We start from the raw sequence: 55950 nt of genomic DNA on the forward strand, positions 1-55950 counted from the left end.
TCACGGCTTCGTACCGGGGCGGAAGCGCGCAGGAAGCCGAACCGGAGACGGGGCTTCCGTCGTCGAGGTTCGGGAGACCGTGCCATAAGGGCTCCAGCACGGTCGGTCCTTCGGTACCCATGGCGGGCCGCTCCTGGCGTCGCGGGGGGCTGATCCGCTGGGGACCAGGACTGGTGGCGGTGGACGCGTTCGCTCTCGCAAGGTGGCCGGAAGGTGCACCAACTCCGGTGACGTCCGGTCAACTTGTGTGGGTCCCATGGTTCCGAAAGCCGCCTGCGGATGCAAGGGCAGATGCACGTGCACGCGTGACTTTCGCTCGTCTGTAACCGCATGGGCACGCAACGGAGCGCGGAGGTGGCACACTTCCCTCCAAGCAGGGGTGGAGGGTTGATCAGAATGCCTACAGAGCCGGCAAACAATGGCAACGGGGGAGTGAACGGGGCAAGTAGTCCAAACGGTTCGATGGTTCGCCGTATCCTGCTCGGGTCCCAGTTGCGGAGGCTCCGTGAAGGCCGCGGTGTCTCCCGCGAGGCTGCCGGTTATTCAATTCGCGCGTCGGAATCCAAGATCAGTCGGATGGAGCTGGGCCGTGTGAGTTTCAAGGCACGTGACGTCGCAGATCTGTTGACGCTCTACGGAGTCACCGACGAGTCGGAGCGGGAGCCGCTCCTCGGGCTCGCCCGGGACTCCAGCATCGCCGGGTGGTGGCACAGCTACAGCGACGTGCTGCCCGGCTGGTTCCAGACCTACGTCGGCCTGGAGGGCGCCGCCTCCCGCATCAACACGTACGAAGTCCAGTTCGTGCACGGGCTGTTGCAGACCGAGGAGTACGCACAGGCCGTGGTCACCGCGGGCCATCGGGGACAGCTACCGGAGGAGGAGGTCGAGCGACGCGTGTCGCTGCGGCTGGAGCGCCAGAAGCTCCTCCACGGCGAGACCGCGCCCCACCTGCTCTGCATACTCGACGAGGCCGCGCTGCGCCGTCCGTTCGGCAGCACGGCCATCATGCAGGGGCAGTTGGAGCACCTCGCCGAGGTCTCCGAGAGCCCCAGCATCACCCTCCGGGTGGTGCCCTTCGAGTTCGGCGGCCACCCGGCGGAGAGCGGCGCGTTCACGCTGCTGAGCTTCCCGGAGCCGGACCTCAGCGACGTCGTCTACCTGGAGCAGCTCACCAGCTCGCTGTACCTCGACAAGAAGGACGAAGTCGCCCAGTACCACCAGGTGTTGGCCCGCCTCGTGGAGGACGGCCTCTCTCCCGCGCACACCCGGGACCATCTTCGGCGAATCCGCCAACTTGTGTGAACGACAAGTAGGATGAGGTCGTTTCGAGCCGACGCTGCGGGCCGTCGCCGCTCCCGGAGCGCGCAGGACCCGGACCGCCGGAAGCGCGGGCGCCGGCTCGGGACCGACCGCGACGGCCCCCCACGTCACCGCCCGCGCGGCCCCGAACGCCCGGAGCCCGCAGCAGAGCCTCAGGAAAACGGCGTCCCGCTAAGGATCGGCATGTCCTACTTCACCGAGCTTGCGCTCCAGTACATCGACGGCGAATGGCGTCCTGGCGGCGGCTCCTGGGACATCGTCGACTTCAACCCCTACAACGGGGAGAAGCTCGCCTCGATCACGGTGGCGACGGTCGAGGAGGTCGACGAGGCGTACCGCGCGGCGGCACGGGCGCAGCGGGAGTGGGCCGCGACCAACGCGTACACCCGCAGGCTCGTCTTCGAGCGGGCGCTCCACATCGTCGAGGAGAGCGAGGAGCGGATCACCGAGGCGATCGTCGCGGAGCTCGGCGGGACCCGCCTCAAGGCCGCCTTCGAGCTGCAACTCGCCAAGGAACTCCTCCGCGAGTCTGTGCAGTTGGCGCTGCGACCGGAGGGGAGCATTCTGCCCTCGCCCGTCGACGGCAAGGAGAACCGCGTCTACCGCGTGCCCGTCGGTGTCGTCGGCGTGGTCTCGCCCTTCAACTTCCCCTTCTTCCTGACGCTCAAGTCGGTCGCCCCTGCGCTCGCGCTCGGCAACGGCGTCGTCCTCAAGCCGCACCAGAACACGCCGGTCTGCGGCGGCGGCCTCGTCGCGCGCGTGCTGGAGCAGGCCGGGCTGCCGCCCGGGCTGCTCAACGTCGTGATGACGGACATCGCCGAGATCGGGGACGCGCTCGTCGAGCACCCGGTGCCGAAGGTGATCTCCTTCACCGGCTCGGACAAGGTCGGCGGCCACGTCGCGTCGGTGGCGGCTTCGCACTTCAAGCGCACCGTCCTGGAGATGGGCGGCAACAGCGCACTCATCGTCCTCGACGACGCCGACCTCGAGTACGCCGTCGACGCCGCGGTCTTCAGCCGTTTCGTCCACCACGGCCAGGTCTGCATGGCGGCCAACCGCCTCATCGTCGACCGCTCCGTGGCCGAGGAGTTCACGGAACGCTTCGTGGCCAAGGTGCGCACGCTGCGCGTCGGGGACCCGGAGGACCCGGAGACGCACATCGGCCCGCTGATCAACTCCGGTCAGGCGGAGGCGATCACGGGCGCCGTCGAGCAGGCGGTGCAGCAGGGAGCCACGGCTCTCCTCAGGGGCGAGACCCGCGGCAACCTCGTCCCGCCCGCCGTCCTCACCGACATCCCGCCGGGGTGCCCGCTGCTGCGCGAGGAGGTCTTCGGCCCCGTCGCCCTGATCCTCCCCGTGGACGGCGAGGAGGAGGCGGTCCGCGTCGCCAACGACTCCCCCTACGGCCTCGCGGGCGCCGTGCACACGGCGGACGTCGAGCGGGGTGTGGCGCTCGCCTGGCGCATCGAGACGGGGATGTTCCACGTCAACGACTCCACCGTGCACGACGAGCCGATCGTCCCCTTCGGCGGTGAGAAGCACTCGGGCGTCGGCCGGCTCGGCGGCTCGCAGATGGTGGAGGCGTTCACCACGACCAAGTGGATCTCCGTCCAACACGGGCGCAGCGCCTTCCCGTTCTGACGCCCGCCATCCCCCCACTCCGCGGCTGCGGTCGAGCGAGGTACCGGAGCGACGAAGGAGTCGGTACGGCCGAACTGGTGTCCGAAGCGCCCGACCTGCTCCGGGAGGAGGGCACAAAAAGCCTCGCCCCGCAAGCCGGCACCGGTAGTGCCTCGTCCTATCCTTGTCGCCATCCGAGGCGTGACCGCGAATGCGGCGGCGAGGGCGTGAGAGGTGGACGATGTCGGCGATCCGGCTGCTCGTCCTGGGCGCCGTGCGGCTCCGCGGTCGCGCGCACGGCTACCAGGTCCGCAACGACCTGGAGTCCTGGGGCGCCCAGTACTGGTCAAACGTCAAGCCCGGCTCGATCTACCACGCGCTGAAGCAGCTTGCGAAGCAGGAGCTGCTCCATGCACACGAGTCGGCCCCGTCGGCCGCCGGCGGCCCACCGCGCACCGAGTACGAACTCACCCCCGCCGGCGACGCCGAGTTCCTCCGCCTGCTCCGGCACTCCCTCGCCGCGATCGACGAGAAGCCCGACGTCCTCACCTCGGGCGTCGGCTTCCTCGTCGACCTGAGCCGCGAGGAGGCGCTCGCCCTTCTCGGGCAGCGGCTCGAAGCGCTGGAGGAGTGGCAGGCCGAGGTCGCGGAGGAGTGGACCCCGGACGAGCCGGCGGAGTGGAGCCACATCGGCGAGATCATGCGGCTCTGGGTCCACAACGCGGAGAGCGACGCGCGGTGGGCGCGTGGACTCGTGGCACGCCTGGAGGCGGGTGCGTACGTGATGGCGGGCGAGGGCGGGCGGGACCTCTCCGTGCTCGTCGACCGGAATCCGCGTGCGGCCGAGGTGCTCGCCAGGTCCGACGCCGTACGGCGGAGGCTCGGCTGAGACCTGTGCCCGGTTCCGCGTGAAGTGGGACGATCTGCGCTGTACGGAAGCGCCCACCGGCGCCCGCGAGCGGAGAGGAACCGCACATGCCCGAGTCGGTCGACGTGAGGGAGTTGCGGCTCGGCGTCTACGGCGTCGACGGTGCCACCTCCGAACTGGCCCGTGAGGCCCGCGACCTGCTCTCCCGCAGACTCCCGGGCGGCTGGCTGCTGGAGGAGCGCACCGCGGAGACACCGTCGGAGCCCGGTGACGCGCTCAGCATCGGCGAGCTCTACGCCGAACTCCCCGAGCAGTGGCGGATCGAGCACCCCGGCGCCGACCCGGGAGAGCGACGCGTCGTCGAACTCCGCGTCGGCGTACGTACCTCCGCCTCCGAGGCACGCGCACTCTCCGAGGCGCTCTGCCGCCTCGCCTGCCCCGATCTCGCCCACGAGGGACCGTGCGCCCTCCCCTGGTCGTCGAGCGTCCTCGACCCCGTCGACGAGGAGACGCGGGACGAGCTCCGCGAGCGGTACGGCCCGCTCGCCTGAGACCGGCTTGCACCTCACGCCGCGTGAGGGCCGAGGGTGGTGCGCGTCGGCGGACGGTCGCCGACCGGCGCGGAAAGGAGGCGGGATGGGCCACTCGGTGGGACGGGTCGCCGCTCTCTCCGGCGTCACGGTGCGCACACTGCACCACTACGACGCGCTCGGACTGCTCGTCCCCGGCGAGCGCACCCCGGCCGGCCACCGCAGGTACTCGGACGAGGACCTCGACCGGCTCCAGCAGATCCTCTTCTACCGTGGGCTCGGCTTCCCACTCGACGAGGTGGCCTCGCTCCTCGACGACCCGACGGCCGACGCCTACACCCATCTCCGGCGCAGGCACGCGCTGCTGAGGGAGCGGATCGGGGTGCTGACCGAGATGGCCGCCGCCGTGGAGAAGGCGATGGAGGCGAGAAGGATGGGCATCAACCTCACCCCGGAGGAGAAGTTCGAGGTCTTCGGCGACTTCGACCCGGACCGGTACGCGGACGAGGCGGAGCGCCGCTGGGCGGGCCGGTCGGGCGGAGCCTGGGAGGAGTCGCAGCGCCGGGCCGCCGCGTACACCAAGGAGGACTGGAAGCGCCTGCGCGAGGAGATGGACGACATCCATCGGCGCCTCGCCGACGCGCTGGCGTCCGGCGTCCCGGCCGACGCCCCCGAGGCGACGGACCTCGCCGAGGAGCACCGCCGCTTCATCGCACGCAGCAGTTACGAGTGCGACCACCGGATGCACGAGCAGCTCGGCGAGATGTACGTCTCCGACGAGCGGTTCACCGCGACCTACGAGGCGATCAGGCCCGGCCTCGCCGCCTACGTGCGCACGGCGATCGTCGCCAACGCGCGCCGGCACGGGGTGGGTTGAGGCCAACATCCCGACGGGCGACGAGCGGCGTGCCGACCTGCGGACGGGCGGCACGCCGCTCGTCGCTCGGCGCCGCGTTCCGCCGCACGGTTGCATTTGGCTCGCGCTCGTGGCGGGGTGCCGGTAAGGGGCGGCAGGCGCGAAGTATGACTATCGGCGACGGGTGCCGTCGGACCGAGCTGTGAGGACACCATGCGCCGGATCGCCTGCCGCAACCACCGCGCCGCCACCGCCACCGCCGCTGTCGTACTCGGCGCCGCCGCCGCGGTGCCCGCGCTCGCCGCCCCCGCGTCGGCCGACGGCCTGCCCCTGCGACCGCCGACGGGCTGCGCCGGCGGCGCCCACCCGGTCTTCGCCGGCCCCTGCGCCGACCCGGCCGCGCTCGACGCGGAGGACGCCGACCGCGCCGAGCAGTACGGGAGTTCGGCCGACGAGGCCCGCGCCGGCGCCACGACGTCCCGCCTCGCAGAGGGAGCGGGCGAGGCCGCGGAGCCGCACGGCGAGCTCGCCGGCGCTCCGCCCACCGTGGTGGCCTCCGCGCGTGACCTTCCCGCGCAGTGCGCCGCGTTGATCGGCGTCGGGCTCGTCCTCCTCGGCGTCGTCCGCCGCCTGCGCAGAGGCCGTGCCTGAACCGTGCCACCTCCGCGGCCCGGTGGTGCGGCGGTGCGGCGCCGAGGCCGGGCCGTGCCGGTCGGAGGCGCTCCTGAGCGGCGGATGCCGCCGCGTCAACTCCCCGCGGGGGAAGGCCGGGAGTCGGCCCTGGGCGCGTGCGGTGAAGCGTCCTCGCGACGGACTCCGCGATGTGAGGCAAACCGCATCCGCCGGTGGGAACCGGGCGAAGCCGCCCGCGCGTGGAGCAGGTGGCACCAGACGCGGTCGGTGCGCTCTCCGCGGGCGCGACCGGACGCGCCGTCGCACACCGTCGCTCGCGCGACCGGAACGAACCGCGCGGGCCCCCGCGCGAGCAACCCGGCATCCGCCGGCCCGCAGCAACCCACCAGCGACCCCACCGGATGCGCACCCGCGCACGCCGGTGCCGCGTGGGGCGCAGGCAGGGCGGAGGGGGCGGCTACGGCGGGCGTCCGGAGCGGGTTGAGGATGTGCGGAGCGCCCGGCGAACAACCGGGCGCCGGTGTACCAGGCACGGACGAGACCGGATAGGAGCGGAAAGCACAGTGGTTCGGGATTCCAGCGGGAACGGCGACGCGGAGGGCACTGGCCCGGAGGACGCGCAGCCTTCCGACGAGGCGCGGAGCGCCTTCACGCCACCGCTCGGGGTTCCGCTGCCGCCGGAACCCGAGGACGACCAGCCCACCTCGGAATTCACGATTCCGAGCGGCCTGAAGGTCACTCAGCCGTACGACATGGGCAGCGCGTTCACCCCGGCCGAGGGCATCCCCGTCGTCGGACCTCTCGCCAACAAGGGCGCCCCGTGGCAGGACCGCATGCGCACCATGGTGCGCATGCCGCTCGCCGAGCGCCCGGCGCCCGAGCGCGCACCGCGCGCTGAGGAGAGCGAGAGCGGCCCTGCCGTCCCCCGCGTCATCGACCTCACGCTCCGCATCGGGGAGCTGCTCCTCGCCGGGGGCGAGGGCGCGGAGGACGTCGAGGCCGCGATGTTCGGCGTCGCGCACGCCTTCGGGCTCGACCGCTCGGAGCCGAACGTCACCTTCACGCTCATCTCGATGACGCACCAGCCGTCGCTCGTCGACGACCCGATTTCGGTGAGCCGCACGGTCCGCCGCCGCGGCTCCGACTACACCCGCCTCGCCGCGGTCTTCGCCCTCGTCGACGACATCACCAGGGGCGACGTCACGCTGGAGGAGTCCTACCGGAGGCTCGCCGAGATACGGCGGAACCGGCACCCGTGGTCGAAGTGGGCGCTGACGGTGGCGAGCGGGGCGCTCTCGGGCGCCGCCTCCCTCCTCGTGGGCGGCGACGCGCTCGTCTTCGTCCTCGCCGCACTCGGCGCGATGCTCGGCGACCGGCTCGCCTGGATCTGCGCGGGGCGCGGGCTGCCGGAGTTCTACCAGTTCGTGGCGGCAGCGATGGCGCCGGCCGCCATAGGGGTCACGGTGGCGCTCTTCGCGCCGAAGGACGACTCGATCACGATGTCGGCCGCGGTGATCACCGGTGGCCTCTTCGCGCTCATCCCGGGACGTGCCCTAGTCGCTGCCGTGCAGGACGGCCTCACCGGGTACTACATCACCGCGGCCGCACGCCTGCTGGAGGTCGTGTACCTCATCGTGGGCATCGTCTGCGGTGTCGTGCTGATCCTCTACATCGGCTCCGAGCTGGAGGCGAACCTCACGCCCGACGTCGTCGAGCGCCACTCCAGGCCGACGATCCAGCTCTTCGCCGCGATGCTGCTCACCGCCGCCTTCTGCGTCCTGCTCCAGCAGTCCCGCGGCACCTTCGTGCTCGCCACGCTCAACGGGGGCGTCGCCTGGCTCGTCTTCGCTTCGCTCAGCGACACCGTGGGGGCACCGGCCGTCGCCTCGACGGCCGTTGCCGCCGGACTCGTCGGCCTCTTCGGGCAGTTGATGTCGCGGTACCAGTTCGCCTCGTCGCTGCCGTACATCACGGCGGCGATCGGACCGCTGCTCCCCGGCAGCGCGACCTACTTCGGGCTGCTCAACATCGCGCAGGGCTCACTCGACAAGGGGATAGAGCAGATCGCCAAGGCCGTCGCCCTCGCGCTCGCCATCGCGATCGGCGTCAACCTCGGAGGCGAACTCGCGCGGCTCTTCATGAAGGCACCCGGGCAGGAGACGAAGCTGCCGGGACGCCGTGCCGCGAAGCGGACCCGCGGGTTCTGACCGCGCAGGCGAACGGCGTGCGCCGTACGTCAGCAGGCACTCCGCTGGCGCACGGCGCACGCCGTCGCGTTGACTTTCCCGGGCACGCCGTACCGCGCGCCCGCGTACCGCGTCCTCAGTGACCGCCCTCGGCGGCGAGGCGCTTCACCGACGCCTCGACCTCGGCCTCGGCCTCCGCACGCCCGACCCAGTCGGCGCCCTCGACGGACTTGCCGGGCTCCAGGTCCTTGTAGACCTCGAAGAAGTGCTGGATCTCCAGCCGGTCGAACTCGCTGACGTGGTGGATGTCGCGCAGGTGCTCCATGCGCGGGTCCGAGGCGGGGACGCAGAGCAGCTTGTCGTCGCCGCCGGCCTCGTCGGTCATCCGGAACATGCCGATGGCGCGGGCCTTGATGATGCACCCGGGGAAGGTGGGCTCCTCCAGCAGCACGAGCGCGTCCAGCGGGTCGCCGTCCTCGCCCAGGGTGCCTTCGACGAAGCCGTAGTCCGCCGGGTACACGGTCGAAGTGAAGAGGTGCCGGTCGAGACGGATGCGACCCGTCTCGTGGTCCACCTCGTACTTGTTCCGCGAACCCTTCGGGATCTCGATGGTGACGTCGAACTCCAAGGGAGGCTCCTCCGTGTAGATCAGCGCTGCCGGGTGCCGGGGCAGTCCCGGGTTGCACACCGCGGTCCGGTGGTTAAGTGTCCCTCACACAGGTGTGTGGTCGCGAAAGGGGCTGGTCGAGGTGCGGGACACCACGTCCGTTGAACGCGCCGTCGAACGATGCGTACGCCGGGTGCGCAGCGCGGCGCGGACGTCCGCCGCCGGTCTGCGCGACGGCCGTGACCGTGCCCGCCGACGGCTGGGCGACGGCCGTGACCGTGCCCGCCAACGGCTGCGTGACGCGACCCCGCAGCAGCGGCAGACCCTCGCCCTGGCGACGGGTTCCGCCACCCTCGGCCTGCTGGTCGCCGTCACGGCGGTCGCCGCGACGGGGCCATGGGACTCGGGTCAGCGTACGGCGGAGCGCGTCCGCGCGGCCGGCCGGGAGGAGACGAGTGGCGCGCACCACACCGGCGCCGAGCAGGGGCGGGGCACCTTGAAGACGCCCGAGGTCCTCGCCGCGGTCGGGCCCCTGGAGAAGGCGGGCGCCGGCACCCGTACGCCGGGCAGGGCCGACAGCGTCCCGCCGCCCACGGCCTCCGCACTCGCCGACACACTGGAACCGCTCCTCGACGACCCCGCGCTCGGCCGCTCGCCGAGCGCCTCCGTCCACGACGCCTCCAGCGGCAAGCAGCTCTTCGGCGTCGCGGAGGGCAGGGCGGCCACCCCGGCCTCCACCGTCAAGCTCGCCACTGCCACCGCCGCGCTCAGCGCCCGCGGCGCCGACCACCGGATCACGACGAAGGCCGTCGTCGACGGCGGCCGCGTCGTCCTCGTCGGCGGCGGCGACCCGACGCTCACCCGGGGACAGCTCGATGCCCTCGCCAAGCGCTCGGCGGCGGACCTTCGCGAGCGCGGACGCAAGAAGGTCGACCTCGGCTACGACACCACCCGCTACTCCGGCACCCGCCAGCACCCCATCGGCCCCAACGACAACCTCGCCCCCGTCACGCCCCTGATGGTCGAGGAGGGCAGGCTCGACGGCTCCCACAAGGGCCCCGCGCCCCGCTCCGACGACCCGGCGGGCGAGGCCGCAGCCCGCTTCGCCGAGCAACTGGAGGACCACGGCGTACGGGTCGAGGGCCCGGCCTCGCACCACAAGGCACCGAAGGACGCCGAGACCCTCGCGGCCCACAGGTCGGCACCGCTCTCCGAGCTCGTCGAACGGATGCTCACCAACAGCGACAACGACATCGCGGAGGCCCTCGCCCGGCAGACGGCGCTCGACTCGCGCAAGTCGGCCGATTTCGAGGCCGGTGGCCGAGCCGTCGCGGCGGAACTGCGGAAGCTCGGGATGCCGGTCAAGCGCGCGGAGTTCGCGGACGGAAGCGGCCTCGACCGCGCCGACAAGGTCTCCGCCTCGCTCCTGAGCCGCCTCCTCGTCACCGCCGCTGACCCGGACCGCGACCACCTGCGCAGCGTGTTGACGGGGCTGCCCGTCGCGGGCTTCACCGGGACCCTCGACGGCCGCTACGACGACGCGGACGGCAAGGGCGGCGCCGGCCTCGTCCGCGCCAAGACGGGCACGCTCACCGGCGTCAACACGCTCGCCGGCACCGTCGTGGACGCGGAAGGACGGCTGCTCGCGTTCTCCTTCCTCACCCACGGCGCGAAGGACCCGCAGGGCGCACAGCGCGCCCTCGACCGCGTCGCCTCGGCCCTCGCCAACTGCGGTTGCCACGACTCGCCTTCGGCGCGCTGACTGCGCTCCCGCGCGTCCCCTGGAAGGGGACGGTCGACGGGCCGGCTCCCGCTCGGGGCCCGCGGCACGTACCGTGAAAACCATGACGAGCCTCGGTGGTACGGAGATGGTCGACTGGAACCTCGCGGTGGCGACCGCGACCCGGCTCGCCAGGCCGGGCCCGGACGTCGGCCGCGAGGAGGCGCGGGCGATCGTCGCCGAACTCCGCGGGCACGCGGAGACCTCGCACGAACACGTCGCCGGCTTCACCGGGCTCTCCCCGGCCGAGCAGCAGGGCGCGGACGCACCCGTCCTCGTCGTCGACCGCCCGGGTTGGGTGCGGGCGAACGTCGCCGGGTTCAGGGAGTTGCTCTCCCCGCTGCTGACCAAGGTCGAGCAGCGGCGCGGGGCCACCCCCGGCGGTGCGGTACTGGGCGCGGTCGGCGGCAAGGTCACGGGCGTCGAGGTGGGGATGCTGCTCTCCTTCCTGTCCTCGCGCGTCCTCGGCCAGTTCGAGACGTTCGCGCCCGCCGGCTCCGGGTTGCCGGCGGGGGTGGGCGGCGGCCGCCTCCTCCTCGTCGCGCCGAACATCGTCCACGTGGAGCGCGAACTCGACGTCGAGCCGCACGACTTCCGGATGTGGGTCTGCCTCCACGAGGAGACGCACCGCACCCAGTTCTCCGCCGTGCCCTGGCTCAGGGACCACCTCGAGGGCGAGATCCAGACCTTCCTCGGCGAGACCGAGGTCGACCCGTCGACGCTGCTGGAGCGCCTGCGCGAGGCGGTGCAGTCCTTCGCCGGCTCCCGCCAGCAGGGCGGCGAGGCGCCGGAGCCCGCGGCGGGGAGCCTCACCGACCTCGTGCAGACGCCGGCGCAGCGGGAGATCCTGACCCGGCTCACCGCGGTGATGTCGCTGCTGGAGGGCCACGCCGACTACGTCATGGACGGCGTCGGGCCGCAGGTGGTGCCCTCGGTCGCCGAGATCCGTGAGAAGTTCCAGCGGCGCAGGGCGAGCGGTGCCAGCCGCCTCGACCAGGTGATGCGCCGCGTCCTCGGCCTCGACGCCAAGCTGCGCCAGTACAAGGAGGGCGAGCGGTTCGTGCGGACCGTCGTGGACGAGGTCGGCATGGAGGGGTTCAACCGTGTGTGGACCTCGCCCAACACCTTGCCGACGAAGGCCGAGATCGACGCTCCGGCCGACTGGATCGCCAGGGTTCACCGCCGCGCGGAATGAGGTTCCGCCCCACGGGAAAAGGGAGCGCCGCTGATATCCGACAACGTTGGCGAAGTGGTCGAGAATCCCGGTAATCACCCTTCCGAGGGAGCGTGATGGCCGGGTGCGCGTGCGATGCTCGGGGAACACTGTACGTCTCTGTCACCATCTACACACTCTGAGTGAAGCAGTCTTTCTCGGTGAGGAAGTGAATCGGACATGGGTCCCCACCCCGCGGTCGCCGCAATACGCCTGGCGGTTCGCCGCACCCTCCATGACGTGCTCAACGAGCACGCAGCAGCATGCCGCCCCTCACACACCACCGTCCCCGCCCCGTCCGCGGACCCCGGTCCGCGCGTCCCCGCGAGCGCCGGCGCACCCACCGCCCGCGCCGCCGGCTCCCCGGCCGCCGGCGAAGAGCCGGCCGCCCCCCTCGTGCTGGTCGCCTGCTCCGGCGGCGCCGACTCCATGGCACTCGCCTCGGCCCTCGCCTTCGAAGCGCCCCGCCTCGGCGTCCGCGCCGGCGGGGTCACCGTCGACCACGGTCTCCAGGAAGGCTCTCGCGAGCGCGCCGCCGAGGTCGCAGCCCGCCTCGCCGACCTCGGCCTCCGGCCCGTCGAGTCCTTCTCCGTCGAGGTCGGCCGGAACGGCACGGGCCCCGAGGCCGCCGCCCGCGAGGCGAGGTACGCAGCTCTCGACTCCGCGAGCGAGCGCACCGGAGCAGCGGCCGTCCTCCTCGGTCACACCAGGGACGACCAGGCGGAGACGGTCCTGCTCGGCCTCGCCCGCGGCTCGGGCACGCGCTCGCTCTCCGGCATGGCCGCCGTCTCCGGTGCCGCAGGTCGCTACCGCCGCCCCTTCCTCGCCGTCGATCGGCAGACCACTCGCAGGGCCTGCCTCGCCCAGTCCCTCTCCGTCTGGGACGACCCGCACAACGCCGACCCCGTCTTCACCCGCTCCCGGGTGCGCCACGAGGCGTTGCCCGCGTTGGAGAAGGCGCTCGGCAAGGGCGTCATCGAAGCCCTCGCGCGGACGGCCCAACTCTCCAGGGACGACGCCGAGGCCCTCGACGCCTGGGCCGCCGAGGCCGAGCGCACGGTGCGGGTCGGGGGGCCCGCATCGGGCATGTGCCAACTCGACACCGCACGGCTGCACGCGCTGCCGCCCGCCGTACGCCGCCGGGTGATGCGCCGTGCCGCGATCGAGGTGGGCGCGCCGGCCGGCTCCCTCTTCGCCGTGCACGTCGAGGAGATGGATCGGTTGATCACCTCCTGGCGCGGGCAGCGGGCGCTCAACCTCCCCGGCCGTGTGGAGGTCTCCAGGGCGGGTGGCAGACTGGTTCTCCGGCAGGGCTCGGCCGGCTGACCGATTCGGACGGGCTGCGGAGACCGAATGAGAGCTGCACCGGTGGATGAGAAGGACATGGGCACCGACCTGGAGTCGGTGCTCGTCAGCAAGGAAGAGATCGACGCCAAGCTCACTGAGCTCGCCGGGCAGATCGACGAGGAGTACGCCGGCAAGGACCTGCTCCTGGTGGGCGTGCTCAAGGGCGCGGTGATGGTCATGGCCGACCTCGCCCGTGCGCTCTCCAACCCCGCCACCATGGACTGGATGGCCGTCTCCTCCTACGGGGCAGGCACGCAGTCCTCGGGTGTGGTCCGCATCCTCAAGGATCTCGACACCGACCTCCAGGACAAGCACGTCCTGATCGTCGAGGACATCATCGACTCCGGGCTCACGCTCTCCTGGCTCATCTCCAACCTCGGCTCCCGCGGCCCGGCTTCGCTCAACGTCTGCACGCTGCTGCGGAAGCCGGACGCGGCGAAGGTCGACATCGACGTCAAGTGGGTCGGTTTCGACATCCCCAACGAGTTCGTCGTCGGCTACGGTCTCGACTACGCGGAGAAGTACCGCAACCTCCCCTTCGTCGGGACGCTCGCACCGCACGTCTACGGTGGGTGAGGTCACCGTCCCGAACCGGGAGGCGGGGATCGGAAGGCCCGGGAACACACGGCTTCCGCCCTCCGTTGTCCCTCCGTTGGACGGTGTGGGAAACCGGTGTTGTTGACCGCCCTCGGCGGCGCCGAGTCACAATGCTGGGGTACCGTCCGAAGGTCAGGCTTTTCAACTCACTGTGGCAGGAGGGACGGGGCGTGCACGCCTCGTATGGATGGACGTGAAGCGATACTTCCGTGGGCCGGTCATGTGGATCGTGCTGGCCGTCCTCGCCGTGGTCGTGTTGATGCAGGTCGTCAGCTCGTCTGGCGGCTACAAATCCGTGGACACCGGCCAGATCGTGCAGGCGATCGACCAGGACAAGGTGAAGTCCGCCGAGCTGACGACGGGTGACGAGGAGACCGTCAAGCTCGAGCTGAAGGACGGCGCCAAGGTCGAGGACAGCGACAAGATCCAGGCCAGCTACATCGACGACCAGGGCTTCGATCTCCAGAAGAAGCTCCAGAGCAAGTACGACCAGAAGGAGATCCCGAAGGGGTACACGGTCGCTCCGCAGAAGCAGAACCCGTTCGTCGGGATGTTGCTCTCGCTGCTTCCGTTCGTCCTGATCATCGTCGTCTTCCTGTTCCTGATGAACCAGATGCAGGGCGGCGGCTCCCGGGTGATGAACTTCGGGAAGTCCAAGGCGAAGCTGATCACCAAGGACACCCCGAAGACCACCTTCACCGACGTCGCCGGGTCCGACGAGGCCGTCGAGGAGCTCTACGAGATCAAGGACTTCCTCCAGGAGCCGGCGAAGTTCCAGGCGGTCGGCGCCAAGATCCCGAAGGGCGTGCTGCTCTACGGCCCGCCCGGCACGGGCAAGACGCTCCTCGCGCGGGCCGTGGCCGGTGAGGCGGGCGTCCCCTTCTACTCCATCTCCGGCTCCGACTTCGTCGAGATGTTCGTCGGCGTCGGCGCCTCCCGCGTCCGCGACCTCTTCGAGCAGGCGAAGGCGAACGCGCCGGCGATCGTCTTCGTCGACGAGATCGACGCCGTCGGCCGCCACCGCGGCGCCGGCATGGGCGGTGGGCACGACGAGCGCGAGCAGACGCTCAACCAACTCCTCGTCGAGATGGACGGCTTCGACGTCAAGGGCGGTGTCATCCTCATCGCGGCGACCAACCGTCCCGACATCCTCGACCCGGCGCTGCTGCGGCCCGGCCGCTTCGACCGCCAGATCGCCGTCGACCGCCCGGACATGCAGGGCCGCGAGGAGATCCTCCAGGTCCACCAGAAGGGCAAGCCGATGGCGACCGACGTCGACCTCGGAGCCGTCGCCCGCCGCACCCCCGGCTTCACGGGTGCCGACCTGAGCAACGTCCTCAACGAGGCCGCGCTGCTCACCGCGCGCAGCGATCAGAAACTGATCGACAACAAGTTCCTCGACGAGGCGATCGACCGCGTCGTCGCGGGTCCGCAGAAGCGCACGCGGATCATGAGCGACAAGGAGAAGAAGATCACCGCGTACCACGAGGGCGGCCACGCCCTTGTCGCGGCGGCCTCTCCGAACTCGGACCCGGTGCACAAGATCACGATTCTCAGCAGAGGCCGGGCACTGGGGTACACGATGGTCCTCCCCGACGAGGACAAGTACTCCACCACGAGAAACGAGATGCTCGACCAGCTCGCCTACATGATGGGTGGGCGCGCGGCCGAGGAGCTCGTCTTCCACGACCCGACGACGGGCGCCGCCAACGACATCGAGAAGGCGACGGCCACCGCGCGGGCGATGGTCACCCAGTACGGCATGACGGAGCGGCTCGGGGCGATCAAGTTCGGCTCCGACCAGTCCGAGCCGTTCCTCGGCAAGGAGATGTCGCACCAGCGCGACTACTCCGAGGAGGTCGCGGGGCTCGTCGACGAAGAGGTCAAGAAGCTCATCGAGACGGCGCACAACGAGGCGTGGGAGATCCTCGTCGAGAACCGCGACGTTCTCGACAACCTCGTCCTGGCGCTCCTGGAGAAGGAGACCCTCGGCAAGGAAGAGATCGCCGAGGTCTTCGCGCCCGTCGTGAAGCGCCCGACCCGCCCGGCGTGGACGGGCTCCTCGCGCCGAGCTCCCTCGACGCGGCCCCCGGTGTCGGCCCCCGCTGCTGCGCTCTCCAACGGCAACGGCGCCTCGGTCGACCTCGGCAAGGAGATCGGCCCCCGGGATTCGGACGCGATCGTGGAGCCCGTCGACCCGGAGAACAGCTAACGGCGCCCCGCCCCTGAAGCGGGGTCGCCCGCGCCACATCGGCGTAGCGGAATGCCCACCGCGCCCCTCGGGTTTCCCACGAGGGGCGCGGTGGGCGTCTGTGCATCTGAGAGGCAGGAGCGAGGAAGAGATGACCGACCCGGTGACGCTGGAGGGTGAGGGCGAGCCGTTCGGCGAGTTCGACGAGAAGCGCGCGGAGAACGCCGTCAGGGAACTGCTGATCGCCGTGGGCGAGGACCCCGACAGGGAGGGGCTGCTCGACACCCCGGCGCGCGTGGCCAGGGCGTACAAGGAGATCTTCGCCGGCCTCCAGCAGCAGCCGGAGGACGTGTTGACGACCACCTTCGACCTGGGCCACGACGAGATGGTCCTGGTGAAGGACATCGAGGTCTACTCGACCTGCGAGCACCACCTCGTCCCCTTCCACGGCGTCGCACACGTCGGGTACATCCCGGCGAGCACCGGCAAGATCACCGGGCTCTCCAAACTGGCCAGGCTCGTCGACGTCTACGCCAGGCGCCCCCAGGTGCAGGAGCGTCTGACCACGCAGATCGCCGACGCGCTCACCCGCATCCTGGAGCCGCGCGGCGTGATCGTCGTCGTGGAGTGCGAGCACATGTGCATGTCGATGCGTGGGATACGGAAGCCGGGTGCGAAGACGGTGACCTCGGCGGTCCGCGGTCAGCTTCGGGACGCGGCGACGCGCTCCGAGGCGATGAGCCTCATCCTGCGCTGACCGGAGCCGCATCGGCGGCCAAAGACCAAGAAGCCGCCGGGCGGGGCGAGTTGGACCCCGTCAGTCGGCCGAGGGCGCCGCCGGGGCGTTGTCGTCGTCCTCCGGGAGGCGGCAGATGCGCTCCAGATAGACGGCCGCCGCGACGACGGCGGCGCCGGCGACGACGGCGAGGCCCGCGTGCAGCGTCTGGGAGCCCCGGAGCGCGTCGTCCCCGCCCGAGGTGAGCAGGAAGACACCCGTGCCGCCGTACATACCGGCGACGAGCGCCGCGACGAGCGCGCTCGCCTGCCCGAAGAGGACGGCACGCGCCGCCACCATCGGCTCGACGCCCTTGGCGTCCGGCTGCCTCTCCCGCTGCGCCTTGAGCCGTGCGCGGAGCGAGAGCGCGGTGGCGAGCAGGACGGCCGCGATGGCGCCGAGGACGATCGGCGCCGCGACGGGGACGCGGGGGAGCGTGCCGTAGGTGTCCCACAGCCCCGCGCCCGACCAGGAGAGCACCCCGGCGATGAGGCAGAGGCCGATCAGGGTGCGGATGCGTAGTTCCTTCACCAGTGCCTCACGTCGCCGTCTCTCGGTGTGCGGAGTCGCAGGGTGCGCGCCCCCGTGCGGCAGGCTACCGGTCGCGCACTGCGCGGCGCACCGCCGGGCGCCGGCCTCCGCGGGGCGGCGGGCCGGCACCGGTCGGTGTCCGCGGTGCTGTCAACGTTCAGTCGGGCAGGCTGAGTTCCAGGTCGGGGCGGGGCGTGACGCCCTCGCGGCCGAGCGCGTCGAGCAGCGCCGTCACCGTGCCGCGTCCGGGGAGCTCGGCTCCAGGGTCGACGTCGTGCCACGGCACGAGGACGAAGGCACGCTGGTGTGCCCGCGGGTGCGGCAGCGTCAGCCGCGGGTCGTCGGAGCGGACGTCCTGGTACGAGACGATGTCGACGTCGATGGTGCGCGGCGACCAGCGCTCGTCGCGTACCCGCTCCAGTGCTTCCTCGACGGCCTGCCCGCGCTCCAGCAGGGAGCCGGGGGGCAGCGTGGTGCGCACCAGGACCACCGCGTTGAAGTAGGCGGGCTGGCTCGCGGGATCGACGCCCCAGGGGGTCGTCTCGTACACCGGTGAGACCGACTTGACCTTCAGGCCGGGGGTGTCGGCGAGGGCGTCGACCGCGCTTTGCAGCGCCTCGAGGCGGTTCCCCAGGTTGCTGCCGAGGGAGATCACCGCGAGCTTGGGGTTGTGCAGCGTCGTGTCGGCGTCGTCCACCTGCCGCACCACGGAGGCGGGCACCGGCTGTACGGTCGGGTCACTGTTCGGCGTCATGCGCGGCTCCGCTTGATGGTGATGGTCACGTCGTTGAACGGGACGGCGATCGGGGCGTCTGGCTTGTGGACGACGACCTCGACCTCCTGTACGACCTCGTGTGCGAGGCAGACATCGGCGATGCGTTGGGCGAGCGTCTCGATCAGGTCCACCGGCTCCCCCTCCACGACGGCGACGGCCTGCTCGGCGACGATCCCGTAGTTGACCGTCCGGGAGAGGTCGTCCTCCGTGGCGGCGGGGACGGTGTCGAGGCCGAGTTCGAGGTCGACGACGAACGTCTGCCCCTCCTTGCGTTCCCGTTCGAACACGCCGTGATGCCCACGGGCCGTCAAGCCGCGCAGTGCGACGCGGTCCATGCGTATCACTCCCGTCGGTCGGTGGAGGTGTGCGGTTGCGCGGTGCACGGAAGTACACCTCGAATCGAATTTACCTGCGAGCACGCATGCCGGGAGCGCCCGGGGTGCCCAACCGGAGCCCCGGCCCCCGTGCCGCGGGGAACGGCGGACGGCCCGCTGACCGAGGGTGCCACCGGTTCGGGCCGCCGCCTACCCACAGCACCGGCCGACACTCGCGCGCCGTCCCTCAGTGGCACGAACGGGTGCCGGGGATCGCACGCTGCTGACGTCGGAGTGCCAACGGAAGGCGCCGCGGGGCGGGTTGGGCACGCGCCGTCAGGCGGGCGGCCGGCCTTCGTCCGGTACGGCGGGCGTGGTGCCGCCGGCGCCTTCCTCGTTCTCGACGAGGACGGGGGAGCCGTGGTGCGACCACAGCCGCCAGCCCCCCTCGTCACCGGCGGCCGGATCGGGGGTGGTGTGCCGGAAGACGTTGGTCGCCACCACGAGGCCGCCGACGAGCGGACTCGCACCGTCCTCGTCCTCGGGGCCCGAGCTGAGGATGTTCTCCGTGCAGCTCACCAACGCGGTGTCGCCCTGCACCGAGACCTCGACATCGGTGAGGAAGAACTGGATGTACTCCGTGTTGGCCATGATCAGCGCATAGGAGCGGAGCACCTCGGCGCGGCCGCTCAGCACCGGCCAGCCCGGATGCACCACGGTGACGCCGTCCTCCAGCCAGAGCGCGGAGAGCGCCTCCAGGTCGCCCTCCTCGACGGCCTGGTACAGCGCGGTGTTGGCGGCCTCGACCGCCTCGATGTCCGTGCGCGCGCTGCTCACTCGGCTCCCTTCAGCCCGGCCGGGACGGGGTCATGCGCTGCGGCCACTCTGCCCGCGACCTGCGCCCTCCACACCTTCCGCACCCTCGACCGCCCGGACCACGCGCACCGCGTCCGCGCTCGCGCGGACCTCGTGGACGCGGACGGCCCAGGCGCCCTCCCGCGCGGAGAGTGCGGTGACGGCAGCCGTCGCGGCGTCCCGCTCGCGGGCGGGCGGGGGAGAGCCGTCGGAGCCGGCGAGCGCATGCCCGAGGAACCGCTTGCGGGAGGCGGCGACGAGGAGCGGCCAGTCCAACTCGGCCCGGATGCGGCCGAGTCGGGAGACGAGGGCGAGGTCGTGCTCAGCCCGCTTGGCGAAGCCGAGGCCGGGGTCGACGACGATCCGGTCGCCGGCTATGCCGCCCTCCACGGCGCGCTCCACGCTCTCCCGAAGCTCGTCGACGACCTCGGTGACCGTGTCGGCGTACTCGGCGCGGTCGTTCATGTCGACCGACTGCCCGCGCCAGTGCATCACCACGAACGGAGCGCCGGCGTCGGCGACGGTCGGGACCATCCGCGGGTCGGCCCGCCCCCCGCTGACGTCGTTGACGAGCGCGGCCCCCGCGGCGAGGGACGCCTCGGCGACGGTGGCCCGCATCGTGTCGACGCTGACGACGACGCCCTCGGCGGCGAGCCCCCGCACCACGGGGAGCACCCGTCGCAGCTCCTCGTCCTCGTCGACGCGCGAGGCGCCCGGACGGGTCGACTCCCCACCGACGTCGACGAGGTCGGCCCCGTGCGTGACGAGGTCGAGGCCGTGCTTGATCGCCTTCTCGGTGTCGAACCATCGCCCTCCGTCGGAGAAGGAGTCGGGTGTGACGTTCACTGCGCCCATGACGGCACAGCGGTCCCACTCGGGGAGGCCGGCGACGGAGCCACGATCGGTAGTCATCTCTCCAGCGTAGGGCGTACGCCGAGGCGGTCGCGCGGAGCCGGAGTCAGGTGAGCCACCGCTCGGCGCGTGCGGTGCGGCGGCCGGTGCGGGAGCGGTCGGCCTGGGCGAGGAGGAGCGCGTGCGCCTCGTCGGCGTCGCGGAGCCTGGCGTGCGCCGTGCCTCCGGCCCCGTTGTCGACGGCGACGGAGGCGAGGGAGAGGCTCCGGTGCCACGGTCCCTGGCGCAGCCGTACGCTCTGCACCTTGGCGTGCGGGACGAGCACGGTGCGCCGCTCCAGCAGGCCGCTGCGGGCGACGAAGACGGCGTCCGTCGTGCCGTGCGCGAAGGCCCGCCACAGGACCGGGGCGCCCAGCCGTGCGCGGCGCGGTCCGCGTGCGGCGGCTGCGGCGGCGGCAGCGAGGTCGACGCCGGGCAGGACGCGTGCGAGCACCTCGGCCGCCGCGGCGCGGTCGGCGACGGGGAGCAGCGTGCCGCCCTTCTCCTTGCCCATGCCGGCGACCTCCAGCTCCACGCGGACCCAGCCGAGCCGCCGCCACAGCAGCGGTTCGCGGACGCGGACCGCCTGGACCCGTCCCGGCGGGATGGTCGCGTGCTCGCGGCCGAGGAGGCCGCGGTCGATGCGGAGGCCGTCGGGCGAGTCGTCGACGGTCCAGTCGTACTCGGTGAGGAGGCGGCCGAAGGTGGTCCGCCCGGCCAGGCTGAGCGCGGGCACCAGCAGGGCGAGCAGCGCGAAGACGCTCCCCGTCACCGCGTACAGGACGCCGGGCGCGACGAGCGAACCGACCACCGCGACCCAGAAGGAGCCCCGTAGCGCAACTGCCGCGAGCTGCGTCCGCGGGCGCACCCGGAGCAGCCGGGCCGCGGGCGCCTCGCCGGCGTGGCGGGCCGTCTGCGGCGCCATCCCCGCGGCGAGCGCGAGGAGTTCGGCGCGCAGCGCGACGGCCTCGTCCTCGCCGAGGTAGGCGAGCTGGTCCTTGCTGTCGGTGCCGACGAGGTCGAGCGTGAGCCCGGCGACGCCGACGGCGCGGGCGAGGAGCGGGCGGCGGACGTCGACGGCCTGGATGCGGTCGAGCCGCAGGTGGGCGGTGCGGCGGAAGAGGAGACCCGTGCGGATGCGCAGTTCGGTCTCGGTGACGAGGTAGCTCGTGCACCACCAGGAGAGGAAGCCGTAGACGGCGGCGGCCGGAACCACCACGAGCAGGCCCAACGCCAGCCAGCCGAGGCTGAGTTCGGTGAGCCAGCGGCCTGCCTGCTCGACGTTGTGGAGCCCGGCGGCGGCGAGCGCCGCTATCGGTGCCCAGGCTCTGCGCCAGGGCGTCACCGGGTGGAGCGGCGTGCCCTCCGGACGGGTCGGGAGGAGCCGGACGAGCGCGCGGCGGACGGGGCCGCCGGGCGGGGCGTCGGGCTGCGGGGTGCCGGAGTCGCGTACGTCGGTCACAGGCCGGCCGACCTCGTCTCGCCGAGCTCGGTGAGGCGGTCGCGGAGGCGCTGCGCCTCGGGCGGCGTCAGCCCGCGTACGGCGGCGTCCGTGGTGGCGGCCGCGGTGTGGAGCTGGAGCCGGGCGAGGCCGTACCGCCGCTGGAGCGGGCCCGAGGTCACCTCGACGAGCTGCATCCTGCCGTAGGGCACGACGGTCAGCCTCCGCCACAGGACGCCGTGTTCGATCAGCAGGTCGTCGGCGCGCTCCGCGTACCGCCAGGAGCGCCAGTTGCGCGCGAGCGCGCCCCAGGCCCAGGCCGCCGCGGTCCACGGCACCAGCGCGAGCAGCGTCCAGGCCCCCGCCGTCGCCCAGAGGACGGCGGCCGCCGCGGCCCCCGCGAGGAGCAGCGGACCGCAGACGAGGAGTCTCCGCATGCGCAGCAGCGCACGGTCGACGCCCCGCCACTCTCCTTCGTGCGGTGCGTGCGCGGTGCCCGCCGTTTCGGCGGTGGTGTGCGGTGCGCTGCTCATGCCTTCCAACGTACGGGCGCGGCTGAGGGCGCGGTATCCACCTGAGGTACAGGACCCGGGCGCTGCTGACAGACTGAGCGCATGGAGACGACGCGGACGGAGACCACGGTCGGGATCGGGGGCGCCGCGGAGAGCACCGACATGGTGCTCAACATCGGCCCGCAGCACCCTTCGACGCACGGGGTGCTGCGGCTCCGCCTCGTCCTCGACGGGGAGCGGATCAGCCGCGCCGAGCCGGTCGTCGGCTACATGCACAGGGGGGCCGAGAAGCTCTTCGAGGCGCGGGACTACCGGCAGATCGTCGTCCTCGCCAACCGGCACGACTGGCTCTCTGCGTTCTCCAACGAACTCGGCGTCGTGCTCGGCGTGGAGCGCATGCTGGGCATGGAGGTGCCGGAGCGCGCCGTCTGGACGCGGACGCTCCTCGCCGAGCTCAACCGTGTACTGAACCACCTGATGTTCCTCGGCTCCTACCCCCTGGAACTCGGCGCGATGACGCCGATCTTCTACTCCTTCACCGAGCGCGACGTGCTCCAGCGGGTGATGGAGGAGGTCTCGGGCGGGCGGATGCACTACATGTTCAACCGCGTCGGCGGTCTCAAGGAGGACCTGCCCGCCGGGTGGCGCGACCGCGCGCGGCAGGCGGTCGCCGCCGTGCGCGCACGCCTGGGCACCTTCGACGATCTCCTCCTCGGCAACGAGATCTTCCGCGGGCGCACCCGCGGCGTCGGCGTCCTCGACCGTGGTACGGCGCACGCGTACGGCGTGAGCGGTCCGATCGCGCGCGCCTCGGGCGTCGACTTCGACCTGCGCAGGGACCAGCCCTACCTCGCCTACGGGGAGTTGCAGGACGTGCTGCGCGTGGTGGTGCGCTCCGAGGGGGACTCGCTCGCCCGCTTCGAGGTCCTCCTGGACCAGGCGCGCAACTCGCTCGACCTCGCCGACGCCTGCCTCGACCGACTGGAGCGGCTGCCGCAGGGTCCGGTCAACCAGCGGCTGCCGAAGGTGCTCAAGGCGCCCGAGGGCACGTCCTACACGTGGACGGAGAACCCGCTCGGGCTCAACGGCTACTACCTCGTCTCCAAGGGGGAGAAGACGCCGTACCGGCTGAAGCTGCGGTCCGCTTCGTTCAACAACATCCAGGCGCTGGCGGAGCTGCTGCCGGGGACCCTCGTCGCGGACATGGTGGCGATCCTCGGGTCGTTCTTCTTCGTCGTCGGCGACATCGACAAGTAGTCGGCGACATCGCCAAGCAGACGCCGGCGCGCGTCAGTTGGGGACGGCTCCGTGGAGGCCGCCGAAGCCGGGCGCGGGTGTGCTGGCGTGGCCGCCGGGGTCCTGGCGCTCGGTCCCGACCTGCTCGTCGGGGGAAGGGCGCGCTTCCTCCTGCGGCGGTCCCTCGGGCTCGGGGCGCGAGGCCGCGTCCCCCGCGCCGAAGAAGTCGAAGCGCTGCGGCTGCTCGGTGCGCGGCTCGGGCAGTGCGGGGGACGGCGGGAAGGGAGCGGCCGGTCCGAGCGCCGGCGGGGCCGCCGCACGCTCCTCGGCCTCCCTGCGCTCCTCGGCGGCCCGGGCGGCGGCGGCCTCCTCGCGGCGCCGCTCCTCGGCCTGCTCGCGCTGGTGCGCGGCGTTGCGCGCGAAGTGCCGCAGCGCCTCGGACGCTTGGAGGTAGGTGAGCGGGGTGGGGGCGCCCGAGGCGTGCCGGTGGTCCGTCGCCGCGGCGGTGAGCGCCCGCGTCGGTTCCGACGTTTCGATCTCCAGTTGGCGCCTGCCCTCCAGGGCGCTCGCGCGCTCCGACTCGGCGTGCGCGTACCGGCGCAGCAGCGCGGCGTGCTCCGAGCGGAGGTGGGCGAGCTCGGCGCGCTTGGCACGGAGCTTCTCCTCCAACCGCGTGCGCAGCTCCCCGGCTTCCTCGGCCTCGCTCTCCAGCTCGGCCTGCCGCTCCTCGGCCCGCCACTCGAGGCTCGCCTGCTTCATGCGCAGTTCGGCGACGCTGCGTCCGGCGGCCTTGTCCCAGCGCCGCAGCAGCACGCCGCCGACGACGGCCGCAGCGGCAGCGGCAGCGGTGAGCCCGCGCAGCACCACCGTCCCGGTGTCGCCGATCCCCGGCTCGCCGACGAGCCAACTGCCGCCCGCACACGCCAGCGCCGAGACGGCGACGGCCGTCGGCGTCAGGAGCCGGTGCAGGGGCGGCGAATGGCGGTGGCGTCCACGTGGCATGGCTGGAATGTACCCGGTGTCGCGCGGGCGACGACACCGGACAGCGCATCGTTACCGCGTCGCGTCGCAGGGGAGCACTGCGCGCGGGTCTGCTCAGTCGAGTCCCTGCTCCTTGAGGTAGGCGCGGGCGACGTCCTTCGGCTTCTGGCGCTCCTCGTCGACCTTGCGGTTGAGGTCGGTGAGGTCGTCGGTGGTCAGCGCCGCCGTGAGGCGGGCGAGCGCGGCGGCGGTCTTCTTGTCGCCCGCGCTCTCCGCGTTGACGACGGGGAGGACGTTGTCGGCGTGCTGGAGCTTCTTGTCGTCCTTGAGCACCACGAGGTCGAAGCGGTCGAGCGTGGCGTCGGTGGTGGTGGTGAGGACGAGCTGGTCCTCGCCGTCCTTGACGGCCTGCTTCGACTGCGCGGTCCCGACGCCCTTCGGGTCGACCTCGGTGACGTCGATGCCGTACGTCTTCTCCAGGCCGGGGCGGCAGAAGGGCCGCGTCTCGCACTCGTCGCCGGCGGCGACCTTCACTTTCTCGTCGCTTCTGCCGAGGTCGGAGAGCGTCTTGAGGTCGTGCTCCTTCGCGTACTCCTTCGAGACGGCGAAGGCGTTCTGGTCGACGGCCTTGCCGGGCGGGAGCACCTTCAGGCCGCGGGGCTCGGCGAGCTTGCGGAGCGCCGCGACGGTCTCGTCGCGGTCGCTGGAGGCGACCGGCTTCGCCTTGGGTCCGTTCTTCTTGGCGTTGAGGAACTCCGCCATCGTCGCCGCGTACTCGGGTACGACGTCGATCCTGCCCTTCTCCAGCTCGGGCGCGTAGAGCTCGCGGTTGTTGACCTTCTTGACGGTGGCGTCGTACCCGGCCGTGCCCAGCACGCCGGCGTAGAGCTGCGCGAGGATCTGCGACTCGGTGAACCCGGCCGAGCCGACGACGAGTTCGTCGCCGCCTCCCGTGTCCTCCTGCTCCTCCAGGTCCTCGCCGCCGCAGGCGCCGAGGGTGAGGACGAGGACTGCGGCGGCTCCGGCGCCCAGCGCTCTCCTCGCGGGGCGGCGGGTCCGTGCGGTGGTCTCCATCGGGATTTCCTTCGTCTCAGGGCTACTGGCGGTGCGCGGTGCGCGGTGCGCGGTCAGACGGACGCGGGCTCGGGTGACGCGGCCGGCTCCGTCCTGCGGGCGCGGTGGCGCAGTGGATCGAGGAGGCGTTCGGCCGCGGTGAGCGCGGCCTGGACGAGCAGGGCGAGGACGGCGACGAGCAGCGCGCCTGCGACGACCTGCGGGGTGTCGTAGTTGCCGAGCCCCGCGGTGATCAGCCGTCCGAGCCCGCCGCCCCCCGGCAGCGCGGCGAGCGTCGCGGTGGCGACGAGTTGGACGGCGGCCGTCTGCACGCCCGTCGCGATCAGCGGGAAGGCGAGCGGGAGTTCGACCTGACGGAGGAGCTGCCAGCCCGTCATCCCCATGCCGCGCGCCGCCTCCACCACCTCGCGGTCGGCCTCGCGCACACCGGTGTACGCGTTGGTCAGCAGCGGCGGCAGCGCGAAGAGGACGAGCGCGACGATCGTCGCCGACTCGCCCCACTGCCCCAGGGGACCCATGCTCAGCAGCACCAGCACGGCGAACGTCGGCACCGCGCGCCCCGCGCCCGCGAGGTTCACGGCGAGCGCGCCCCCGCGGCCGACGTGCCCGAGCCAGAGCGCCGGAGGCAGCGCGAGCGCGCAGGCGATCACGAGGCAGGCCCCCGTCAACCAAGCGTGTTCGCCGAGCCGTTGGAGCACCCCGCCGGCGCCCGTCCAGTGCTCGGGTGAGGTGAGCCACTGCCACACCTCGGGGACGACGTCCATGGCTCAGCCCGCCTTTCCGGCCGCCCGCCGACGGCGCGTCCAGGGCGTCAGCGCGCGCTGCAGCCAGAGGAGGAGCAGGTCGGCGGCGACGGCGAGGAGGACGCAGAGCGCGGAGGCGGTGAGCACCTGCGACTTGAAGTAGCTCTCCATGCCGTCGTAGATGAGGTTGCCGAGCCCGCCGTACCCGACGGTCGCGCCGACCGTCGCGAGCGAGACGGCGGTGACGGTCGCGATCCGCACCCCGGCGAGGAGCGCGGGGAGCGCCAGCGGCAGCTCGACCTCCCACAGCAGCCGCACGGGCCCGTACCCCATGCCGCGTGCCGCCTCGGTCGCCTCGGCGGGGACGGACTCCAGGCCCGCGAGGACGTTGCGCACCAGCACCGTCAGCGAGTAGAGCGCGAGCCCCGTGACGACGACGGCGGCCGAGAGCCCGAAGAAGGGGAGCAGCAGCGCGAACATGGCGAGCGAGGGGATCGTGTAGAGCACGGTGGTGAGTCCGAGCGCCGGCCCTTTGGCAAGGCGCCACCGACGCGCGGCGAGCGCGAGCGGCACGGCGAGGAGCAGCGCGAGGCCGACGGCGGCCGCGGTGATCCAGACGTGCTCGGCCGTGGCGGCTGCGAGTTCGCCGCCACGCGTGCGGACGTACTCGCCGCAGAACCACGCGTTGGTGGCGAGGCAGTCCGCCGTCTCTCCGGCCGAGGTCAGGGCCGGTCCGGTCTCGGTCAGCACGCCGTCACCTCCCGCTCGGCGTCCCAGGGACCCTACCCGCGATCCGGTAATGCGTGCGATTCTTCGGCGGCTTCGGGGAGACTTGTGGTGGCGGTGCACACGCCGCAGCAACCGGCAGCCACGAGGACGCAGATGATCCGCTTCGACAACGTCACCAAGCGCTACCCGGACGGGACGCTCGCCGTGGAGGACCTCTCCTTCGAGGTGGCCCAGGGCGAGTTGGTCACGCTCGTCGGGCCCTCGGGGTGCGGGAAGACGACGACCCTGAAGATGGTGAACCGCCTGGAGGAGCCCACCGCGGGGCGCATCCTCGTCGACGGCGAGGACATCGCGGCCGTCGAGCCCGTGCGCCTGCGGCTGCGGATCGGGTACGTCATCCAGCAGGCCGGGCTCTTCCCGCACCGCACGGTCCTGGAGAACACCGCGACCGTCCCGCACCTGCTCGGCTGGCCGAAGAAGCGGCAGCGCGAGCGCGCCCGCGAACTCCTCGACCTGGTGGGTCTCGACCCGGCGGAGTACGGCGACCGCTATCCCGACCAGCTCAGCGGCGGGCAGCGGCAGCGGGTCGGGGTCGCGCGGGCGCTCGCTGCCGACCCGCCCGTGCTCCTCATGGACGAGCCCTTCGGCGCCGTCGACCCGGTGGTGCGCGAGCGGCTCCAGGAGGAGTTCCTCCGGCTGCACTCGACGCTCGACAAGACGGTGCTCTTCGTCACGCACGACATCGAGGAGGCGGTGCGCCTCGGCGCCCGGATGGCCGTCTTCGGCGACCACCGGATCGAGCAACTCGACACGCCGGCAAAGGTGTTGGGCGCACCGGCCAACGACCGGGTGGCCGACTTCGTCGGCGCCGACCGCGGGCTGAAGCGGCTCTCCGTCACCCCCGTCGAGCGCAGCGACCTGGAGCGGCCGCCCGTCGTCCACCTCCAGGACCGTCTCGACAAGGCCGACGAGCGGATGCGTACCGCCGCCGCGCGCTGGGCCGTCGTCCTCGACGACGCCGACGAGCTCCACGGCTGGGTCTCGGCGCCCGCCGTAGGCGCGGCGTGCGAGGCAGGCGGCGGCGACCTCGGCACGGTGCGCGAGCACGCACGGCGCATGGAGGCGTGGCTCCGCCTCGGCTCCCCGCTCAAGCACGCGTTCAGCACCATGCTCCAGTACGACGCGGGCTGGGTGGCCGTCCTCGACGACGCCGACCGCTTTGCGGGCGTCCTCACCCCCGCCGGGCTCCACGAGGCGCTGCGCCGCTCCGTCGACGCCGACGAACGGCAGGTCCCGCGTACCGAGGCGGCGGTCGAAGGGGTGCCGGACGCCTGACTCAGGCGAGCGGGTCGTGCGTCTCCACGGGACAGACGAGCCAGCCGAAGTCGCCGAGCCCGCCCTGCTCCGTGAGCTCGGCCGCCTCTCCCGCCGCGGCCAACTCCCTCACGTAGCGCGCCGGGTCGTCCGCGGCGAGCGAGAGCGGCGGGCGGGTGCCGCGGACGCCGAGCGTGTGCAGCGCCTCGCGCTGGCTGCGCAGCAGTGCGGGCCCGCGTACGGCGGCGGCGCAGGCGTCGAGCGCGACGTGCGCCGTCAGGTCGCAGGTGCCGTCGGCGACGGGCCGTACCTCGCGGCCGTCGCGGAAGCCGGCGAGCGTCGCGAACGGCGGCCGGTCGGCGCGCTCGTGGCCGTAGTCGACGGCGACGGCGACGCCGGCGGCGAGCGTCTCGACGGCCGTGGCCCAGGCGGCGTCGCGCGGCGCCCCGATCTCGGCCCGGGTGCCCGGCTCCGGCTCCGGCGGCCACCAGCGCGCCAGCCATGCGGCGTCGTCGGCGTCGAGCGGGCTGCCGAGGCGCTCGGCGCCCGAGCGGTCGGTGAGGACGTAGCGGAGGGTGCCCTCGGCGTCGACTTCCGCCACGTCGAGCGGCACGTTGTCGAGCCACTCGTTGGCGAAGAGCAGCCCCCGCACGGTGCGGTGCCCGGGCAGCGCCCCCGCCCACTCGATCCGTGCGTCGAGCCCGGCCGGGCGCTCGGCGCGCTCCACCGCGACGGGACGCAGCCGCTTCGCCAACTCCTCGGGGACGGCGGCGAGTACGCCGGTGAGGAGCTCGCCGCGGCCGGCTCCCATGTCCACGCACTCCAACCCGTCGGGGCGTCCCAGGGCTTCGTCGACGCGGCGCAGCAACTCCGCGACGGCACGGGAGAAGAGCGGCGACGCATGCACGGAGGTGCGGAAGTGGTCGCCCGGCGCCTGCCCCGTGTAGAAGCCGCCAGGGCCGTAGAGCGCCTCGCCGGCGGCGTCGCGCCAGCCTCTGAACTCGGTGTGCACGCGCACACGCTAGCCGGAGGCAGCCTCCACCTTGGGGAGTAGGGACAGGGCTGCGGATCGGCCGTCGGGCTGACCCGGTCGGCGTCCCCGGCTCCATACGCTGGATACCGTGAGCCGCATCTACGACTTCCTCCGCAGACACCCCATGTGGGTGGACGGCTTCTGGGCGCTTCTTCTGCTGGGGATCTCGGCGCTCTACCTCTTCGCGGGGCAGGCGGTTCAGGGGGAGACGGAACTGCCCTCGGGGCTCGTGGACGGCCTCGCGTTCGTGCCGATCGCCGTCGCGCTCTCCGTCGTCGTGGCGTTCCGGAGGAAGCTGCCCGAACAGATGCTGCTCCTCGCGACGGGTGCCGGAGTGGCGCAGCTCGTCGCCGACGTGACGGTCTACCCGGGCGACTTCGCGCTGCTGGTGATCATCTTCACCGTCGCCTCGCGCGGGGCGCGGTGGGCGTCCTGGTTCGCGCTCGCGGGTGCCGTCGCCGCGCCCTCGCTCTCCGCGGTGCGGTGGCCGACGGAGGGGCAGGACCCTTCGAACGCGGCCGTGGGAACGATCTTCCTGACGGTCACCTTCGTCCTCGCCTGGGTGCTCGGCGACTCCCTGCGCACCAGACGTGCGTACTACGCGGAGCTGGAGGAGCGCGCCACCCGCCTGGAGCGGGAGCGGGAGGCCCGCGCCAAGGTCGCCGTCGCCGCCGAACGTGCGCGGATAGCACGGGAGTTGCACGACGTCGTGGCGCACAACGTCTCCGTGATGGTGGTGCAGGCCGACGGCGCGGCGTACGTCCTCGACAGCGCGCCCGAGCAGACGCGGGACGCGCTGGAGACGATCTCCGGCACCGGCCGCCAGGCGCTCGCCGAGATGCGCCGCCTCCTCGGCGTCCTCCGCACGGGACAGGGCCAGGACGGCGACACGGCGGCGGCCTACGTGCCGCAGCCCGGCGTCGAGCAGCTCGCCGAACTCGTCGAGCAGGTGCGGAGCGCGGGGCTCACCGTCGACTTCCGTATCGAGGGCGCCCCCCGGGCGCTGCCGAGCGGCGTCGAGCTCACCGCGTACCGCGTCGTCCAGGAGGCGCTCACCAACAGCCGGAAGCACGGCGGGGACCAGGTGGGTGCGAAGGTACTCCTGAAGTACGGGGAGCGGGAGCTGACGCTGCTCGCCGAGGACGACGGCAGCGGCGAGGGCCGCCGGCTCCACGAAGGCGGCGGCGCCGACGGGCTCGGCCACGGGCTCATCGGGATGCGCGAGCGCGTCGACATGGTCGGCGGCAGCCTCCAGGCGGGGCCGCGTCCGGGGGGCGGATTCCGGATAAGCGCCGTACTGCCACTCCCCGAAGCCGCGGAAGCGGCGCCGGCCCAACGACGGAGGAACCGATGACGATCCGAACGATGCTCGTCGACGACCAGATGCTGCTGCGCGCAGGATTCCGGATGGTGCTGGCGGCGCAGCCCGACATGGAAGTGACCGCGGAGGCGGGCGATGGCGGCGAGGCGCTGGAGCTGCTCCGCTCGACGGCGGTCGACGTCGTCCTCATGGACGTCCGCATGCCGGGGATCGACGGAGTGGAGGCGACGCGGCGGATCTGCGAGGGCGGCGAAGGCGGCCCCGGCGACCCGAAGGTCCTCATCCTCACCACCTTCGACCTGGACGAGTACGCCTTCTCCGCGCTGAAGTCCGGCGCCGCGGGCTTCATGCTGAAGGACGTCCCGCCGACCGACCTCCTCCAGGCGATCCGCGCCGTCCACAGCGGCGACGCCGTCGTCGCACCCAGCACCACGCGGCGGCTGATAGACCGCTTCTCCGAGGTGCTCCCCGCCGCCAAAGCCGAGCCGGAGACGGGTGCCCTCGCCAGGCTCACCGAGCGTGAGCGCGAGGTGCTCGGGCTCGTCGCACGCGGGATGTCGAACGGGGAGATCGCGAACCGCCTCGTGCTCTCGGAGGCGACGGTGAAGACGCACGTCGGCCGCATCCTCACCAAGCTCGACCTGCGCGACCGCGTCCAGGCGGTGGTCCTCGCGTACGAGCTCGGCGTGGTACGGGCCTCGGGGTCCTGAGGCACCGGTCAGCGCAGCACCGTCTCCAGGAAGTCGCCGCCGAGCCGCGCCACCACCGGGATGTCCAACTGGTACTTGACGTACCGGCCCTGCCGCTCGACGGTCACGAGGCCGGCCTTGCGGAGCACCGCCAGGTGCCGGGAGACCTCGGGAGCGCTGAGCGCGTACACCTCGGCGAGCTCGCCCGTCGTGTGCGGGGAGCGCGAGAGGCTGCGGCACATGCGCATCCGGACGGGGTGCGCCAGCGCCTCCATGCGCAGCGCGAACTGCTCGACGGAGGCGGGCGTCTGCTGCCGGGGCTGCGGTGGCGCCACCGGGTAGTGGACGACGGGGCGCCAGCGGGGCCGGTGGAGCACCATCAGGTGGGGCCAGTTGAAGGTGGTCGGCACGAAGGTGAGGCCGGTGCCGCGGGTGTCGGTCTCAGCCTCGGCGAGCTTGTCGACCTCCAGGCGGGTGCCGGTCTCGTCGAGGGAGAGCGCGGGGGAGACGTCGGCGAGGGCCGCGCGCATGCCGTGGTGGAGGAGGAGGTCCCGCTTGCGGCGCGCGTCGGCGGTGAGGCGGGGGCCGACCTGGGTCCAGATGTCGGCGAAGAACGCCTCGTCGCACTCCTCGAAGAGGCGGCGCATCCAGCGCCGCATGCGCGGCGGGTCGTCGATCAGCCGCCTGGTGAAGTCGAGTTGCTCCCGGCCGCGCGCGGCGGCGAGAGCCAGCGCCTGCTCGCGGAGGTGCTCGTCGTGGAGCGGGGAGCGCGGGCTGGGGCTGTCGTACTCGGAGAGGCAGGTGAACTCCAGCGCGACGGTGACGTACTCCTCGTCGTCGAGCTTGTCGAGCAGGTCGAGGTCCTCGGCGAGCGTCTCGCCGGGGCGGCCCTCGGCCTCCGGCCGGGCGGCGAAGCTCAGCAGCAGGTCGGAGAAGGTGGCGCCCCAGAGCAGCTCCGTGCAGCAGAGGCGGTCGGCGAGGTCGGCAGTGGTACGCGCCGAGATGTCCGCCGCCCAGGAGCCGGCGCCCGGGTGGTGCGCCGGCGCCGCCAACGTGTGCAGCACCGTGCCGAGTTCGGCGAGCGGGGAGGGGCGGAAGACGGTCCGCTCCGGGCTCAGGTCGGTGAGGTGCACGGTGACGCTCATCCCGCCATGATGCGCGGGGTGCGGCTGCTGCGGCACGTCGTTTGACCGCGGGCGTCAATCGGCGCCGGCTCCGCGGGCCGATTGACGGCGCCGGCGAATCCGCGTGCCCCGGGGCCGTGCACGGCGGCACCTTCGACGGCATGACAGTCACCCAGCAGTACGCGATCGACCTGTACCGACTCGGCCGCACCGCGCCGCCCGCGCCCGGCACCGTCGAGGCCCGCCGGCTGGGCGCGCGGTGGCGCCGTCGGCGTGCCGCCGCGCGGTCCCGGGCGGGGAGGCGCCCGGCCGGTTAGCGGCCTCAGCGGAGAGGATCGAAGTGCCGCAGCAGCGCGGGGGTTTCGCCGCCCGCGAGCGACTCGGCGAGCAGCCTCCCCGTGAGCGGCCCGAGGACGACGCCCCACATGCCGTGGCCGCCCGCGATCCGTACGCGCGGCGAGTTGGAAGCCCCGACGAGCGGCAGCCCGTCCGCCGTGCACGGGCGGGAGCCCACCCACTCCTCGCGGCGGGCGCCCCAGTCGACGCCGGTGAACATCGGACGGGCCGACTCGACCACCGTGCGCACCCGCCGCGGGTCCGGCGCCGCGTCCGCAGCGCGGAACTCCATCATCCCCGTCACCCGGAACCGGTCGCCGAGCGGATTGCAGGAGATGCGCTGCTCCGGCAGGTAGACGGGCCGGGTCGGCATCGGCTCCGGGCGGACGCTGAAGCTGTAGCCGCGGCCCGGCTGCACGAGGCGCCGCACCCCGAAGGGACGCGCGAGGGCGTTGAGCCAGGCGCCGTTGGCGAGGACGGCGGCGTCCGCCTCGATCCCGTCGCCTTCGCGTGTGGTGAGCACGACGCCGGGCGCTCCCCGGTCGTGGACCCGCGCCACCTCGAAGCCGGAGCGCACCTCGCCTCCCCGCGCGGTGACGGCGGCGGCGAGCGCGGCGACGAACTCGGGCGGGTCGACGAAGCGTTGGCCGTGCACGCGCACCCCGCTGCGCGCCTCGGCGCTGAGGATCGGCACCAGGGAGCGGAGCTCGTCGCCGTCGACGAGGTCGTAGGAGAGCCGCGCCCCCGTGGCGGCCGCCCGCTCGAACTCGGCGAGCAGGTGCCGACGTCCGGCCTCGCCCGTGCAGGCGGCGAGGAACGGCTCGGCCTTCTTGACCGGTGCGGCGACCCCGCCGTCGACGAGCCGGTCGTAAGCGTCGAGGCTGACGCGGTTGACCTCGTTGAAGACGGCCATGGCGCGGCGCCACCGCCCGGGCGTGCAGCGGGACGCGAACGCGCCGAGGAACCGCCAGAGCCGGCGGTCCCCCGGCAGCGGCACGGAGACGGGTGAGGAGCGGTCGAGGAACGCGCGCACGCCGTACCGCAGCACGCCCGGCTCGGGGAGCGGCATGGTGAAGGCGGGCGTCAGCAGCCCCGCGTTGCCCCAGGAGGCCCCGGCGGCAGGGCCCGTGCGGTCCACGACGGTCACTCCGATCCCGTGCTCCTGGAGGAACCAGGCGGTGGAGAGCCCCACCATCCCGGCCCCGACGACGGCGACGTGCGCGGGCGCCGAACCGTGCATTCGGCCACCTCCTTCTCCTCGGGGGCGCGCAGTGCACGCGCCGGGTTCACTCCAGGGGCCTGCGCGCCGTCTCGGGCGAGGCGAGCACCGCGGGCAGCGAGACGAGCGCGACCGCGACGAGGTAGAGCGCGGGCACCGAGAGGTTGCCCGTGCGCTCCACCGCGAACGTCATCAGCAGCGGCGCGGTGCCGCCGAAGAGCGCGAAGGAGAGGTTGTACCCGACGGCCACGCCCGTCCCGCGTACCCGTGCGGGGAAGAGCGCGGGCAGCATCGCGGTCGTCGTGCCGAGCACCGGGGCGTGGCAGGCGGTCAGAAGCAGCAGGCCGAGCAGCACGGGCGGCCACGACCCCTGCCGGAGCAGCAGGAAAGCGGGCAGCGCCAGCACGACGTAGCCGACGGCCGCGCCCACCAGCATGGTGCGGCGCCCCACCCGGTCCGACAGCGCACCGGCGAAGGGGATCGCGGCGGTGAGCAGGAGACCGGCGACGAAGACGAGCGCCTGCGCGGTGGCCGCCGCCATCCCCAACTCCTCGGTGAGGTGGCTCGGCAGGTATGTGAGGAGCACATAGGTGCCGACGCTGGAGAAGACGACGACGCCGCCGCAGAGCACCACCCTCTTCCGGTGCGCGGTGACCACCTCGCGCACGGGGGCGCCCGGTTCGCCGCCGCGCTCGGCGAGGGCACGGAAGCTGGGGGTGTCGGTCAGCCGCAGCCTCAGGTAGAGCCCGATCGTCCCGAGCGGCAGCGCGAGCAGGAACGGGACGCGCCAGCCCCACGCCTCCATCGCCGCGTCCGGGAGCGCGTACGTCAGCAGCGTCGTCAGCCCCGAGGCGAGGAGGAAGCCGCCGATCGCGCCGCACTCCAGCCAGCTCGCCCAGAAGCCGCGCCTCCTGTCCGGCGCGTACTCGACGACGAACGTGGACGCCCCGCCGTACTCGCCGCCGACGGCGAATCCCTGCACCAGCCGCGCCAGTACAAGGCAGACGGGCGCGAGCGCGCCGGCGGTCGCGTACCCGGGAAGGAGGCCGATCGCGGCGGTGGAGGCGGCCATGGTGAGGATCGTGAAAGAGAGCGTCCGCTTGCGTCCGATGCGGTCGTTGAGCGGGCCGAGGACGAACGCGCCGAGCGGGCGGACGGCGAAGGCGACGGCGAAGGTCGCGAAGGAGGCGAGCAGGGGCAGCCCGTCGACGGAGGAGGGGAAGAAGACCTCGCCGAGGACGACGGCGAGGTAGCCGTAGACGGCGTAGTCGTACCACTCCGTGGCGTTGCCGATCATCGCGGCCGTCACGGCACGGCGCTGCGTGCGCGCTCCGGCCGGCTCCGTCTCGAGCGCCTCGCCCACGGTGCGGCTCCTCTCGCTGCGGTCGGACGGCGCCGGCGCTAGGGGAGCAGCACCGGCTCGGCGGGGCCGCGGGTGAGCACGCGGGCGCCGCCCTCCGCCACGACGAAGGTCTGGCTCAGCCCGACGCCGCCGCTGCCGAACGAGCGGAAGGAGCCCGGCATGTGGAAGACCATCCCGGCGCGCAGCGGCTCGTGGTTGCCGGGGACGAGGTGGAAGGGGACACCGTCCATCCAGTGCGGCTTGTGCGCGAGGCCGACCGGGTAGCCGAAGAGCCCGTGGAAGACGACGTCCGAGGGGAGCCGGCCAAGCGCGCGCCACGCGGCGTCGGCGACCTCGGCGCCCGTGACGCCGGGTGCGGCGGTCTCCAGCACGGCCGCGAGGGCGGTCTGCGCGAGCTCCGTGAGCCGCCGGGACGCCGGCGTCGGCTCGCCCCTGAAGACGGTGCGCATCACCGGTGCGTGGTAGCGGCGGTGCGTCCCTGCGAACTCCAGGAACGTCGGCCCCGCGCCCAACGGGCGGTCGACCCAACTGGAGTGCGGGATGCCGCCGCGCTCGCCGGTCGCCACGACGGGGCCCCACGCCGAGGGGGAGTCGGCGTGCCGGTAGAGCGCGGCGGCGATCGCGGCGGCGACGGAGGAGTCGGTCGCCTCCGGTTCGGCGGCGGCGGCGAACCCGGCCTCCGCGCCCGCTTCCGTCACGGCGGCCGCCTGCTCGACGCAGCCGAGCTCCGCTTCCGACAGCACGAGCCGCACCCGCTCGACGAGGTGGTCGGGGTGGGCGACGTCGAGCCCGCGGTCCCGCAGCAGCGTGACGGCGTGCGGCGGGGTGGAGGAGTGCGCGGTCTCGACGCCGACGCGGGCACCGTGCGGCAGCACCGCGGCGGCGTCGCCGAGGAAGGCGTCGAGTCCGCTCAGCGCGTCCGCGTACCCGCAGAAGCGGACGCGGTCGGCGCGCGCGCTCGCCAGCGCGCGGCCGACCTCCAGGTCCGGGACGTAGAGAACCGTCTCCTCCGCCGTCACCAGCAGCGGTTGGGGCGCCGTCTCCGCCGTGTGGTAGCCGCACAGGTACTCGACGCTGGACGGGCGGAAGACGACGAGCCCGTCGAGCCGCTCCTCCGCCATCCGGCCCCGCACCTCGGCGAGGCGCGCCTCGAACTCGGCGTCGTCGAAGGGCGGTTGCTCGGCCGCGCGTACGGCGGCCGCGCGCTCGGCGGTGAGCCAGGGCGGGTCCTGTGCGTCCCCGAGGCCGGCGACGACGGGCCGCCGGTGCCGCTGCGGTGTGCTGCCCATGCGATCCCCTCTCCACCGAGGCCCGTGCAGGGCCTGCCCGCAGTCTGTGCGGCCCCGACCGTGCACGTCTATTGCACGCTCCTACACGGTTTCCTTTAGCGTCGGTTGATGGAGCTCTCCCTCAACAGGCTGCGGACGCTGCACGAGTTCGCACGCTGCGGCACGGTGACGCGGGCCGCCGCCGTCCTGCACTACACGCCGTCGGCCGTCTCGCAGCAACTCGCGGCCCTGGAGCGGGAGGTGGGCCTGCAACTGCTCGAACAGGTGGGCAGACGCGTGCGGTTGACCGATGCGGGGCGGCTGCTCGCCGGCCACGCGGCGGAGGTCCTCGCGGCTGAGGAGCGCGCCCGTATCGCGCTGGAGGCGGCCCAGGAGACGCTCACGGCCGAGCTCACCGTGGGCGTGATGGCGACCCTCGCGGGCACCCTGGTGCCGCCCGTACTCACCGCGCTCGCCGCGCGCCACCCCGGCGTACGCGTCACGACCCGCGAGATGGTCCCCGAGCGCACCCAGGACGCGGTCCGCGACGGCGACCTCGACCTCGCCTTCGCACTCGACTACCCGCCGGCCCCCGCCCACTGGGACGCGGCGTTGGAGGCCACGGAGGTCGGCGTGGAGCGCCTCCACCTCGTCGCGCCCGCGGGGCGCTTCACCGCGGGCCCGGGCCAACGCACCGTGGACCTGGCGGAGTTGGCGGAGTCGCCCTGGGTGGCCTCCGGCGTCGACACCGAGTTCGGCCGTGCGCTGCGCGCCGTGTGCCGTTCCGCCGGCTTCACGCCGCACCTCGCGCACCAGGTGGACGAGCAGGCGACGGCCATGGCCATGGTCGCCGCCGGGCTCGGCGTCACCCTCGCCGCCGACCTTGTACTCCCGCTCCGTCCGGTCGGCGTCGACGTCGTACCGCTCCGCCCGCCTTTCACCCGCCGCGTCGTGCTCCTGCGGCGCACGGCGACGCGTGCACGCCCCTCGGAAGAGGCTTTCCTCCAGGCCGCGTTGGAGACGGCCGCGGCCTTCGGCCTCACCGACGAACCCGCCCCACCAGCGGCGACGCAAGCGCCTCCCGGCTGAGCAGAGCGCTGGTCCGGCGTCACGGCCCTCTCCCGCTGCCGCGCCAGGCATTAGCATGGCCGAGGAACGTCCGGTACCCGGCCCCAGGGACCGGAACGCAGACGGAAGGCCCCCGGTGAACCCTGCCGAGCACACCCCGCACCCCCCGGAACCCGCGGCCTCGCCCCGCGCACAGGACAGACCCGCCCGCCTGTCGGTCGGCGTCGTCGGCGCGGGACGGGTCGGGCCCGTCCTCGCCGCCGCCCTGGCGATGGCCGGGCACCGCACCGCCGCCGCCTCGGGCGTCTCCGAGGCGTCCCGCAGGCGTGCGGCCGAGCACCTCCCGGACGTACCGCTCGTCGAGCCCGCCGAAGTGCTCGCGCGCTCCGAACTCGTCCTGCTCACCGTCCCCGACGACGCCCTCCCCGGCCTCGTCGCCGGCCTCGCGGAGACCGGCGCCGTCCGTCCAGGACAGCTCCTGGTGCACACCTCGGGCCGGTACGGCACCGCGGTGCTCGACCCGGCCACCCGCGCCGGTGGCCTGCCGCTCGCGCTCCACCCCGCGATGACCTTCACGGGGACCGCCGTCGACGTACACCGCCTCGCCGGCTGTTCGTTCGGCGTGACGGCGCCCGAGGAGCTCAGGCTCGCGGCCGAGGCCCTGGTGATCGAGATGGGCGGGGAGCCCGAGTGGATCGAGGAGGCGTCGCGCCCGCTGTACCACGCGGCGCTCGCCGTGGGCGCCAACCATCTCGTCACGCTCGTCGCCGAGTCGATGGACCTGCTGCGCTCCGCCGGAGTGCAGGCGCCCGAGCGCATGCTGGGGCCGCTCCTCTCCGCCGCGCTCGACAACTCGCTCCGCTCCGGAGACGCGGCGCTGACCGGGCCCGTCGCCAGGGGCGACGCGGGCACCGTCTCGGCGCACGTCGCAGAGCTGCGCAAGCACGCGCCGCAGAGCGTCTCCGGCTACCTCGCCATGGCCCGCGCCACGGCGGACCGTGCTCTCGCCCACGGGCTGCTGAAGCCGGAGCTAGCCGAGGATCTCCTCGACGTCCTCTCCGGACCCGCCGACAGCCGCTCGCGCCGAGCGAAAGGCGGCCCCCAACGCCCCGAGGACGACGACGAGTCGGGAGACGACCGATGAGCAGCACACCCCGGTTGGTCGGCACCGCGGACGAGCTGCGCGCCGATACCGGCGCCCAACGCCCCGAGCGCGCCGTCGTGATGACGATGGGCGCGCTCCACGAGGGCCACGCGGCGCTGATCCGTGCCGCGAGGGAACGCGTCGGCCTGCACGGGCGCGTGGTCGTGACCGTCTTCGTCAACCCGCTCCAGTTCGGCCCGGGCGAGGACCTCGACCGCTACCCGCGCACGCTCGAAGCCGATTTGCGGCTCGCGGCCGAGCACGGAGCCGACACCGTCTTCGCCCCCTCGGCCGACGAGGTCTACCCGAGCGGGACCCCGGAGGTCGGGCTCTCGGCCGGAGCGATGGGCGAGCGCCTCGAAGGCGCCTCCCGCCCCGGCCACTTCGACGGGATGCTCACCGTCGTCGCGAAGATGCTCCACCTCACCGCCCCCGACCTCGCCTTCTTCGGCGAGAAGGACGCGCAGCAGCTCGCCCTCGTGCAGCGCATGGTCGCCGACCTCAACTTCCCCGTGCGGATCGTCGGCGTCCCCACGGTGCGCGAGCCCGACGGCCTCGCGCTCTCCAGCCGCAACCGCTACCTCTCGCCCGCCGAGCGCCGCTCGGCGCTCGCCCTCTCGCGCGCACTCGACGCGGGCACCGCGGCGGTGGCGAAGGGACCCGACGCCGTGCGCGCGGCGGCCCGCGCGGTCCTCGCCGCCGCCGCACCCGAGGTCGCGACGGACTACCTCGCGCTCGTCGACCCCGCCGACTTCACCGACGCGGAAGGCGGCCACCGCGGCGAGGCGGTGCTCGCCGTCGCCGCACGCGTCGGCACGACCCGCCTCATCGACAACGTCCGCCTCCACCTCGGCGACGCGGCGGGCGGCCCCCGGTGACCGCAGGCGCTCCGCCGCTCGCAGCCCCGGCGCCGGGCTGGACGGTGGAGGCCGACGTGGTCGTCGTCGGCTCGGGCGTCGCCGGTCTCACGGCGGCGCTCCACTGCGCCGACGCCGGCCTGCGCACCGTCGTCGTCACCAAGGCGAGGCTCGACGACGGCTCGACGCGCTGGGCGCAGGGCGGCATCGCAGCCGCGCTCGGCGAGGGCGACACCCCCGAGGAGCACCTGGAGGACACGCTCGTCGCCGGAGCCGGGCTCTGCGCCGAGGAGGCGGCCCGCGTCCTCGTCACCGAAGGCCCGGACGCCGTACGCCGGTTGATCGCGGCGGGCGCCCGCTTCGACGCCGAGCACGGCGCCCTCGCGCTCACCCGCGAGGGCGGCCACCACAGGCGCCGCATCGCGCACGCCGGAGGCGACGCCACGGGCGCGGAGATCTCCCGCGCCCTGGTCGCCGCCGTCCGCTCGCGCGCGGGGCTGCGCACCGTCGAGGGCGCCCTCGTTCTCGACCTCCTCAAGGACGCCGAGGGCCGTGCCGCAGGCGTCACGCTCCACGTCATGGGGGAGGGCGAGCACGACGGCGTCGGCGCGGTGCGGGCGCCGGCCGTGGTCCTCGCCACCGGCGGCATGGGCCAGGTCTTCGCGGCGACGACCAACCCGCCCGTCTCGACGGGCGACGGCGTCGCGCTGGCGCTCCGCGCCGGAGCCGAGGTCTCCGACCTGGAGTTCGTCCAGTTCCACCCGACCGTCCTCTACCTCGGCCCCGATGCCGAGGGACAGCAGCCGCTCATCTCCGAGGCGGTGCGCGGCGAGGGCGCGCACCTCGTCGACGCCGGCGGCGCCAGGTTCATGGCGGGGGAGCATCCGCTCGCCGAACTCGCCCCCAGGGACGTCGTCGCGAAGGCGATCACCCGCACCGCAGCCGCCCACGGCACCGACCACATGTTCCTCGACGGCCGCCACTTCGGCGCCGCGATGTGGCACAACCGCTTCCCCACGATCCTCGCCGCCTGCCGCGCCCACGGCCTCGACCCCGTCACCGAGCCGATCCCGGTGGCGCCCGCCGCGCACTACGCGAGCGGCGGCGTCCGCACCGACCTCCACGGCCGCACCACCGTCCCCGGCCTCTACGCCTGCGGCGAGGCCGCGTGCACAGGCGTGCACGGCGCCAACCGCCTCGCCTCCAACTCCCTGTTGGAGGGCCTCGTCTTCGCCGAACGCATCGCGGCCGAGGTCGCCGCCGACGCCCGCACCCGGACCGCGGCCGAGCAGCTCCCCGCGCCCCGCGCCGTCGAGCACACCCGGCTGCTGCCGCCCGAGTCCCGCGGCGTCGTGCAGCGCCTCATGACGCGCGGCGCCGGCGTCCTGCGCTCGGCGCCGGGGCTCGCGGCAGCGGCGGCGGAGCTCGCCGGGCTCCGCGAGGCGCCCGAGGCGTCGAAGGCCCCGGTCCCGTCGGTCGAGAGCTGGGAGGCGACCAACCTCCACCTGGTGGCGACGGCCCTCGTCGCTGCGGCGGGCGCCCGCGAGGAGACCCGCGGCTGCCACTGGCGCGAGGACCGCCCCGACGCGGACCCGGCCTGGCGCCGCCACCTGGTCGTCTCGCTGGAGACCCCGCCCCCCGCCGCAACGCGCGCCGGGCGCAGTAGGGTCGAGGCGCCCGAGAGCCGCCCGGAGTTGCGGACCACCGAGTCGACGGCCTTCCCGGGCACCGTCCAGGAGCCGCCCGCGAGCAGCCGCGGACCGCGCAGAACGACCGAGGAGAGACCGTGACCAGCCCCACCCAGGACTCCTCCCAGGAGCGCCGTCCCGAGCCCGTCGACGTCCCGCTCCTCCAGATCGGCGGCCCGGCGGCGGGCGCCGAAGGCTGCGGCGACTCCTGCGGCTGCGGCGGCCACGAGGGCACGGGCCTCGACCCGATCGACTGCGGCCTCGACCCCGACCTCGCCGAACTCCTCGCCGCGGCGGGCCTCGACCCCGTCCAGGTCGAGGACGTCGCGCACCTCGCGATCGAGGAGGACCTCGACAACGGCGTCGACGTCACCACCGTCGCCACCGTCCCCGAGGACGCCGTCGCCCTCGCGGACTTCACCGCCCGCGAGGCCGGCACCGTCGCGGGGCTGCGGGTCGCGGAGGCGGTCCTCTCGGTCGTGTGCACCGACGAGTTCGAGGTCGAGCGGCACGTCGAGGACGGCGCCCGCGTCGAGCAGGGCCAGCCGCTGCTCACCGTCCGCACCCGCACCCGCGACCTCCTCACGGGGGAGCGGAGCGCCCTCAATCTCCTCTGCCGCCTCTCCGGCATCGCGACGGCGACCCGGGCCTGGTCCGACGCGCTGGAGGGCACGCGCACCAAGGTCCGCGACAGCCGCAAGACGACGCCGGGCCTGCGCGCACTGGAGAAGTACGCGGTGCGCTGCGGCGGCGGAGAGAACCACCGGATGTCGCTCTCGGACGCGGCGCTCGTCAAGGACAACCACGTCGTGGCAGCGGGCGGTGTCGCCGAGGCGTTCGCACGGGTGCGCACCGAGTTCCCCGGCGTCCCCATCGAGGTGGAGGTCGACGAACTCGCCCAACTGGAGCCGGTGTTGGCGGCCGGCGCCGACCTGGTGCTGCTCGACAACTTCACACCGGCCGAGACGGCGGAGGCCGTCCGCCTCGTCGCGGGCCGCTGCCGCCTGGAGTCCTCCGGCCGCCTCACCCTCGCGGGCGCCGCCGAGTACGCGGCCGCGGGCGTGGACTACCTCGCCGTGGGCGCCCTCACCCACTCGTCGCCGATCCTCGACATCGGCCTCGACCTGCGCCCCGAGGGCGCGTCCGCCGAAGACGACTGACGGAGCGACGAAAACCGCATGCTGCTCACCATCGACGTTGGCAACACTCACACCGTCCTCGGCCTCTTCGACGGCGAGGAGATCGTCGAGCACTGGCGCATCTCGACCGACCCGCGCCGCACCGCCGACGAGTTGGCCGTCCTGCTCCAGGGGCTCATGGCCATGCACCCGCTGCTCGGCGAGGAGCTCGGCGACAACATCGAGGGCATCGCGATCTGCTCGACGGTCCCCGCCGTCCTCCACGAGCTGCGCGAGGTCACCAGGCGCTACTACGGCGACATCCCCGCGATCCTCGTCGAGCCGGGCGTGAAGACGGGCGTCCCGATCCTCATGGACAACCCGAAGGAGGTCGGCGCCGACCGGATCATCAACGCGCTGGCGGCCGTCGAGCTCTACCGCGGCCCGTGCGTCGTCGTGGACTTCGGCACGGCGACCACCTTCGACGCCGTCTCCGCGCGAGGCGAGTACGTGGGTGGCGTGATCGCCCCCGGCATCGAGATCTCGGTCGACGCACTCGGCGTCCGCGGCGCGCAGCTCCGCAAGATCGAACTCGCCCGCCCCCGCGCCGTGATCGGCAAGAACACCGTCGAGGCGATGCAGTCCGGCATCCTCTACGGCTTCGCGGGCCAGGTCGACGGCGTCGTCAACCGGATGGCGGCGGAGCTCGCCGACGACCCGGACGACGTCACGGTGATCGCAACCGGTGGCCTCAGCCCCATGGTCCTCGGCGAGGCGACCGTGATCGACGAGCACGAGCCCTGGCTGACGCTGATCGGCCTGCGGCTCGTCTACGAGCGGAACGTCTCCCGCGTCTGACCCGCGCCGACCCGACCCCGCGGGCCCGAACTCGGCCGCCCGCGGGGAGGTCCGGGCTGCCCGCAGCGCCGATCGCCACGCCCGAAAGCGACTTTAAGTCCCTTTTTTCGCTTCTGGATTTATCGTCTGGCCATGCCCACGCCCTACGGTTCCCGCGGCGGCATGGCGTTCAGCGCAGAGGAACTGCGTGTACTGCGGAGCGCCCTCGCCCTCGCCCTGAAGGCCGACCCAGGCGCCGCCGACGCGCACGGCTGCGTGCGGCTCGCCGACGCCGTCGAGGAGGCCGTCAGCGAGTCCCGGCGGCTGCGCTCCTTCCTCCTCGCCGACCTCGCCCGCTACCGCGAGGCGCTCCCCGGGGCCGCCGCCGGCTACCTCGCCGAACTCGAAGAGGCCCTCACCGCCGGCTACCTCCCGCGCCCCGACGACCTCGCGGCGCTGCGCTCCCTCTGCACCGAGGCGGCAGGGCCGCAGGAGCGCGCCCGCCGCGAGGCGCTCCTCCTCCGCTGCGAGCGCATCGCCGATCTCGCCGTCCGCACCCGGCTCCCCTCGCTGCCCAGGGGGCGCAACGCGCCGGCGCCCGAGACGCCGCGCATCCCCGCCCCCGCCCGCCCGGCGCCCGAGCCCCACGCTCTCCCCGCCGACGCCCCGCAGCCCCAACTCGCCCCCGCCGAGCCCGTCGCCCCACCGGATACCCCTGCCCCCGACGGCCCGGTGCTGGACGCGGCGCCCGAGGAGAACGGCGACGAGGAGGCGCCCCCGGACGAGGACGCCCCGCCCGGGCGCCCGTCCGCGGAGCCCGAGCCGCAGCACGCGCCCGGCCGGGAGGAGCCCGAGCCGCCGTCCGCACACCCGGCCCACCCCGTGCCCACCCCGGCCGAGGTCTTCCCTCCGCGCCGCCCCGGCTCCCCGGCGCAGGCCCACCCGACCCCGGCCGTGACGGCCTGACCCGGCCCCCTTCCGGCGTCCGGGGCGTACGGAAGGGGGCCAGGCGCCCCGCGCTAGGGTGGTGCCCCGACCGTCTAGGAGGCCCGGAGCCATGGACTACATCGCCGCACTCACACCGCCGTTCGTGATGGCGGTCGCCTTCACCGCTCTCATCGTGACGATCGTGAAGAGCCAGGGCGGAGCCAACAAGGCGAAGGAGGACGGCGCGGTCGACGCCGCCCTCGCCCGCGCCGAGGCCGTGCAGCAGTCGCAGTCCGGGGGTCCGGCGCAGCAGCGCTGACCTGCCTCCGCCCGGACGGAGGCAGGTTACGCGCCCGGATGCCGGCCGGAAACCCCCCGTATCCGGACATCTCCCACTACCATTCACACGTGCCTCGGCCACTGGGAGAGTTGGAAGACGCCGTCATGACGCGGGTCTGGCGGTGGAATCGTCCCGTCACGGTCCGGGAAGTCCTCGAGGACCTCGAATCGGAACGCACCATCGCCTACACGACGGTGATGACCGTAATGGACAACCTGCATCAGAAGGGCTGGGTCCGTCGGCACCAGCAAGGCCGTGCCTATAGGTACGAACCCATCTCCACGCGTGCCGCCTACTCGGCCGCGCTGATGAAGGAGGCGTGGTCAGCGAGCGACAACCCGGCGGCCGCTCTCGTCGACTTCTTCGGCATGATGTCGCCGGAACAGGTCGGAGTACTCAGGGACGCACTCCGTGTCGTCCAGTTGAACGGCGTGCGCGTAGACGAACCGAGAGAGGACCCGTCTTCCGCCGAACCCGCGGAACGGCCTTCCCGCACCCAACTTCCTTCCGAAGGCAGCGAGTCGGATCTGCCGGAGACCGGCACTTCTCGGAGTTCGCCAGCACCTCGGAGCTCGGAACCCCCGGCTTCGGGTACCGGGGGTTCCGAGCGATAGCGTCCGTTGCATGTCCGTAGCCGATCCGCATAGCGAAACCACCGTGCGCAGGGCGCGGACCGCCGATGTCCCCGCGATGCGCGACCTCATCGACGCGTACTCCCGCGATCGCATCCTGCTCGGGAAACAGTGGGTCACGCTTTACGAGGACATCCAGGAGTTCTGGGTGGCCGAGCGCGACCACGACGGCAGGATCGTGGGGTGCGGCGCCCTCCACGTCATGTGGGAGGACCTCGCCGAGGTCAGAACGCTCGCGGTCGCCCGCGACCAGCGCGGCACGGGTATCGGGCACCAGGTGCTCGACAAGCTCGTCACGACCGCGCGCTGGATCGGCGTGCGGCGTATTTTCTGCCTCACCTTCGAAGTCGACTTCTTCGCCCGGCACGGCTTCGCCGAGATCGGCGAGACGCCCGTTGACGGCGATGTCTACAGCGAGCTGCTCCGTTCCTATGACGAGGGAGTGGCGGAGTTCCTGGATCTCGAACGGGTGAAGCCGAACACCCTGGGCAACAGTCGCATGCTGCTGTATCTGTGAACCGTCGGGACTTCTCTCCCACGCCGAACACGGCCGCGCGAAGGCGGCGTTCGGGGTTCACGCGCGAACAACACGCAACCCCTTTGCCGCCGCCTCTCGCGACGTGAACCCGTGAGCGGCTCTCCGGGACTTCGGGATGTGTGCCGAACCGTCGTCACGCCGGTGAAGGCGGCGTCGCTATGTCCGAAAGGTCCGTCAATCATGAGCGGGGCGGCAGCAAACTCGGCCCGGGGTTTGTGTTTTACCGGGAAAAGCGGTTTGCTTTCGTCGTCAGTATCAGTATTCAGTTATCGACGAATGGGAGTAACCGGTGGCGCAGAAGGTCCAGGTACTTCTTCTCGACGACCTCGAGGGTGGAGAGGCCGACGAGACAGTGACGTTTGCACTCGACGGCAAGTCCTACGAGATCGACCTCACGTCGGCGAACGCGGAGAAGCTGCGCGGTCTGCTCGAGCCGTACGTCAAGAGCGGACGCCGCACCGGCGGGCGATCGGCGCGCGGCAAGGGCCGCTCGTCGGGCGGCAGCTCCCCGGACACCGCGAAGATCCGCGCGTGGGCCAAGGAGCAGGGGTACGAGGTCAATGACCGCGGTCGGGTGCCGGCAGGCATCCGCGAGGCATACGAGAAGGCCACGAGCTGAACAGCGGAGCGGCCGGCAGCCCCGGCCGTGACGAGCCGGGCGCGCACGACGCGTCGCCGCCCGGCGGCCGCACCGGGCCGACTCCGGCGCCCGTCCGCGGCGCCGGCGTGTAAGCCGGGCCGAAAGCGGCTCCCTCGGGGCCCGTGCCGGGCGGGCGGCTCACCGGGACCACGCCCGGGTGTGCCGCCGGCCGGCCCCCGCCTCACTCTGCGCGACGGCGCCACGGCCCGTGCAGTCGGCTTCAGCGCCGAGCACCGGTTCCGGAGCGTGACGCCCACCAGCGCGCGCCATCCCCTCCTCCCCTGTCGAGGTCCTTCGACGGGTCCCGCCAACGCCGTTGTCGTGACGCTCAGTTGTGCGCTCACATCACACTGTGCTTCCTGCGCCTCTCCTGGGCGCGCAACCCTGTTCGCCGTCAGCGGATGTGCTGCCCCGCGTACGCCCCCGTCGGCATGGACTGTGCGTGTTCGGGGGTAAGAGCCCCGGCAGGAGAGGAAGAACGGCGCGTGACGGCTCGGACACGGCGATCGCAGCGCTCCGCCCCAGGTGGCGGGCGGCTCGTGAGGTTCCTGGAGTCGGAACGTGCTCCGGATGCGGCAGCGGCGGAACGGGGGTGAGGGGCAGCGGTGTCCGTTACGGACGGGCGTGTCGACGGCGCCACGTTCGCCGTCGGCGTAGTGGAACCAGGCGGATACGCCTGGCCTGCGGGAACATCGTCTCGCACCATCGGGTTGGAACTGTTGTCGGCTGCCCGGGGCACGAGACGATGGACCGGTGTCGGCAGTTGGAATGAGCGGTCCCCCGTTGCGGGACTAAGCTGCGGAAGGACAGCGAGGGGAGCGTCCCCTCACTGCCTGACCGCTCTGAGGAGCGATTAACGATGTTCGAGAGGTTCACCGACCGCGCGCGGCGGGTTGTCGTCCTGGCTCAGGAAGAAGCCCGGATGCTCAACCACAACTACATCGGCACCGAGCACATCCTTCTGGGCCTGATCCACGAAGGAGAGGGTGTCGCCGCTAAGGCCCTGGAGAGCCTCGGGATCTCGCTTGAGGCTGTCCGCCAGCAGGTGGAGGAGATCATCGGCCAGGGCCAGCAGGCGCCCTCGGGCCACATTCCCTTCACCCCCCGTGCCAAGAAGGTCCTGGAGCTCTCGCTCCGCGAGGCCCTTCAGCTCGGCCACAACTACATCGGCACCGAGCACATCCTGCTCGGCCTGATCCGCGAGGGCGAGGGCGTCGCCGCCCAGGTCCTCGTGAAGCTCGGCGCCGACCTCAACCGGGTGCGGCAGCAGGTCATCCAGCTGCTCTCCGGTTACAGCGGCGGCAAGGAGGCGGCCACGGCGGGCGGCCCCGCAGAGGGCACCCCTTCGACGTCGCTCGTCCTGGACCAGTTCGGCCGCAACCTCACGCAGGCCGCGCGCGAGTCCAAGCTCGACCCGGTCATCGGGCGTGAGCAGGAGATCGAGCGCGTCATGCAGGTGCTCTCCCGTCGCACCAAGAACAACCCGGTGCTGATCGGTGAGCCCGGCGTCGGCAAGACGGCCGTCGTCGAGGGCCTGGCCCAGGCGATCGTCAAGGGCGAGGTGCCGGAGACGCTCAAGGACAAGCACCTCTACACCCTCGACCTCGGCGCCCTCGTCGCGGGCTCCCGCTACCGCGGTGACTTCGAGGAGCGGCTGAAGAAGGTCCTCAAGGAGATCCGCACCCGCGGCGACATCATCCTCTTCATCGACGAGCTGCACACTCTCGTCGGTGCAGGCGCCGCGGAGGGCGCGATCGACGCGGCGAGCATCCTCAAGCCGATGCTCGCCCGAGGCGAGCTGCAGACGATCGGCGCGACCACCCTCGACGAGTACCGCAAGTACCTCGAGAAGGACGCGGCCCTGGAGCGCCGCTTCCAGCCGATCCAGGTCTCCGAGCCCTCGCTGCCGCACACGATCGAGATCCTCAAGGGCCTCCGCGACCGGTACGAAGCGCACCACCGCGTCTCGATCACCGACGCCGCGCTGGTCGGCGCCGCCACCCTGGCGGACCGCTACATCTCCGACCGTTACCTCCCCGACAAGGCGATCGACCTCATCGACGAGGCCGGCTCCCGGATGCGCATCCGCCGGATGACGGCACCGCCGGACCTCCGCGAGTTCGACGAGAAGGTCGCCAACGTCCGCCGCGACAAGGAGTCCGCGATCGACTCGCAGGACTTCGAGAAGGCGGCCTCGCTCCGGGACACCGAGAAGCAGTTGCTCGCGCAGAAGGCGAAGCGGGAGAAGGAGTGGAAGGCCGGCGACATGGACGTCGTCGCCGAGGTCGACGAGGAGCTGATCGCCGAGGTCCTGGCGGCCTCCACCGGCGTCCCGGTGATGAGGCTGACCGAGGAGGAGTCCTCCAGGCTGCTGCGCATGGAGGAGGAGCTGCACAAGCGCGTCATCGGCCAGGAGGACGCCATCAAGGCGCTCTCCCAGGCGATCCGGCGCACCCGTGCGGGTCTCAAGGACCCGAAGCGGCCCGGTGGTTCGTTCATCTTCGCCGGCCCGTCCGGTGTGGGTAAGACCGAGCTCAGCAAGACCCTCGCCGAGTTCCTCTTCGGCGACGAGGAGGCGCTGATCTCGCTCGACATGTCGGAGTTCAGCGAGAAGCACACCGTCTCGCGGCTCTTCGGCTCCCCGCCCGGCTACGTCGGTTACGAGGAGGGCGGCCAGCTCACGGAGAAGGTGCGCCGCAAGCCGTTCTCCGTCGTCCTCTTCGACGAGGTGGAGAAGGCCCACCCGGACATCTTCAACTCGCTCCTCCAGATCCTGGAGGACGGCCGCCTCACCGACTCCCAGGGCCGCGAGGTCGACTTCAAGAACACGGTCATCATCATGACGACCAACCTCGGCACCCGGGACATCTCGAAGGGCTTCAACCTGGGCTTCGCCGCCCAGGGCGACGTCCGCACGGGGTACGACCGGATGAAGGCCAAGGTCAACGACGAGCTGAAGCAGCACTTCCGCCCCGAGTTCCTCAACCGCGTCGACGACACCGTCGTCTTCCACCAGCTCACCCGTGAGGACATCGTCCGCATCGTGGACCTGATGATCTCCCAGGTGGACGAGCGGCTGAAGGACCGGGACATGGGCATCGAGCTCAGCACGGAAGCCAAGGAGCTGCTCGCCAAGCGGGGCTACGACCCGGTGATGGGTGCCCGTCCGCTGCGCCGGACCATCCAGCGCGAGGTGGAGGACATCCTCTCGGAGAAGATCCTCTTCGGGGAGCTTCGTCCGGGCCACATCGTCGTCGTCGGCACCGAGGGCGAGGGTGAGGAGAAGCACTTCACCTTCCGGGGCGAGGAGAAGTCCGCGCTGCCGGACGCTCCCCCGGTGGAGTCGGCCGCCGGAGGCGGGCCGAACCTCTCCAAGGAGGGCTGAGCAGCAGGCGATTCCGTCGGCACGAGGGCCGGCACCCACACTCCGTGGGTGCCGGCCCTCGCTCGTCCGGCGCTGTCTTCCCGACGGCGGCACATGCCCGAGAAGGCTCAGGACGGGTAGGCGCCCTCCGGCACCTCGCTGGTCGTGGCGTTGCCGCCGAGCGACTTCTGCAGGGAGAAGGTGAGCACCGAGTACTGCGTGCCGCCCTGTACGGACCGGGTGGTGAACCTCGCCTTGTCGTCGAACTTCTCGAAGGAGCAGCCGCGGCTGAACGCCTTCTCTGCGGAGTTCCAGTCCGTACCCGTGGTGAAGAAGACCGTGTACGTGCCGTTGGCGACGTTGTTCACCTGTGCGCTCTTGCCCTTCCTCAGGTAGAGCGTGAAGAGGGGCGACCGGCCGCGAGCGAAGGTGACCGCCGCGTCCGACTCGGAGCCGTTGCGCAGGGTCAGCTTGCCGAGGCCGCCGCCCGGGCCGCCTTCGATGAAGGCACCGTTGGCGAGCCTGCGCTTCTTCGGCTTCTCCGTCTTCACCTTGTGCAGCTTGGTGGTGTACCCGAGGTCGTCGAGGCGCTCGATCGCCGCGTGCGCGTCCTTCCGGGCCCGGGCGTCGTGGAGTTCGCTGCGCGGGGCGACGGCGCACCGGCTGTCGCCCTTGACCGCGTCTCCGAGTTCCTGGGCGTACCTGGTGAGTGCGCCGGCGAGTTCGGACTGCGTCTCGAAGGCGTCGTCGGGTGCCTTGACTGCGGTGAGCCGCTCCACAGCGGACTCGGCTTTCCCCGCTGCCTCGTCCACCGCGTGCTCCAGCGCCTTCGCGCCCGACGCCGAGTCGACGTGCGCCAGCGCCCTGTTGAAGGGCTTCAGCGCCTCGGTCAACTCCGCCTTGTACTCGGCCGGTTCGACGGTCGGGGAGGGGCTGGCGCTCTTCCGTCCACCCGCCGGCTTCGCCTCGTCCCCCGCCGACGAGCAGGCTGCGAGCGGCAGCAGGAGCACCACGGCGCCGGCCGCCAGCCCGCGCGCACTTCCCCGCCCGACACCCGCCACGGCCCCTCCCCGATCTCCCCTGCGCGGAACGGTCATTGCCCGCCACGCTCAGGCTTCTCCTGCGGTGCTCGGGTGTCAACTGCGTGTGTACACACCGTGGGCTTTCTGTTACGCAACGCGGCGCCTGAGCAGCAACCGCCGCAGGACGCCGCCCAGTTGGTGCAGGGCGCCACCCACTGCGGCGTCATCGGTGGTCGCGTGCCTCCCCTGCGGCGCGCTGCCCCTGCCACAGGCCGAGCGTCGCGAAGAGGACGGAGATCCCGCCGCCTGTGATCGACACGATGCTGCGTACCGCCTCGCCGGGGAGCGCGGCGCCGAGCACGGCGGCCAGGAGGAGGACACCGCCGGCGGCGTAGAAGGCAGGAGCGGCGGCCTTGTTGGCTGCTCGCCACGCAGCGTCGCCCGAGAGGCTGCGGCGGGTGCGTACGCCGACGAAGCGGTTGCGGGGGAGTCGCTCCGTGGCGCCCAGCCAGGCGGTGACGAGGAGGGCGACGCCGGCCAACAGGAGGACGGCGCCGACGAGGACGCGGGTTCCGGCCCCGTCCTCGTCGAGCGCGAGTGTGGTCCAAGCCACGTCGTGCGGCTGCACCTCCCTTGCGGTGCCGGCTACTTGGGCCAGGGCTGCTGTGCACGCCATCGTTGCTCTCCCCGCATCGGCTGGTGGTAGAGGGCGGGCGCCCCCGTCCTCGGGGCCACCTAACCCGTTGTGCCCGGTTCATGCGGCTTGCGGGCGGCGGTTGTTGAGGTGCTCGACCACCGCGAGCGGAGTGAACGGGGTCACTTCGCGGCGCGCTCCGAAGGGGGCCGGGTGTGGGCTCACGCACAGGGGATGGCGTGCCTACGAAAGGAATTAGGAGACGGTGAAACGGGCCTTCGGGGCGGCGGGCCTGCAGTTTCTGCGCCGTATTGGGGAAGATGGGCGATCCGTGGGCGACTTGCCTGGTTTTTCACACTCTGGAGTCCGTGTCATTACTGTCGTTCTTAGTAGCAACCATCCTTGATGCCCCCCTGGGCGTCCGTTATCACTGGACATGCTTCTTGAGGCAATCAGGAAGCAACCCCCCACATCCGGAGGTAACTCCCTCATGTCCAAGACCACCGCGAAGCGCATGACCCAGGCCCTCGGCAACCGCCGCACCCGGGCGGTCGTCCTGGCGGCAGGGTTCAGCGCCTCGATGGCCCTGGGCGCTGGCAGTGCCATAGCCGCAGACGGCGGCCACTCGGACGCCTTTGCTGCGGGTACTGCGTCGCAGATCGCCGGTTCTGCCCGCGCGCAGGCCGACAACCAGCTCAAGGACGCGGACGCGAAGAAGAAGGCCGCCGACGACCGCAAGGCCGACGAGAAGGCCGAGCGGAACTCCGAGCGGGGCAACGGCTGGACGTCGCCGATCGACGGCGACTACGAGCTGAGCGCGACGTACGGCAAGGACGGCGGACGCTGGGCCTCCGGCCACTCCGGCCAGGACTTCGCCGTGCCGACCGGTACCGGTGTCGAGTCCGTGAACAGCGGCACCGTCGTCAAGGCCGGCGGCAACGGTGCGGGCGACGGCCCCGCCTACGGCAACGCCGTCGTGGTCAAGCACGACAACGGCCAGTTCTCGCAGTACGCCCACCTCGACTCCATCGACGTCAAGGTCGGCGACAAGGTGAAGTCCGGCGAGGAGATCGCGAAGTCCGGTAATACCGGTAACTCCTCCGGTCCGCACCTCCACTTCGAGATCCGTACCTCCGCCGACTACGGGACCGCGATCGAGCCCGTGGATGCCCTGAAGGACCACGGCGTGAAGCTGTGACCCGACCGCGGCGGTCCGCAGGGGCCGCCGCCCCCGTCTCCCAGCCCGGCGCCCGACCCCACCGGTCGGGCGCCGGGCTCGTTGCCGTCGGGTGCGCCTACGGTATGCAGGCGCACGAACGCGCACTGCCAGTGCGGAAGTTGTCCACAGGTAGCGGGGCGGTGTCCCTGCCGCCTGTCACGATCGGCCGATGACGACCACCCCGCGCACGGCACGCCTGCGGGCGTTGCGGCGCGCCAAGGACGCGATGGACCGCAGGCGTTCGGACCCTCGCCTCGACCTCGCCGCCATCGCGGCCCACGCCGGGTACTCCCCGCGCTACTTCCTCCGCGCCTTCAAGCGGACCTACGGCGAGACCCCGCTGCGGTACCTGGGACGCCGGCGCATGGAGCACGCCGAGGAACTGCTGCGCGCGGCCGACCTGTCGGTCACGGAGGTCTGCGAGCGCGCGGGTTTCGCCAGCCTCGGCTCCTTCTCCACGCGCTTCAAGGCGCGTACGGGTGTCGCTCCGGGTGCGTATCGGGCACGCCATCGCGGCGGGATTCGGGGACGCGTCCCGACGTGCTACATGAGGCTTCTCAGCGGTGCTGGAGGTGGTGGAAGGGCCCGGTGCAGAGCTCCGGGGGGCGGCGCCGACGGCCGCGGCGTCGAGGGGTCCGGCGAAGAGGGCAATTTGGAAGAAGCGCGGTGAGCGGCCGACTGCATACGGTGAAGGAACAGTTGGGGAGCCGCAGCGCACGGCGCCCACCGCTGCGAGCCGCCCGTCATATGGTCCGTAACCGTCCGGGAGCCCCCGCATGATCACCGAACTCGCCTTCACCACCCTCTGGTCCACCGATCAGGAGCGCACTCTCGCCTTCTGCACGGAGAAGCTCGGCCTTGAGCTGCGGTGCGACGTGAGAGAGGGGAATGCGCGTTGGATCACGGTCGGGGTGCCAGGCGTGGAGCGTCCCGAGATCGCCGTCATGCCGACCGACGGACCGGGGCTCGATCCGGAGTCGGCGGAGGCACTCAGCACGCTGGTCGCCAAGGGCGTGCTCGGAGTCTGCGCCTTCCATACCGACGACTGCCGGGCGGAGCACCGCCGACTCGAGCAGCGCGGCGTGGAGTTCGTCCTGGAGCCACAGGAACGCCCGTACGGCACCGAGGCAATGTTCCGGGACGACAGCGGCAATTGGTGCGCGCTCACCCAGCCCCACGTGGCCGCGAAGGAGGGGAAGCGATGAACGGCACGCGGCACGGCCTCCGGTCGGAGGCCGTGCCGCCCGGAGCCTCAGCCCCGGGGGAGGCGGTAGACGCCGCCGGCGAGTGGTTCGACGAGCCCGTCGGCCACCAAACCGTCGAGGGCGCGAGCTCGCTGCACCGGTTCGTGCCACACCCTGTCCAGGACTGCCTGCGGCACGGGGTGGTGGGCCTCTCGAAGCACGGCGAGCAGCCGCCCGCGCACCTGGCGGTCGGTGCCGGCATAGGACTGCACCCGCCGTGCCGGCCCCTGGTGCGGAGGGGAACCTGCGAGCCGCCAGGCACAGAGCTGTGCGACGGGGCAGCGTCCACACTCGGGGCTCCGCGCAGTGCACACCAATGCGCCGAGCTCCATCGTCGCGGCGGCCCAACTCGCCGCCGTGGAGTCCTCCTCGGGCAGCATGGCGCGGGCCAGCTTCCGCTCGGCCGCGGTCGTCGCGTTCGGTGGAAACTCCCGTCCGTTGACGGCGCGTGCAAAGACCCGTCGCACATTGGTGTCGAGCACAGCGTGCCGCCGCCCGTAGGCGAACGAAGCGACGGCGGCCGCCGTGTACTCACCCACGCCGGGAAGAGCGAGAAGCTGCGCATGGTCTTCCGGTACGTCGCCTCCGTGGCGTTCCGCTATGGCGGCTGCCGCACCGTGGAGCCGCAGCGCTCTTCGCGGATAGCCGAGGCGGCCCCAGGCGCGCACGGCTTCGCCCGGTTCTTCGGCTGCAAGATCGGCGGGGCGGGGCCAGCGCGAGAGCCACTCCTCGTAGACAGGCAACACCCTGTTGACCGGAGTCTGCTGCAGCATGAACTCGCTGACCATCACGCCCCAGGCGCCAGCCTCGGGGCGCCGCCAGGGAAGGTCCCGGGCGTGCTCGGCGAACCAGTCGATCACAGGGGCGTGGAACTCGCTGGCCGCGCGCTCGACGGGGGAATCGACGGAGGAAGGGGATGTCCGTGGCGCCGGAGAGTCGGCGGAGGAAGTCTCGGTGGTCGCAGTCATGGCAGAGCCGATCCTGGCACGTAGCTCGCCCGTGGGAAAACGGCCACGCGGCACAGCCGCCCACACCCGACGTCCATACAGCCGTGTGCGGGGTTTCGGTCCGCTTCGTACGTGTAATGCCGCTCGTCCTGCGTCTCTGGACGACGGCACCCACTGGCCGTGCGCGCAGACGAGGAGGTGGACTCCCGGTGAAAAGGCAGGAGGCGAAGGCGCATTCGTCAACTCGCGTCGCGCCCGCCCCGAAGTGGTGGACGCAGCAAGGGCGATGGGCCCCACCTGCTGCTCAAGTCAGCGAGTTGGCTGCCCGCGTGCGCGGAGATGGTCCCAATCGTGCTGCATCTGGCGGGCACGGGTCGGCCGTGTGGCTGATGTCTCGTAAGGTTTCCGCGTGGGATCTCTGCGCAATCCGATCGGGCCGCTCCCTTCCTCCATCTACTGGCGTCGAAGGGCAGTTGCCGTTGCCGTCTTGGCACTCCTGGCCGTGGTCGTCGTCTGGGCCGTCTTCCGTGACGCGGGCGAGTCCACCAGCGACGACAGCAAGGGTGGCGGCGGTCCTGCGGCCACGATCACCCCGGGGCCCTCGGACTCCGGCCCCGGAATCAGTGAACGACCTGGCGGCCGTGACGAGGAGAGCGGTTCCGAGGCATCGGACGGCGGCTCCTCCGGCTCGGACGAGGGGGACGGAGACAACGCCGACGACTCGAAGGGCGGCGGTTCCACCGGCGGCTCGGGATGGGGCGATGCGGGCGGCGGCGCCGGCTCCGATTCCGGCTCGACGGGAGGGGCCGGCGGTGAGGGAGCCGGGAGCGACCATGGCGGCGTGCCCGCCGGGTCCTCTCTGCCCGAGTGTCGAAAGGGCGATGTCGAGGTCTCCCTGAAGAGCGTCAAGAAGACGTACGGCAGCGGTATGCGACCACGGTTCAAGCTGGCGGCTGAGAACAACCGAGCCACGGCTTGCAAGCTCGACTTCGGCCCCACGGCGACCGTCGTCACGGTGAAGGACTCGGAGGGAGCGACCGTCTGGGCCTCCGATCACTGCCCGCGCACCAAGAAGCCGGCGTACGTACAGCTCCCCGCCAACCACGAGACAACACGCACCTTCTCCTGGTACCGCAAGGCCAACGCCGCCAACTGCGCCACGCCCAACAGCAGTTCTCTCTCCACCGGTGACTACCGTATCGAGGTGGACCTGCACGGCCTGGAGAAAGTGAGCGCCAAGTTCACGCTGGACTGACCTTCGGCAGGGCCCCGTCGAAGGACGGGGCTCCACCTCGATGAGCTGCTCCGGCTCCTGTGGATGCGCGATCGGTTCGCTCACCTCGCCTGCGTCCTCGGGCTGCTGAGCGCGGGCTGCCGCCGGGCTGTTGGGCGCCTCCGGCGTTCCTCCCCGACGGTGCGCCCCTCGTGGCGGCGACTGCTGAAGCACGGTCGACGCCCG

55 protein-coding genes (1 of these 55 cut by a window edge) are annotated in these 55950 nt (G+C 72.5%); 34 read left to right on the forward strand and 21 right to left on the reverse strand.

From position 1 onward, the window contains the following. Window positions 1-121: the beginning of an ATP-binding protein gene (locus tag F603_RS0128035; protein ID WP_019549250.1), read on the reverse strand. It extends 482 nt beyond the left edge of the window; only the first 121 of its 603 coding nucleotides appear in the window; the start codon lies at window positions 119-121; its stop codon lies off the left edge, out of view. 341 nt (window positions 122-462) lie between these two features. Between F603_RS0128035 and F603_RS0128040 the strand changes: the two genes are divergently transcribed. The 7 genes from F603_RS0128040 to F603_RS0128070 all read left to right on the forward strand — a co-directional run bounded on the left by F603_RS0128040 (window position 463) and on the right by F603_RS0128070 (window position 8034). After that, window positions 463-1302, forward strand: a complete 840-nt coding sequence (locus F603_RS0128040; RefSeq protein WP_016910316.1) for a helix-turn-helix domain-containing protein — start codon at window positions 463-465, stop codon at window positions 1300-1302. Window positions 1303-1503: 201 nt separating this feature from the next. Beyond that, on the forward strand, window positions 1504-2961 hold the full coding sequence (locus F603_RS0128045; protein ID WP_019549252.1) for an aldehyde dehydrogenase family protein: 1458 nt from the start codon (window positions 1504-1506) through the stop codon (window positions 2959-2961). 220 nt (window positions 2962-3181) lie between these two features. Then, the gene (locus tag F603_RS0128050) at window positions 3182-3829 is read left to right on the forward strand and encodes a PadR family transcriptional regulator (RefSeq protein ID WP_019549253.1); all 648 of its coding nucleotides are present in this window, start codon (window positions 3182-3184) and stop codon (window positions 3827-3829) included. 86 nt (window positions 3830-3915) lie between these two features. After that, the gene (locus F603_RS33655; protein ID WP_019549254.1) at window positions 3916-4359 is read left to right on the forward strand and encodes a hypothetical protein; all 444 of its coding nucleotides are present in this window, start codon (window positions 3916-3918) and stop codon (window positions 4357-4359) included. Window positions 4360-4444: 85 nt separating this feature from the next. Beyond that, entirely contained in the window at window positions 4445-5215 is a 771-nt protein-coding gene (locus tag F603_RS0128060) for a MerR family transcriptional regulator (protein ID WP_019549255.1), read from the forward strand. A gap of 192 nt (window positions 5216-5407) precedes the next feature. After that, window positions 5408-5845: a hypothetical protein gene (locus F603_RS0128065; protein ID WP_019549256.1), complete on the forward strand. Its 438-nt coding sequence runs from the start codon at window positions 5408-5410 to the stop codon at window positions 5843-5845. A 545-nt stretch (window positions 5846-6390) separates the two neighbouring features. After that, a complete protein-coding gene (locus F603_RS0128070) occupies window positions 6391-8034 on the forward strand; it encodes a threonine/serine exporter family protein (protein ID WP_019549257.1) in 1644 nt (547 codons plus the stop codon). Between the two features lie 115 nt (window positions 8035-8149). On the opposite strand, the gene F603_RS0128075 is transcribed toward F603_RS0128070, so the two are convergent. Then, on the reverse strand, window positions 8150-8641 hold the full coding sequence (locus F603_RS0128075; protein ID WP_016910309.1) for an inorganic diphosphatase: 492 nt from the start codon (window positions 8639-8641) through the stop codon (window positions 8150-8152). A 121-nt stretch (window positions 8642-8762) separates the two neighbouring features. Here F603_RS0128075 and dacB point away from each other — a divergent pair, with 121 nt between their 5' ends. The 6 genes from dacB to folE all read left to right on the forward strand — a co-directional run bounded on the left by dacB (window position 8763) and on the right by folE (window position 16505). After that, window positions 8763-10382, forward strand: coding sequence for a D-alanyl-D-alanine carboxypeptidase/D-alanyl-D-alanine endopeptidase (dacB, locus tag F603_RS0128080; protein WP_245600925.1), 1620 nt, complete (start codon window positions 8763-8765; stop codon window positions 10380-10382). An 82-nt stretch (window positions 10383-10464) separates the two neighbouring features. Beyond that, window positions 10465-11595 (forward strand): zinc-dependent metalloprotease, encoded by a 1131-nt coding sequence (locus F603_RS0128085; RefSeq protein WP_026328783.1) that lies wholly within the window; start codon window positions 10465-10467, stop codon window positions 11593-11595. Between the two features lie 198 nt (window positions 11596-11793). After that, complete coding sequence (gene tilS / locus F603_RS0128090) at window positions 11794-12939, forward strand: tRNA lysidine(34) synthetase TilS (protein WP_019549260.1); 1146 nt, start codon at window positions 11794-11796, stop codon at window positions 12937-12939. Window positions 12940-12996: 57 nt separating this feature from the next. Continuing rightward, window positions 12997-13536 (forward strand): hypoxanthine phosphoribosyltransferase, encoded by a 540-nt coding sequence (gene hpt / locus F603_RS0128095; RefSeq protein ID WP_037957282.1) that lies wholly within the window; start codon window positions 12997-12999, stop codon window positions 13534-13536. A 208-nt stretch (window positions 13537-13744) separates the two neighbouring features. Next, complete coding sequence (gene ftsH / locus F603_RS0128100; RefSeq protein ID WP_019549262.1) at window positions 13745-15769, forward strand: ATP-dependent zinc metalloprotease FtsH; 2025 nt, start codon at window positions 13745-13747, stop codon at window positions 15767-15769. A gap of 130 nt (window positions 15770-15899) precedes the next feature. Then, window positions 15900-16505, forward strand: coding sequence for a GTP cyclohydrolase I FolE (folE, locus tag F603_RS0128105; protein WP_019549263.1), 606 nt, complete (start codon window positions 15900-15902; stop codon window positions 16503-16505). Between the two features lie 60 nt (window positions 16506-16565). On the opposite strand, the gene F603_RS0128110 is transcribed toward folE, so the two are convergent. The 7 genes from F603_RS0128110 to F603_RS0128140 all read right to left on the reverse strand — a co-directional run bounded on the left by F603_RS0128110 (window position 16566) and on the right by F603_RS0128140 (window position 21863). Next, window positions 16566-17054 (reverse strand): DUF3180 domain-containing protein, encoded by a 489-nt coding sequence (locus tag F603_RS0128110; RefSeq protein ID WP_019549264.1) that lies wholly within the window; start codon window positions 17052-17054, stop codon window positions 16566-16568. A 157-nt stretch (window positions 17055-17211) separates the two neighbouring features. Further along, window positions 17212-17808: a 2-amino-4-hydroxy-6-hydroxymethyldihydropteridine diphosphokinase gene (folK, locus tag F603_RS0128115; protein ID WP_019549265.1), complete on the reverse strand. Its 597-nt coding sequence runs from the start codon at window positions 17806-17808 to the stop codon at window positions 17212-17214. Beyond that, window positions 17805-18164: a dihydroneopterin aldolase gene (gene folB, locus F603_RS0128120; protein ID WP_019549266.1), complete on the reverse strand. Its 360-nt coding sequence runs from the start codon at window positions 18162-18164 to the stop codon at window positions 17805-17807. Before folB ends, folK begins: the two co-directional genes overlap by 4 nt. A gap of 315 nt (window positions 18165-18479) precedes the next feature. Then, window positions 18480-18980 carry a nuclear transport factor 2 family protein gene (locus tag F603_RS0128125; RefSeq protein WP_019549267.1) on the reverse strand — a complete coding sequence of 167 codons (501 nt, stop codon included), beginning with the start codon at window positions 18978-18980 and terminating at the stop codon, window positions 18480-18482. Window positions 18981-19010: 30 nt separating this feature from the next. Then, window positions 19011-19910 carry a dihydropteroate synthase gene (gene folP, locus F603_RS0128130; protein ID WP_019549268.1) on the reverse strand — a complete coding sequence of 300 codons (900 nt, stop codon included), beginning with the start codon at window positions 19908-19910 and terminating at the stop codon, window positions 19011-19013. 46 nt (window positions 19911-19956) lie between these two features. Continuing rightward, window positions 19957-21351: a PH domain-containing protein gene (locus tag F603_RS0128135; protein ID WP_019549269.1), complete on the reverse strand. Its 1395-nt coding sequence runs from the start codon at window positions 21349-21351 to the stop codon at window positions 19957-19959. Further along, window positions 21348-21863 (reverse strand): PH domain-containing protein, encoded by a 516-nt coding sequence (locus tag F603_RS0128140; RefSeq protein WP_019549270.1) that lies wholly within the window; start codon window positions 21861-21863, stop codon window positions 21348-21350. Before F603_RS0128140 ends, F603_RS0128135 begins: the two co-directional genes overlap by 4 nt. A gap of 81 nt (window positions 21864-21944) precedes the next feature. Here F603_RS0128140 and F603_RS0128145 point away from each other — a divergent pair, with 81 nt between their 5' ends. Next, window positions 21945-23099, forward strand: a complete 1155-nt coding sequence (locus F603_RS0128145; RefSeq protein ID WP_016910295.1) for an NADH-quinone oxidoreductase subunit D — start codon at window positions 21945-21947, stop codon at window positions 23097-23099. Between the two features lie 33 nt (window positions 23100-23132). Here F603_RS0128145 and F603_RS33125 read toward each other — a convergent pair whose 3' ends face one another. From F603_RS33125 to F603_RS0128165, 4 genes are all read right to left on the reverse strand, one after another. Continuing rightward, window positions 23133-24080 (reverse strand): hypothetical protein, encoded by a 948-nt coding sequence (locus F603_RS33125; RefSeq protein ID WP_051096412.1) that lies wholly within the window; start codon window positions 24078-24080, stop codon window positions 23133-23135. Window positions 24081-24173: 93 nt separating this feature from the next. Then, on the reverse strand, window positions 24174-25133 hold the full coding sequence (locus F603_RS0128155) for an ABC transporter substrate-binding protein (RefSeq protein ID WP_019549271.1): 960 nt from the start codon (window positions 25131-25133) through the stop codon (window positions 24174-24176). 53 nt (window positions 25134-25186) lie between these two features. Next, window positions 25187-25897 carry an ABC transporter permease gene (locus tag F603_RS0128160; RefSeq protein ID WP_019549272.1) on the reverse strand — a complete coding sequence of 237 codons (711 nt, stop codon included), beginning with the start codon at window positions 25895-25897 and terminating at the stop codon, window positions 25187-25189. A gap of 3 nt (window positions 25898-25900) precedes the next feature. Beyond that, window positions 25901-26626, reverse strand: coding sequence for an ABC transporter permease (locus tag F603_RS0128165; protein ID WP_019549273.1), 726 nt, complete (start codon window positions 26624-26626; stop codon window positions 25901-25903). A gap of 132 nt (window positions 26627-26758) precedes the next feature. Between F603_RS0128165 and F603_RS0128170 the strand changes: the two genes are divergently transcribed. After that, a complete protein-coding gene (locus tag F603_RS0128170; protein WP_026328785.1) occupies window positions 26759-27940 on the forward strand; it encodes an ABC transporter ATP-binding protein in 1182 nt (393 codons plus the stop codon). A gap of 1 nt (window position 27941) precedes the next feature. On the opposite strand, the gene F603_RS0128175 is transcribed toward F603_RS0128170, so the two are convergent. Next, window positions 27942-28937 carry an SAM-dependent methyltransferase gene (locus tag F603_RS0128175; RefSeq protein ID WP_019549275.1) on the reverse strand — a complete coding sequence of 332 codons (996 nt, stop codon included), beginning with the start codon at window positions 28935-28937 and terminating at the stop codon, window positions 27942-27944. Between the two features lie 103 nt (window positions 28938-29040). On the opposite strand from F603_RS0128175, the gene F603_RS0128180 reads away from it, so the two are divergent. Both F603_RS0128180 and F603_RS0128185 read left to right on the forward strand, forming a co-directional pair. Further along, window positions 29041-30306 carry a sensor histidine kinase gene (locus F603_RS0128180; RefSeq protein WP_019549276.1) on the forward strand — a complete coding sequence of 422 codons (1266 nt, stop codon included), beginning with the start codon at window positions 29041-29043 and terminating at the stop codon, window positions 30304-30306. Next, on the forward strand, window positions 30303-30983 hold the full coding sequence (locus tag F603_RS0128185) for a response regulator (RefSeq protein ID WP_019549277.1): 681 nt from the start codon (window positions 30303-30305) through the stop codon (window positions 30981-30983). Before F603_RS0128180 ends, F603_RS0128185 begins: the two co-directional genes overlap by 4 nt. A gap of 8 nt (window positions 30984-30991) precedes the next feature. Here F603_RS0128185 and F603_RS0128190 read toward each other — a convergent pair whose 3' ends face one another. Further along, window positions 30992-32107 (reverse strand): DUF5937 family protein, encoded by a 1116-nt coding sequence (locus F603_RS0128190; protein ID WP_019549278.1) that lies wholly within the window; start codon window positions 32105-32107, stop codon window positions 30992-30994. Between the two features lie 140 nt (window positions 32108-32247). Between F603_RS0128190 and F603_RS33130 the strand changes: the two genes are divergently transcribed. After that, a complete protein-coding gene (locus tag F603_RS33130) occupies window positions 32248-32403 on the forward strand; it encodes a hypothetical protein (RefSeq protein WP_158678703.1) in 156 nt (51 codons plus the stop codon). Window positions 32404-32408: 5 nt separating this feature from the next. Here the strand turns inward: F603_RS33130 and F603_RS0128200 are convergent, their stop codons facing one another. Genes F603_RS0128200 through F603_RS0128210 form a run of 3 tightly spaced genes read right to left on the reverse strand, consistent with a single transcriptional unit; the run spans window position 32409 to window position 36293 of the window. Next, entirely contained in the window at window positions 32409-33662 is a 1254-nt protein-coding gene (locus F603_RS0128200; RefSeq protein WP_019549280.1) for an NAD(P)/FAD-dependent oxidoreductase, read from the reverse strand. A 46-nt stretch (window positions 33663-33708) separates the two neighbouring features. Continuing rightward, a complete protein-coding gene (locus tag F603_RS0128205; protein ID WP_019549281.1) occupies window positions 33709-35004 on the reverse strand; it encodes an MFS transporter in 1296 nt (431 codons plus the stop codon). 38 nt (window positions 35005-35042) lie between these two features. Then, window positions 35043-36293 carry a M24 family metallopeptidase gene (locus F603_RS0128210; protein WP_019549282.1) on the reverse strand — a complete coding sequence of 417 codons (1251 nt, stop codon included), beginning with the start codon at window positions 36291-36293 and terminating at the stop codon, window positions 35043-35045. Between the two features lie 108 nt (window positions 36294-36401). Between F603_RS0128210 and F603_RS0128215 the strand changes: the two genes are divergently transcribed. The 12 genes from F603_RS0128215 to F603_RS0128270 all read left to right on the forward strand — a co-directional run bounded on the left by F603_RS0128215 (window position 36402) and on the right by F603_RS0128270 (window position 49446). Then, window positions 36402-37361 (forward strand): LysR family transcriptional regulator, encoded by a 960-nt coding sequence (locus tag F603_RS0128215; protein ID WP_019549283.1) that lies wholly within the window; start codon window positions 36402-36404, stop codon window positions 37359-37361. Window positions 37362-37476: 115 nt separating this feature from the next. After that, window positions 37477-38484 (forward strand): Rossmann-like and DUF2520 domain-containing protein, encoded by a 1008-nt coding sequence (locus F603_RS0128220; RefSeq protein WP_019549284.1) that lies wholly within the window; start codon window positions 37477-37479, stop codon window positions 38482-38484. Then, window positions 38481-39362, forward strand: a complete 882-nt coding sequence (gene panC, locus F603_RS0128225) for a pantoate--beta-alanine ligase (protein ID WP_019549285.1) — start codon at window positions 38481-38483, stop codon at window positions 39360-39362. Before F603_RS0128220 ends, panC begins: the two co-directional genes overlap by 4 nt. Further along, window positions 39359-41131 carry an L-aspartate oxidase gene (locus tag F603_RS0128230; protein ID WP_026328786.1) on the forward strand — a complete coding sequence of 591 codons (1773 nt, stop codon included), beginning with the start codon at window positions 39359-39361 and terminating at the stop codon, window positions 41129-41131. The genes panC and F603_RS0128230 overlap by 4 nt, the downstream gene beginning before the upstream one ends. Beyond that, the gene (nadC, locus tag F603_RS0128235) at window positions 41128-42189 is read left to right on the forward strand and encodes a carboxylating nicotinate-nucleotide diphosphorylase (RefSeq protein ID WP_019549287.1); all 1062 of its coding nucleotides are present in this window, start codon (window positions 41128-41130) and stop codon (window positions 42187-42189) included. The genes F603_RS0128230 and nadC overlap by 4 nt, the downstream gene beginning before the upstream one ends. A gap of 18 nt (window positions 42190-42207) precedes the next feature. Then, window positions 42208-43005 (forward strand): type III pantothenate kinase, encoded by a 798-nt coding sequence (locus F603_RS0128240; protein ID WP_019549288.1) that lies wholly within the window; start codon window positions 42208-42210, stop codon window positions 43003-43005. A 132-nt stretch (window positions 43006-43137) separates the two neighbouring features. After that, complete coding sequence (locus F603_RS0128245; RefSeq protein ID WP_019549289.1) at window positions 43138-43950, forward strand: hypothetical protein; 813 nt, start codon at window positions 43138-43140, stop codon at window positions 43948-43950. Between the two features lie 91 nt (window positions 43951-44041). Continuing rightward, on the forward strand, window positions 44042-44230 hold the full coding sequence (locus tag F603_RS0128250) for a hypothetical protein (protein ID WP_019549290.1): 189 nt from the start codon (window positions 44042-44044) through the stop codon (window positions 44228-44230). Window positions 44231-44355: 125 nt separating this feature from the next. Then, window positions 44356-44865, forward strand: coding sequence for a BlaI/MecI/CopY family transcriptional regulator (locus tag F603_RS0128255; protein ID WP_019549291.1), 510 nt, complete (start codon window positions 44356-44358; stop codon window positions 44863-44865). Between the two features lie 10 nt (window positions 44866-44875). After that, window positions 44876-45400, forward strand: a complete 525-nt coding sequence (locus F603_RS0128260) for an amino-acid N-acetyltransferase (protein WP_037957265.1) — start codon at window positions 44876-44878, stop codon at window positions 45398-45400. Between the two features lie 310 nt (window positions 45401-45710). Beyond that, on the forward strand, window positions 45711-46040 hold the full coding sequence (locus F603_RS0128265) for a histone-like nucleoid-structuring protein Lsr2 (protein ID WP_019549293.1): 330 nt from the start codon (window positions 45711-45713) through the stop codon (window positions 46038-46040). A gap of 880 nt (window positions 46041-46920) precedes the next feature. Continuing rightward, window positions 46921-49446, forward strand: a complete 2526-nt coding sequence (locus tag F603_RS0128270) for an ATP-dependent Clp protease ATP-binding subunit (RefSeq protein WP_019549294.1) — start codon at window positions 46921-46923, stop codon at window positions 49444-49446. 107 nt (window positions 49447-49553) lie between these two features. Here the strand turns inward: F603_RS0128270 and F603_RS0128275 are convergent, their stop codons facing one another. Beyond that, window positions 49554-50486: a hypothetical protein gene (locus tag F603_RS0128275; RefSeq protein WP_019549295.1), complete on the reverse strand. Its 933-nt coding sequence runs from the start codon at window positions 50484-50486 to the stop codon at window positions 49554-49556. A 184-nt stretch (window positions 50487-50670) separates the two neighbouring features. Continuing rightward, the gene (locus F603_RS0128280) at window positions 50671-51060 is read right to left on the reverse strand and encodes an SdpI family protein (protein WP_245600926.1); all 390 of its coding nucleotides are present in this window, start codon (window positions 51058-51060) and stop codon (window positions 50671-50673) included. Between the two features lie 511 nt (window positions 51061-51571). Here F603_RS0128280 and F603_RS0128285 point away from each other — a divergent pair. The 3 genes from F603_RS0128285 to F603_RS0128295 all read left to right on the forward strand — a co-directional run bounded on the left by F603_RS0128285 (window position 51572) and on the right by F603_RS0128295 (window position 53505). Next, window positions 51572-52279: a M23 family metallopeptidase gene (locus tag F603_RS0128285; protein WP_019549297.1), complete on the forward strand. Its 708-nt coding sequence runs from the start codon at window positions 51572-51574 to the stop codon at window positions 52277-52279. A 190-nt stretch (window positions 52280-52469) separates the two neighbouring features. Beyond that, window positions 52470-52970: a helix-turn-helix transcriptional regulator gene (locus F603_RS0128290; RefSeq protein WP_019549298.1), complete on the forward strand. Its 501-nt coding sequence runs from the start codon at window positions 52470-52472 to the stop codon at window positions 52968-52970. A 106-nt stretch (window positions 52971-53076) separates the two neighbouring features. Next, entirely contained in the window at window positions 53077-53505 is a 429-nt protein-coding gene (locus F603_RS0128295) for a VOC family protein (RefSeq protein WP_019549299.1), read from the forward strand. A gap of 47 nt (window positions 53506-53552) precedes the next feature. Here the strand turns inward: F603_RS0128295 and F603_RS0128300 are convergent, their stop codons facing one another. Next, on the reverse strand, window positions 53553-54512 hold the full coding sequence (locus tag F603_RS0128300; protein ID WP_019549300.1) for an HhH-GPD family protein: 960 nt from the start codon (window positions 54510-54512) through the stop codon (window positions 53553-53555). Between the two features lie 466 nt (window positions 54513-54978). On the opposite strand from F603_RS0128300, the gene F603_RS0128305 reads away from it, so the two are divergent. After that, entirely contained in the window at window positions 54979-55746 is a 768-nt protein-coding gene (locus F603_RS0128305) for a hypothetical protein (protein WP_019549301.1), read from the forward strand. Window positions 55747-55950 lie beyond the last annotated feature (204 nt).

The sequence above is a fragment of the Streptomyces sulphureus DSM 40104 genome, assembly GCF_000381025.1.
GTDB classification, from domain to species: Bacteria; Actinomycetota; Actinomycetes; order Streptomycetales; family Streptomycetaceae; genus Streptomyces; species Streptomyces sulphureus.

Coding starts and splice junctions, on each gene's coding strand:
- F603_RS0128040 (WP_016910316.1), top strand. CDS start 463: ATGGTTCGCCGTATCCTGCTCGGGTCCCAGTTGCGGAGGCTCCGTGAA.
- F603_RS0128045 (WP_019549252.1), top strand. CDS start 1,504: ATGTCCTACTTCACCGAGCTTGCGCTCCAGTACATCGACGGCGAATGG.
- F603_RS0128050 (WP_019549253.1), top strand. CDS start 3,182: ATGTCGGCGATCCGGCTGCTCGTCCTGGGCGCCGTGCGGCTCCGCGGT.
- F603_RS33655 (WP_019549254.1), top strand. CDS start 3,916: ATGCCCGAGTCGGTCGACGTGAGGGAGTTGCGGCTCGGCGTCTACGGC.
- F603_RS0128060 (WP_019549255.1), top strand. CDS start 4,445: ATGGGCCACTCGGTGGGACGGGTCGCCGCTCTCTCCGGCGTCACGGTG.
- F603_RS0128065 (WP_019549256.1), top strand. CDS start 5,408: ATGCGCCGGATCGCCTGCCGCAACCACCGCGCCGCCACCGCCACCGCC.
- F603_RS0128085 (WP_026328783.1), top strand. CDS start 10,465: ATGACGAGCCTCGGTGGTACGGAGATGGTCGACTGGAACCTCGCGGTG.
- tilS (WP_019549260.1), top strand. CDS start 11,794: ATGGGTCCCCACCCCGCGGTCGCCGCAATACGCCTGGCGGTTCGCCGC.
- hpt (WP_037957282.1), top strand. CDS start 12,997: ATGGGCACCGACCTGGAGTCGGTGCTCGTCAGCAAGGAAGAGATCGAC.
- ftsH (WP_019549262.1), top strand. CDS start 13,745: ATGGACGTGAAGCGATACTTCCGTGGGCCGGTCATGTGGATCGTGCTG.
- folE (WP_019549263.1), top strand. CDS start 15,900: ATGACCGACCCGGTGACGCTGGAGGGTGAGGGCGAGCCGTTCGGCGAG.
- folK (WP_019549265.1), bottom strand. CDS start 17,808: ATGACGCCGAACAGTGACCCGACCGTACAGCCGGTGCCCGCCTCCGTG.
- folB (WP_019549266.1), bottom strand. CDS start 18,164: ATGGACCGCGTCGCACTGCGCGGCTTGACGGCCCGTGGGCATCACGGC.
- folP (WP_019549268.1), bottom strand. CDS start 19,910: ATGACTACCGATCGTGGCTCCGTCGCCGGCCTCCCCGAGTGGGACCGC.
- F603_RS0128140 (WP_019549270.1), bottom strand. CDS start 21,863: ATGAGCAGCGCACCGCACACCACCGCCGAAACGGCGGGCACCGCGCAC.
- F603_RS0128145 (WP_016910295.1), top strand. CDS start 21,945: ATGGAGACGACGCGGACGGAGACCACGGTCGGGATCGGGGGCGCCGCG.
- F603_RS33125 (WP_051096412.1), bottom strand. CDS start 24,080: ATGCCACGTGGACGCCACCGCCATTCGCCGCCCCTGCACCGGCTCCTG.
- F603_RS0128155 (WP_019549271.1), bottom strand. CDS start 25,133: ATGGAGACCACCGCACGGACCCGCCGCCCCGCGAGGAGAGCGCTGGGC.
- F603_RS0128160 (WP_019549272.1), bottom strand. CDS start 25,897: ATGGACGTCGTCCCCGAGGTGTGGCAGTGGCTCACCTCACCCGAGCAC.
- F603_RS0128170 (WP_026328785.1), top strand. CDS start 26,759: ATGATCCGCTTCGACAACGTCACCAAGCGCTACCCGGACGGGACGCTC.
- F603_RS0128185 (WP_019549277.1), top strand. CDS start 30,303: ATGACGATCCGAACGATGCTCGTCGACGACCAGATGCTGCTGCGCGCA.
- F603_RS0128190 (WP_019549278.1), bottom strand. CDS start 32,107: ATGAGCGTCACCGTGCACCTCACCGACCTGAGCCCGGAGCGGACCGTC.
- F603_RS33130 (WP_158678703.1), top strand. CDS start 32,248: ATGACAGTCACCCAGCAGTACGCGATCGACCTGTACCGACTCGGCCGC.
- F603_RS0128200 (WP_019549280.1), bottom strand. CDS start 33,662: ATGCACGGTTCGGCGCCCGCGCACGTCGCCGTCGTCGGGGCCGGGATG.
- F603_RS0128210 (WP_019549282.1), bottom strand. CDS start 36,293: ATGGGCAGCACACCGCAGCGGCACCGGCGGCCCGTCGTCGCCGGCCTC.
- F603_RS0128215 (WP_019549283.1), top strand. CDS start 36,402: ATGGAGCTCTCCCTCAACAGGCTGCGGACGCTGCACGAGTTCGCACGC.
- panC (WP_019549285.1), top strand. CDS start 38,481: ATGAGCAGCACACCCCGGTTGGTCGGCACCGCGGACGAGCTGCGCGCC.
- F603_RS0128240 (WP_019549288.1), top strand. CDS start 42,208: ATGCTGCTCACCATCGACGTTGGCAACACTCACACCGTCCTCGGCCTC.
- F603_RS0128245 (WP_019549289.1), top strand. CDS start 43,138: ATGCCCACGCCCTACGGTTCCCGCGGCGGCATGGCGTTCAGCGCAGAG.
- F603_RS0128250 (WP_019549290.1), top strand. CDS start 44,042: ATGGACTACATCGCCGCACTCACACCGCCGTTCGTGATGGCGGTCGCC.
- F603_RS0128255 (WP_019549291.1), top strand. CDS start 44,356: ATGACGCGGGTCTGGCGGTGGAATCGTCCCGTCACGGTCCGGGAAGTC.
- F603_RS0128260 (WP_037957265.1), top strand. CDS start 44,876: ATGTCCGTAGCCGATCCGCATAGCGAAACCACCGTGCGCAGGGCGCGG.
- F603_RS0128270 (WP_019549294.1), top strand. CDS start 46,921: ATGTTCGAGAGGTTCACCGACCGCGCGCGGCGGGTTGTCGTCCTGGCT.
- F603_RS0128285 (WP_019549297.1), top strand. CDS start 51,572: ATGTCCAAGACCACCGCGAAGCGCATGACCCAGGCCCTCGGCAACCGC.
- F603_RS0128290 (WP_019549298.1), top strand. CDS start 52,470: ATGACGACCACCCCGCGCACGGCACGCCTGCGGGCGTTGCGGCGCGCC.
- F603_RS0128295 (WP_019549299.1), top strand. CDS start 53,077: ATGATCACCGAACTCGCCTTCACCACCCTCTGGTCCACCGATCAGGAG.
- F603_RS0128300 (WP_019549300.1), bottom strand. CDS start 54,512: ATGACTGCGACCACCGAGACTTCCTCCGCCGACTCTCCGGCGCCACGG.